At 58.6% G+C, this 57,079-nt stretch carries 50 protein-coding genes, 1 tRNA gene, 2 pseudogenes and 1 riboswitch (1 of these 54 running past the window's edge); of the genes and pseudogenes, 30 read left to right on the plus strand and 23 right to left on the minus strand.

Annotated features, from left to right (window positions below; genetic code table 11):
* Positions 1-108 precede the first annotated feature (108 nt).
* The 4 genes from gvpJ to ACVWZ1_RS02670 all read right to left on the minus strand — a co-directional run bounded on the left by gvpJ (position 109) and on the right by ACVWZ1_RS02670 (position 2,918).
* Complete coding sequence (gene gvpJ / locus ACVWZ1_RS02655; protein ID WP_457502447.1) at positions 109-1,395, minus strand: gas vesicle protein GvpJ; 1,287 nt, start codon at positions 1,393-1,395, stop codon at positions 109-111.
* A gap of 110 nt (positions 1,396-1,505) precedes the next feature.
* Entirely contained in the window at positions 1,506-1,985 is a 480-nt protein-coding gene (locus ACVWZ1_RS02660; RefSeq protein ID WP_414382189.1) for a peptidylprolyl isomerase, read from the minus strand.
* Between the two features lie 221 nt (positions 1,986-2,206).
* Positions 2,207-2,683, minus strand: a complete 477-nt coding sequence (locus tag ACVWZ1_RS02665) for a phosphate-starvation-inducible PsiE family protein (RefSeq protein ID WP_457387134.1) — start codon at positions 2,681-2,683, stop codon at positions 2,207-2,209.
* Between the two features lie 49 nt (positions 2,684-2,732).
* Positions 2,733-2,918, minus strand: coding sequence for a DUF2256 domain-containing protein (locus tag ACVWZ1_RS02670; protein ID WP_041437321.1), 186 nt, complete (start codon positions 2,916-2,918; stop codon positions 2,733-2,735).
* 405 nt (positions 2,919-3,323) lie between these two features.
* On the opposite strand from ACVWZ1_RS02670, the gene ACVWZ1_RS02675 reads away from it, so the two are divergent.
* Positions 3,324-4,160, plus strand: coding sequence for a sigma-70 family RNA polymerase sigma factor (locus ACVWZ1_RS02675; protein WP_457502448.1), 837 nt, complete (start codon positions 3,324-3,326; stop codon positions 4,158-4,160).
* Between the two features lie 121 nt (positions 4,161-4,281).
* On the opposite strand, the gene ACVWZ1_RS02680 is transcribed toward ACVWZ1_RS02675, so the two are convergent.
* Together ACVWZ1_RS02680 and ACVWZ1_RS02685 are read right to left on the minus strand one after the other, a co-directional pair.
* Positions 4,282-5,916: a CTP synthase gene (locus ACVWZ1_RS02680; RefSeq protein WP_457502449.1), complete on the minus strand. Its 1,635-nt coding sequence runs from the start codon at positions 5,914-5,916 to the stop codon at positions 4,282-4,284.
* 46 nt (positions 5,917-5,962) lie between these two features.
* Positions 5,963-6,460, minus strand: a complete 498-nt coding sequence (locus tag ACVWZ1_RS02685; RefSeq protein WP_414382123.1) for a hypothetical protein — start codon at positions 6,458-6,460, stop codon at positions 5,963-5,965.
* Between the two features lie 167 nt (positions 6,461-6,627).
* Between ACVWZ1_RS02685 and ACVWZ1_RS02690 the strand changes: the two are divergent.
* The 13 genes and pseudogenes from ACVWZ1_RS02690 to malQ all read left to right on the plus strand — a co-directional run.
* Positions 6,628-6,811: pseudogene (locus ACVWZ1_RS02690) on the plus strand (hypothetical protein); the annotation flags it as partial.
* Positions 6,812-6,934: 123 nt separating this feature from the next.
* Complete coding sequence (locus tag ACVWZ1_RS02695; protein ID WP_457403462.1) at positions 6,935-7,537, plus strand: aldo/keto reductase; 603 nt, start codon at positions 6,935-6,937, stop codon at positions 7,535-7,537.
* A 35-nt stretch (positions 7,538-7,572) separates the two neighbouring features.
* Positions 7,573-7,756 (plus strand): annotated as a pseudogene (locus ACVWZ1_RS02700) (hypothetical protein); the annotation flags it as partial.
* Positions 7,757-7,789: 33 nt separating this feature from the next.
* A complete protein-coding gene (locus tag ACVWZ1_RS02705; RefSeq protein ID WP_457502450.1) occupies positions 7,790-8,209 on the plus strand; it encodes an aldo/keto reductase in 420 nt (139 codons plus the stop codon).
* A 120-nt stretch (positions 8,210-8,329) separates the two neighbouring features.
* Positions 8,330-10,933, plus strand: coding sequence for a heavy metal translocating P-type ATPase (locus ACVWZ1_RS02710; RefSeq protein WP_457502451.1), 2,604 nt, complete (start codon positions 8,330-8,332; stop codon positions 10,931-10,933).
* Between the two features lie 332 nt (positions 10,934-11,265).
* Entirely contained in the window at positions 11,266-12,102 is an 837-nt protein-coding gene (locus tag ACVWZ1_RS02715; RefSeq protein ID WP_457502452.1) for a DUF4388 domain-containing protein, read from the plus strand.
* A gap of 397 nt (positions 12,103-12,499) precedes the next feature.
* On the plus strand, positions 12,500-13,384 hold the full coding sequence (locus ACVWZ1_RS02720) for a DUF4388 domain-containing protein (RefSeq protein WP_457502453.1): 885 nt from the start codon (positions 12,500-12,502) through the stop codon (positions 13,382-13,384).
* An 80-nt stretch (positions 13,385-13,464) separates the two neighbouring features.
* A complete protein-coding gene (locus ACVWZ1_RS02725; protein WP_011433098.1) occupies positions 13,465-13,833 on the plus strand; it encodes a roadblock/LC7 domain-containing protein in 369 nt (122 codons plus the stop codon).
* A 54-nt stretch (positions 13,834-13,887) separates the two neighbouring features.
* Positions 13,888-14,439: a protoglobin domain-containing protein gene (locus tag ACVWZ1_RS02730; RefSeq protein WP_457394644.1), complete on the plus strand. Its 552-nt coding sequence runs from the start codon at positions 13,888-13,890 to the stop codon at positions 14,437-14,439.
* Positions 14,440-14,671: 232 nt separating this feature from the next.
* Positions 14,672-15,217: a GTP-binding protein gene (locus ACVWZ1_RS02735; RefSeq protein WP_457502454.1), complete on the plus strand. Its 546-nt coding sequence runs from the start codon at positions 14,672-14,674 to the stop codon at positions 15,215-15,217.
* Positions 15,218-15,416: 199 nt separating this feature from the next.
* Complete coding sequence (pyrE, locus tag ACVWZ1_RS02740; protein WP_457502455.1) at positions 15,417-16,034, plus strand: orotate phosphoribosyltransferase; 618 nt, start codon at positions 15,417-15,419, stop codon at positions 16,032-16,034.
* A gap of 40 nt (positions 16,035-16,074) precedes the next feature.
* The gene (locus ACVWZ1_RS02745) at positions 16,075-16,947 is read left to right on the plus strand and encodes a polysaccharide deacetylase family protein (RefSeq protein ID WP_457502456.1); all 873 of its coding nucleotides are present in this window, start codon (positions 16,075-16,077) and stop codon (positions 16,945-16,947) included.
* Between the two features lie 155 nt (positions 16,948-17,102).
* Entirely contained in the window at positions 17,103-18,704 is a 1,602-nt protein-coding gene (malQ, locus tag ACVWZ1_RS02750) for a 4-alpha-glucanotransferase (RefSeq protein ID WP_414374488.1), read from the plus strand.
* Here the strand turns inward: malQ and ACVWZ1_RS02755 are convergent.
* From ACVWZ1_RS02755 to thrS, 4 genes are all read right to left on the minus strand, one after another.
* Entirely contained in the window at positions 18,701-20,248 is a 1,548-nt protein-coding gene (locus ACVWZ1_RS02755) for an ABC transporter ATP-binding protein (RefSeq protein ID WP_457465990.1), read from the minus strand. The two genes, malQ and ACVWZ1_RS02755, sit on opposite strands and share 4 nt — an antisense overlap.
* A 314-nt stretch (positions 20,249-20,562) precedes the next feature.
* Positions 20,563-20,868 carry an FmdB family zinc ribbon protein gene (locus ACVWZ1_RS02760; protein WP_414341588.1) on the minus strand — a complete coding sequence of 102 codons (306 nt, stop codon included), beginning with the start codon at positions 20,866-20,868 and terminating at the stop codon, positions 20,563-20,565.
* A gap of 10 nt (positions 20,869-20,878) precedes the next feature.
* Positions 20,879-22,084: a formamidase gene (gene fmdA, locus ACVWZ1_RS02765; RefSeq protein WP_414341590.1), complete on the minus strand. Its 1,206-nt coding sequence runs from the start codon at positions 22,082-22,084 to the stop codon at positions 20,879-20,881.
* Positions 22,085-22,506: 422 nt separating this feature from the next.
* On the minus strand, positions 22,507-24,318 hold the full coding sequence (gene thrS / locus ACVWZ1_RS02770; RefSeq protein WP_457465989.1) for a threonine--tRNA ligase: 1,812 nt from the start codon (positions 24,316-24,318) through the stop codon (positions 22,507-22,509).
* A 187-nt stretch (positions 24,319-24,505) separates the two neighbouring features.
* Between thrS and ACVWZ1_RS02775 the strand changes: the two genes are divergently transcribed.
* The 9 genes from ACVWZ1_RS02775 to ACVWZ1_RS02815 all read left to right on the plus strand — a co-directional run bounded on the left by ACVWZ1_RS02775 (position 24,506) and on the right by ACVWZ1_RS02815 (position 34,237).
* Entirely contained in the window at positions 24,506-26,233 is a 1,728-nt protein-coding gene (locus ACVWZ1_RS02775; protein ID WP_457465988.1) for a Ppx/GppA phosphatase family protein, read from the plus strand.
* Positions 26,234-26,351: 118 nt separating this feature from the next.
* The gene (locus tag ACVWZ1_RS02780; protein ID WP_457465986.1) at positions 26,352-26,843 is read left to right on the plus strand and encodes a phycobilisome linker polypeptide; all 492 of its coding nucleotides are present in this window, start codon (positions 26,352-26,354) and stop codon (positions 26,841-26,843) included.
* Positions 26,844-27,109: 266 nt separating this feature from the next.
* A complete protein-coding gene (locus ACVWZ1_RS02785) occupies positions 27,110-29,512 on the plus strand; it encodes a polysaccharide deacetylase family protein (RefSeq protein ID WP_457502457.1) in 2,403 nt (800 codons plus the stop codon).
* 131 nt (positions 29,513-29,643) lie between these two features.
* Complete coding sequence (locus tag ACVWZ1_RS02790) at positions 29,644-29,916, plus strand: hypothetical protein (RefSeq protein ID WP_457465983.1); 273 nt, start codon at positions 29,644-29,646, stop codon at positions 29,914-29,916.
* 74 nt (positions 29,917-29,990) lie between these two features.
* Positions 29,991-30,686, plus strand: coding sequence for a bifunctional phosphoribosyl-AMP cyclohydrolase/phosphoribosyl-ATP diphosphatase HisIE (gene hisIE, locus ACVWZ1_RS02795; protein WP_457465981.1), 696 nt, complete (start codon positions 29,991-29,993; stop codon positions 30,684-30,686).
* Between the two features lie 7 nt (positions 30,687-30,693).
* On the plus strand, positions 30,694-31,320 hold the full coding sequence (locus ACVWZ1_RS02800; RefSeq protein ID WP_457502458.1) for a DUF1997 domain-containing protein: 627 nt from the start codon (positions 30,694-30,696) through the stop codon (positions 31,318-31,320).
* Between the two features lie 46 nt (positions 31,321-31,366).
* Positions 31,367-31,472, plus strand: a riboswitch (Fluoride riboswitch).
* Positions 31,473-31,617: 145 nt separating this feature from the next.
* Positions 31,618-33,276 (plus strand): cation:proton antiporter domain-containing protein, encoded by a 1,659-nt coding sequence (locus tag ACVWZ1_RS02805; RefSeq protein WP_457465978.1) that lies wholly within the window; start codon positions 31,618-31,620, stop codon positions 33,274-33,276.
* 131 nt (positions 33,277-33,407) lie between these two features.
* The gene (locus tag ACVWZ1_RS02810; RefSeq protein ID WP_457465977.1) at positions 33,408-33,653 is read left to right on the plus strand and encodes a hypothetical protein; all 246 of its coding nucleotides are present in this window, start codon (positions 33,408-33,410) and stop codon (positions 33,651-33,653) included.
* 248 nt (positions 33,654-33,901) lie between these two features.
* Complete coding sequence (locus ACVWZ1_RS02815) at positions 33,902-34,237, plus strand: hypothetical protein (RefSeq protein WP_457502459.1); 336 nt, start codon at positions 33,902-33,904, stop codon at positions 34,235-34,237.
* Between the two features lie 55 nt (positions 34,238-34,292).
* On the opposite strand, the gene ACVWZ1_RS02820 is transcribed toward ACVWZ1_RS02815, so the two are convergent.
* The 3 genes from ACVWZ1_RS02820 to ACVWZ1_RS02830 form a co-directional block, all read right to left on the minus strand.
* The gene (locus ACVWZ1_RS02820; RefSeq protein ID WP_457502460.1) at positions 34,293-36,587 is read right to left on the minus strand and encodes a glycosyltransferase family 2 protein; all 2,295 of its coding nucleotides are present in this window, start codon (positions 36,585-36,587) and stop codon (positions 34,293-34,295) included.
* A 60-nt stretch (positions 36,588-36,647) separates the two neighbouring features.
* Positions 36,648-38,582, minus strand: a complete 1,935-nt coding sequence (locus ACVWZ1_RS02825; protein ID WP_457502461.1) for a cellulose biosynthesis cyclic di-GMP-binding regulatory protein BcsB — start codon at positions 38,580-38,582, stop codon at positions 36,648-36,650.
* Between the two features lie 151 nt (positions 38,583-38,733).
* Entirely contained in the window at positions 38,734-39,135 is a 402-nt protein-coding gene (locus tag ACVWZ1_RS02830; RefSeq protein ID WP_148202691.1) for a cupin domain-containing protein, read from the minus strand.
* Between the two features lie 270 nt (positions 39,136-39,405).
* Here ACVWZ1_RS02830 and ACVWZ1_RS02835 point away from each other — a divergent pair, with 270 nt between their 5' ends.
* The 4 genes from ACVWZ1_RS02835 (at position 39,406) to ACVWZ1_RS02850 (ending at position 44,063) form a co-directional block, all read left to right on the plus strand.
* Positions 39,406-41,046, plus strand: coding sequence for a hypothetical protein (locus ACVWZ1_RS02835; RefSeq protein WP_457502462.1), 1,641 nt, complete (start codon positions 39,406-39,408; stop codon positions 41,044-41,046).
* Positions 41,043-42,173, plus strand: coding sequence for a hypothetical protein (locus ACVWZ1_RS02840; RefSeq protein WP_457502463.1), 1,131 nt, complete (start codon positions 41,043-41,045; stop codon positions 42,171-42,173). Before ACVWZ1_RS02835 ends, ACVWZ1_RS02840 begins: the two co-directional genes overlap by 4 nt.
* 139 nt (positions 42,174-42,312) lie before the next feature.
* Positions 42,313-43,125 (plus strand): hypothetical protein, encoded by an 813-nt coding sequence (locus ACVWZ1_RS02845; RefSeq protein ID WP_457402323.1) that lies wholly within the window; start codon positions 42,313-42,315, stop codon positions 43,123-43,125.
* A 101-nt stretch (positions 43,126-43,226) separates the two neighbouring features.
* On the plus strand, positions 43,227-44,063 hold the full coding sequence (locus ACVWZ1_RS02850) for a universal stress protein (RefSeq protein ID WP_414351493.1): 837 nt from the start codon (positions 43,227-43,229) through the stop codon (positions 44,061-44,063).
* A gap of 24 nt (positions 44,064-44,087) precedes the next feature.
* Here the strand turns inward: ACVWZ1_RS02850 and ACVWZ1_RS02855 are convergent, their stop codons facing one another.
* The 4 genes from ACVWZ1_RS02855 to prmA all read right to left on the minus strand — a co-directional run bounded on the left by ACVWZ1_RS02855 (position 44,088) and on the right by prmA (position 48,835).
* Positions 44,088-45,680, minus strand: a complete 1,593-nt coding sequence (locus tag ACVWZ1_RS02855; RefSeq protein ID WP_457502464.1) for a hypothetical protein — start codon at positions 45,678-45,680, stop codon at positions 44,088-44,090.
* The gene (hisS, locus tag ACVWZ1_RS02860; protein WP_457502465.1) at positions 45,674-46,972 is read right to left on the minus strand and encodes a histidine--tRNA ligase; all 1,299 of its coding nucleotides are present in this window, start codon (positions 46,970-46,972) and stop codon (positions 45,674-45,676) included. Before hisS ends, ACVWZ1_RS02855 begins: the two co-directional genes overlap by 7 nt.
* Before the next feature lie 97 nt (positions 46,973-47,069).
* Positions 47,070-47,918 carry a 16S rRNA (uracil(1498)-N(3))-methyltransferase gene (locus ACVWZ1_RS02865; protein WP_414356669.1) on the minus strand — a complete coding sequence of 283 codons (849 nt, stop codon included), beginning with the start codon at positions 47,916-47,918 and terminating at the stop codon, positions 47,070-47,072.
* Positions 47,894-48,835, minus strand: coding sequence for a 50S ribosomal protein L11 methyltransferase (prmA, locus tag ACVWZ1_RS02870; protein ID WP_457502466.1), 942 nt, complete (start codon positions 48,833-48,835; stop codon positions 47,894-47,896). The genes ACVWZ1_RS02865 and prmA overlap by 25 nt, the downstream gene beginning before the upstream one ends.
* 405 nt (positions 48,836-49,240) lie before the next feature.
* Here prmA and ACVWZ1_RS02875 point away from each other — a divergent pair, with 405 nt between their 5' ends.
* Positions 49,241-50,101, plus strand: coding sequence for a hypothetical protein (locus ACVWZ1_RS02875; protein WP_457465956.1), 861 nt, complete (start codon positions 49,241-49,243; stop codon positions 50,099-50,101).
* On the opposite strand, the gene ACVWZ1_RS02880 is transcribed toward ACVWZ1_RS02875, so the two are convergent.
* A complete protein-coding gene (locus tag ACVWZ1_RS02880) occupies positions 50,098-50,847 on the minus strand; it encodes a phycocyanobilin:ferredoxin oxidoreductase (RefSeq protein WP_414344751.1) in 750 nt (249 codons plus the stop codon). The genes ACVWZ1_RS02875 and ACVWZ1_RS02880 overlap by 4 nt on opposite strands.
* Positions 50,848-51,012: 165 nt before the next feature.
* Positions 51,013-51,099: transfer RNA gene (locus ACVWZ1_RS02885), tRNA-Ser, on the minus strand.
* Positions 51,100-51,250: 151 nt separating this feature from the next.
* Between ACVWZ1_RS02885 and panB the strand changes: the two genes are divergently transcribed.
* Positions 51,251-52,036, plus strand: a complete 786-nt coding sequence (panB, locus tag ACVWZ1_RS02890) for a 3-methyl-2-oxobutanoate hydroxymethyltransferase (RefSeq protein ID WP_457502467.1) — start codon at positions 51,251-51,253, stop codon at positions 52,034-52,036.
* A 117-nt stretch (positions 52,037-52,153) separates the two neighbouring features.
* Here the strand turns inward: panB and ACVWZ1_RS02895 are convergent, their stop codons facing one another.
* A complete protein-coding gene (locus ACVWZ1_RS02895) occupies positions 52,154-52,573 on the minus strand; it encodes a hypothetical protein (protein WP_414356681.1) in 420 nt (139 codons plus the stop codon).
* Between the two features lie 97 nt (positions 52,574-52,670).
* Between ACVWZ1_RS02895 and ACVWZ1_RS02900 the strand changes: the two genes are divergently transcribed.
* Positions 52,671-54,389, plus strand: a complete 1,719-nt coding sequence (locus ACVWZ1_RS02900) for a hypothetical protein (RefSeq protein ID WP_457502468.1) — start codon at positions 52,671-52,673, stop codon at positions 54,387-54,389.
* On the opposite strand, the gene ACVWZ1_RS02905 is transcribed toward ACVWZ1_RS02900, so the two are convergent.
* From ACVWZ1_RS02905 to ACVWZ1_RS02915, 3 genes are all read right to left on the minus strand, one after another.
* Complete coding sequence (locus ACVWZ1_RS02905) at positions 54,383-55,591, minus strand: glycosyltransferase (RefSeq protein ID WP_414331921.1); 1,209 nt, start codon at positions 55,589-55,591, stop codon at positions 54,383-54,385. The two genes, ACVWZ1_RS02900 and ACVWZ1_RS02905, sit on opposite strands and share 7 nt — an antisense overlap.
* A 29-nt stretch (positions 55,592-55,620) precedes the next feature.
* Positions 55,621-56,034 carry a PH domain-containing protein gene (locus tag ACVWZ1_RS02910; protein ID WP_414407948.1) on the minus strand — a complete coding sequence of 138 codons (414 nt, stop codon included), beginning with the start codon at positions 56,032-56,034 and terminating at the stop codon, positions 55,621-55,623.
* A 396-nt stretch (positions 56,035-56,430) separates the two neighbouring features.
* Positions 56,431-57,079 carry the 3' portion of an ion transporter gene (locus ACVWZ1_RS02915; protein ID WP_457502469.1) on the minus strand. Its footprint extends 167 nt past the window's final position, so 649 of the gene's 816 nt are visible here — the last part of the coding sequence; its start codon lies off the right edge, out of view; the stop codon is at positions 56,431-56,433.

The raw sequence follows: 57,079 nt of genomic DNA on the forward strand, positions 1-57,079 counted from the left end.
GACAGATGAAGGGGATCCACAGCCAGCATACCGCGATTTCCGGTCTCTCTCCCCGCTTCAGGCATCTCTTCTCCCAATCGTCTCCATCAGCACTCTCAATCCACGGGCTCAGTAGAGCTTGGCGCTGGAGGTGAGCACCAGCTTCAGGCGGGCGTGGATCAGATCCAAGTCCGCCAGCCCCAAGTCGATCTCGCCATCGACGACGATGCCGGTGTGGATCAGCCGATCCAACAGTTCCAGCAGGGATCCCTCGCGGTGGGGTTGTCCGGGGTAGTAGTCCCCCTGGCGGGGCAGGAGGGTGCCCAGATCTCCGAGCTCCAGGTTCAAATCCGCTGGGTCGATCTCCAACAGGCTGCAGATTTGTCGAATTTGCTCCCGCAAGGCTTGTAGGCTGCTGCCGGCCCGCTCAATCTGCTCTGCAGAAAGGCGCTCGGCCTCCATTTGCCGCACCACCTGCGCCTCCATCAACTGCCGCAACAGCTCCACCAAGGTCAGCACCAGAGAGGCCAAACCGGCTTCCGGGCGTTTCCGGCCAGGGGTGGGCCGAGCCTGGCTCAAGTCTTCCCAGCTGGCGGGACTGATAGAAAAGCGCGGCGGGGGAGAAGGGGCAATCCAACGGTCAAAGGGCTGGCAAAGCTGTTCCAGGCTGAGCAAATGGAGACGGGGATCCCGAGCGGCCTCTTCCCTTTCCTCCGGCAGGTTGTAGCCCCAGTCGGCCAAAAACAGGAGAACTTGCTCCAGCTCCGGCACCGTCTGCACCTGGCGCAGCGTTTGCAGGCGATCCTCCACAAACCACAGCTCCTCAGCCGGCAGTTGGGCGGCAGCCAGTAGCCGCTGTAAAGTGGTGGCCTTGGGGGCGCGCACCTCCTTGCCCAGAATGCGGTGGCGTGGCAGTTGGATCCCTGCTCGGCCCAAGAGCTGCTGGATGAACCGTCCCTCTTTGGTGCTGAGGATGGCCAAGCGCGGCTCCCCGGCAGCCTGAACCTGGCGTAGCCAAGCCGCCACCCCCGGATAAAAGCGGTGTAGCCCCAGCCACCCCTGCAGATCCTCTGCAATCCAGCGATCCCGCACCCGATCCAACGCTTGGATTAACGCTTGGATTAGAGAGAGGGCAGGGATCCCTGACTGCTGCAACAACCGCTGACGCCAGCTGGGCCAGTCTTGGCGCAAGTCCTCCTCCCGGATCCCTTCCTGTAGCCCCCACAACAACAGAGGCATCTCCCAGCCGGTCTCAATCAGCGGGCGCAGACGGTCGAAGGCAGGACGCAGCGGCTCTAGCTGAGCAGGAGCCAAGCCCCACACCTGAGCACAAACGCGGCAGGAGGAAGCAAAATACTCCGCCCGCCCATCGCAGAGCACACCATCAAAATCCAGAACCAGAATGCGGGGGGACATTCGCCGGGGCCTAGCGAACTCCATACCTGAGTCCCCCTGGGGGCAAGTTGCAAAAATGGGGCCAGAGGCCAAGTTAATTTAACCAAACTGTTCCACCCGATTGGCCCAACCTAATTGGATTCCAAGATGCGAACCGACTTGATCTCCACCGGTTTCAGGGGGCGATCCTGAGGGTCGGTGGGCGCAGTTGCAATTTTATCCAACACATCCTCTCCCTCGATCAATTGCCCAAAGATCGTGTAGTTGGGCGGCAGCGGGTAGTCGGCATGCATGATGAAGAACTGGCTGCCATTGGTGTTGGGGCCGGCGTTGGCCATAGCCAAAGTGCCACGGCTGTAGGGACGTTGCACCGGCTCATCGGGAAAGCGGTAGCCCGGCCCACCCCGCCCTGTACCCGTGGGATCCCCGCCCTGGATCATGAAGCCGCGGATCACGCGGTGAAAGATGACACCATCGTAGAAGTGGTCGTTGGCCAAAAAGACGAAATTGTTGACGGCCAGGGGAGCTTCCTGAGGAAACAGCTCCAGAACCATTGTGCCGGCGGTGGTCTCCATCGTGGCCGTGTAGGACTTGGCCGGGTCGATCACCATCGGCGGGGGACTGTTGTAGGTTTTCACGGGTTTGCCCAATTGTTGTGCCAGGAGCAAATCGCGAGAAGAATGCGGGCGGGCCAAGACAGGGAGAGCACTCAGCCCCACCCAAAGCACCACCATCAGCACAGCTAACTTCACCAGGCTGGCCAACTCAGATCGCACACGCACGTTTCTTGCAGGAAAGCTCCACCCCTATCCTACCAGGATTCTGTCCTAGCCTAATTTTCCCCGGACTTGGATGGAGACTTGGCTCGCCGCACCAGCCAATAACTTACCGAGAGGGCCAACGTCGCTGCCCCCAAGCCAATGAGCTCCAACCCCCCCAGCTTCTCGAAATCAAAAATGATGATCTTGCGGGCCACCGCAATCAAAGAGGTGACGATCACCAGCTCCACCTGCACCACCTGCTTTTGCAAGTAGGCGGTAATGTTCTCCAGAATTTCCAGCGCAATTAGAATATTTAAAAAGAGGCCGAAGATCTCGATTAAAGTGGTGGAGAAAAACCCAGTTGGCTCGGTCAACAAATCTGCCACCAAGAACCGGGCCAAGTCCACCACTGCTACTACGATTAGCCCGATCATCAAAATTGACAGTAGCTTCGAGATCAGGCTTTCCAGGCGGGTGATGGCCCGCAAAAAGGGATCCTCCTCTTCTGTCTCGTGGGGATTGTGCAACAGCCACTTGAGAAACCGCATCGCCAACCCCGACAGATCCAAACCCTTATGTCCTGATCCTGAGACAACATTATCCGTCCCAACCGTCTTGCCGGGAAGCAGGCAGGGATCCCTTGGGGCGATGATTGCGACACCGCTCAGAACAGTATTTCACCTCCGACCAACAGTCGGCCCACTTTTTGCGCCAGGTGAAGGGTCGCTGACAGGTGAGACAAATCTTGCTGGGCAAATCCGATTTCTTCCGTTGGCGTGGCATGGTGCACTGCAAAACAAGGTCAACTCTGTAGTCACTTTAACAATCCTACCGGATGCTGACCGTTACCATCACGGAAGTGTTTAGTCTGCACCCCACCTTAGCAAAAGCTGAAGTCTGAACCTAGAGAAATCGAGTAGCCTCTTGAAATCCGGCGAGATCTCTGCCCTGTGTCTGCAGGGATCCCTGAAGGAAGTTGGGTTTGCTGAAAGGTTAGCCGCCTCCATCCTGTACTGAGTAAAGTTCTTAACACCCGCTTGTGAACTTGAGCTTGAGTTTGTATGAAATCTCAACCAAATGGGACGAATGTAGCTGTTCAGAATTGTCCCCCCCCCACCGAAACGGGTTGAGGTACGGCTCAGCAAACCCGGCAACCGAGCGACCCAAGCCTCGCTGTCGGAAGACTCGGTGGGCATATTTTTGCGGGAAATGGCTCGCTACCCACTCCTCAATGCCGAGCAGGAAGTGAAATTGGGGCGGCTGATCGCAGAGGGGGGAGCCGCCGGGGAACGGGCGAAACGGGAATTGGTTAGGGCCAACCTGCGCTTGGTGGTCTCGATTGCCAAAAAGTATTTGAATCGCGGTGTGCCGTTTCTGGATCTGATTCAAGAAGGCACCATTGGCCTGATCCGAGCCGCAGAAAAATTTGAGTGCGAACGCGGCTACAAGTTTTCCACCTACGCCTACTGGTGGATTCGCCAAGGGATCACCCGCGCCGTTGCCAATCAGGGGCGCCTGGTGCGGATCCCGGTGCACATGGTAGAAAAGCTCAACCAGGTGAAGCGGATCCGGCGAGATCTGACCGAAGCCCTAAACCGTCGCCCCACCCAAGCAGAGATTGCCAAAGCTCTGGAGATTTCCCCCGACAAGCTGGACGCTCTCTTAACCCTCTTGGAAGCCGGTCGCCAAGCTCTTTCGCTGCATACTCCGGTCGGCAAAGAGGAAGATACGGAGCTGATGCAGCTTATCGAGGCCGCCAACGGCCCCACTCCCGAATCGCAAATGGACTTGCACCTGCTGTCTGCCCAACTGGAAGAAATGCTGGAGCAGCTCAGCCCCCGAGAGCAAGAAATCCTCAAGCTCCGCTATGGGCTGAAAGATGGCCACCTGCACACTCTCTCCGAAATTGGTCAGCTCTTCGGCCTGTCTCGAGAGCGCGTCCGACAAATTCAAGCACGAGCCATGCGCAAACTGCGCCATCCACGCCGACAGGAAATTTTGGCAGATTGGATGACCTCGTTTTAGGCAGTAGGCCACGGCTGCTCCACAGGCGAAACCCAGGATTCCGCAGCAGTTTATGTTCAGCAAAGCTCTGCAGAACCAGGACCAGAGGCGTGCCCCCACTTTTGGACAAGGGATCTGTCAACTAGCCCATCTTCTGCAACTGCAGGGGGTGAGGCTGAGGGCGGCTGCGCAGGGCAGCTTCGATCAACCCCAAAAAGAGGGGGTGGGGGCGGTTGGGGCGGGAGCGAAACTCCGGATGGAACTGGGTGGCGATGAAAAAGGGGTGGCTGGGCAGCTCGATAATCTCCACCAAGCGGTTATCCGGCGAGACTCCGCTGATGATATAACCAGAGTCCAGAAAAAGGCTGCGGTAGGCATTGTTAAACTCATAGCGATGGCGGTGCCGCTCGTAGATGATGGCCTCACCGTAGAGCTTGGCCGCTAGGGTATTGGGCATGATGCGACAGGGATAGAGGCCCAGCCGCAGGGTTCCTCCCAGATCTTCCACATCTTTCTGCTCCGGCAGCAGGCTGATGACAGGGTGGGGGGTATCGGGATCAAACTCATAGCTATTGGCCCGCTCCAGGTGGGCAATGTGACATCCCCAGTCGATCACCGCGCATTGCATGCCCAGACACAGGCCCAGAAAGGGAATGCCCCGCTCCCTCACGTAGCAAATACTGGCCACTTTGCCCTCGATGCCGCGATTGCCAAACCCCCCTGGCACCACCACTCCATCCACGCCGGAAAGCAATGCCTCTGGTCCCCGCTCTTCGATCTCCTCAGAAGAGATCCAGCGCAGCGTGACGCCGGCATTGAGGGCCAACCCGGCATGGCGCAGGGCCTCGGCCACCGAAAGATAGGCATCCGTAAGGCGCACGTATTTGCCGACAATGGCAATCTCCACCCGCTCTTGGGGGTGGTGCAGCCGCTTCACCAAGAGCTCCCACTCCCGTAGATCTGGCTGCTGGGGATCCAGGTTGAGGATCTCCAAAACCCGCTGCGCCAACCCCTCCTGCTCCAGCACCAGAGGCACGTCGTAGATGCTGGGGGCATCCTGAGCCTGAATCACACATTCCACCGGCACATCGCAAAACTCGGAGATCTTCTCCTTGATCCCGCGGGGCAATGGCTGTTCGCAGCGGCACACCAACACGTCCGGCTGGATACCAATGGAGCGCAGCTCCTTCACCGAGTGCTGGGTGGGCTTGGTTTTCATCTCCCCTGCCGCTCTGATCAGGGGCACCAGGGTGACATGCACATAGGCGACATTGGCGCGGCCCACGTCCTTGCGAAATTGGCGAATGGCCTCCAAAAAGGGCAGAGACTCGATATCCCCCACCGTGCCCCCCACCTCCACCAGCACCACGTCGGGGTTGGTCTCGCGGGCCACCCGCCGGATGCGCTCTTTAATCTCTTGGGTAACATGGGGGATCACCTGCACCGTGCTGCCCTGGTAATCGCCGCGCCGCTCTTTGTGGATCACCGCCTGGTAGATGGCGCCGGTGGTAACGTTGTTGAGCTTGGACATGTTGGTGTCGGTGAAGCGCTCGTAGTGGCCCAAGTCCAAGTCCGTCTCGGCGCCGTCGTCGGTGACGAACACTTCTCCATGCTGGTAGGGACTCATGGTGCCGGGATCCACATTGATATAGGGATCCAGCTTCAAAATCGACACCGTGTAGTTGCGGGATTTGAGCAGGCGACCCAAGCTAGCCGCCACAATGCCTTTGCCGATGCTGGAGACCACTCCACCGGTGATGAAGACAAACTTGGTCATGGCCTGGATCCCTTCCCTTTTGCCTTTTGATTATGCCAGGGACCCCTCAGCGCAGAGAGCGGATGGGGCCGTTGTAGAGGATGGTGGTTTGAAAGGTGCGCCTGTCCACCCGCACCTGGGTTTCAATGCTGGGCTGGACAAAGCCGGGCTCTCCCCCCCGGAAGGTGAAGATCCAAGCATCTTCAAACTCTTCAAACGGCGAGTCGATGGCTGCCCCGTGCATGGAAGCTTCGGCGCGATAGCGCTGTAGGCCCCCATTGGCGATCTCGGCAGCTTGACGGGCCAGGTTTTTGGCGCGGTTGAGATCCCGGAAGTAGCGGCTGATCTCCTCAAAACTCCCCCTGGGCAGCGGTCGCTGGGGAGCAGGGGTTGCCGGCACAGGCCGGGGATCCGGCACGATGGGCAGGGTGGGAATATCGGGACTGGGGGGCAGCGGGGTTTGGGAAGGTTCGGGAAAGAGGGGCCTAATCCCCTGGGTCTGGGCGGGCAGCGAGGATCCCCAGAGCAGCGCTCCGGCCAGGCAGAGAGGGAAAAGGGATCTCATAGGCAGTTCCTCTACCAGTGAGTGATCTAGCTGGAATCACTACTCTACTGAGCCTCTCTCCCCAACAAGCAGAGGAAAAAGCCTGGTTGCTGTTTCCCAAGGCAGCTAAAAGAGCATGACTCTAGTCAATAATAAGCTCAACTATACTGAAAATAATGTATAATATGTTCAGTACGGATTACTACCAGTTGATCTTTCTGTTTACTTTCGAGTCTGCCAACATGGTAGCCAAAGCAAAGCAGAAAATTGGTAGTAAGACGACACGGAAACTGCGCTTTGGGTATTCTACTCAAAGCTTTGCGGGATACCGCCATTCTGGTTGGAAACAAACAGAATGCTATCGCTGCATAGTTGAACAGTGATGTTCAGCAGTGTTCAGCGTAAATGTATCAGGGAGGTCGTTGGCGCAAGGGGGACTGCCCACCTGCTGACGGTTGCTAGCATGCGGGAGGAGACCGCCTCGCAGAAGTTGCCATGGAGTTCATCGATCTTGCCGAGACAGGGCTAAAACTAAGCCGCGTGGGGCTGGGCACCTGGAGCATGACGGGGGATTGGTGGGGGCCAGCAGATCCTGAGGAGGCCTACGCCACTCTCCGCAAGGCCATTGACCTAGGCATCACCCTCTTTGACACCGCTCCGGCCTACGGCCGCGGCCTTTCGGAAGTGCTTTTGGGACGGGCCATCCGGGATGCCGGCTGCCGGGATCGCCTAGTCATTGCCACCAAGGCCGGCCTGCAGTGGGTCAACGGCAAGGTGGTGCGCAACTGCAGCCTCAGTTGGCTAGCTCAGGATTTGGAAAACTCCCTCCGCCGCCTGCAGACGGAGGTCATTGACATCTACCAGGTACACTGGCCAGATCCCCTAGAGCCCCTGGAGGAAACAGCCGCCTTTTTCCAGCGCCTGCTGCAGGAAGGCAAGATCCGCGCCATTGGGGTCAGCAACTTTTCCCCAGAACAGATGGATCGGTTTCGCCAGGTGGCTCCTCTGCACACCGCCCAGCCCCCCTACAACCTGTTCGAGCGGCAGATTGAAGCAGAGGTCTTGCCCTACTGTCGAGAGCATGACTCTAGTCAATAATAAGCTCAACTATACTGAAAATAATGTATAATATGTTCAGTACGGATTACTACCAGTTGATCTTTCTGTTTACTTTCGAGTCTGCCAACATGGTAGCCAAAGCAAAGCAGAAAATTGGTAGTAAGACGACACGGAAACTGCGCTTTGGGTATTCTACTCAAAGCTTTGCGGGATACCGCCATTCTGGTTGGAAACAAACGGAATGCTATCGCTGCATAGTTGAACAGTGATGTTCAGCAGTGTTCAGCGTAAATGTATCAGCACGGCATTCACACCTTGGTGTACAGCCCCCTCTGCCGAGGTCTGCTGAGCGGACGGATGACGCCGCAAACCACCTTCCCCCCAGGGGACATGCGCGCCGGGATCGATCCCAAGTTTGTTGAACCGCGCTACTCCCAGTACCTAAAGGCGGCAGAGGCATTGAGCCGGTTTGCTCAGGATCGCTATGGCAAGACCTTGGCTCAGTTGGCGGTGCGCTGGCTGCTGGATCAACCAGGGGTGAGTGTGGCACTGTGGGGGGCGCGCAAACCCCATCATCTGGAGGCAATATCCGGCCTTTGGGGCTGGTCGCTGGATGCGGAAGCGATGCAGACCATCGAGGATATTTTGCAAAGGTATGTTCCCGAGTCCATTCCCCCCAGCTTTATGTCCCCGCCTGCCCGCGCTGCCTAACCCGTACCCTTGCCCAGATTGCCGGGATCCTGGAACTGAGTTTGGCAAAAAATGAGATTTAGAGCTCTGTCCTACCGCAGCCAGTAGGGCCAGGAGTCTGTCAACCACGGGAGGACAAAGATGGCCATTACAGATGCAATTGCGTCAGCGGTGCGGAGCACTCTGACCCATAAGGCCCATAAGGCAGACAGGCCAAGGGATCCGGCTGACCAGAATGGGCCCACAGCGCCTTCTCAGGCGGGATCCCTGATTCTCCACGTGGGGGGCATGAGTTGTGCCGGCTGCGTTCGCACCGTTGAGCAGGCCCTGCTGAGACAGCCGGGGGTGGTTAAGGCCAGCGTTAACCTGGTTACCGAGTCGGCCCTTGTGGAGTTTGCCCCTGGGATCCGGCCCGACCCGCAGCACCTGGCCCAGATTTTGACAGAGGCAGGGTTTCCCAGCCGCTACAGTTCAGAGGGTGAGGCCCTCTCCGGCGGGAGTTCCGTTCGCGTCAGCGGTGCGGAGCACTCTCAAGATCCCTCTTCCCCTCCCGGTGGGTGGGAAGAAGCCTTGGATGTGCCTGCGGATCCCCTCTCTCGGCAGCGACAGCAGACCCGACACCACATTCGCCAAGCGCTCACCGCCGCTTTTTTGCTGCTGATTTCTGCCGCCGGACACTTGGATCTCTTCGCCCGTCTGGGCTTGCCCCTCCTTAATGATGTCTGGCTGCACTGGGGCTTGGCGACCTTGACTTTTGTCGGCCCAGCTCGCGGCATTGTCCTGGATGGTTGGAGAGGGGCGCGGCGGCTGGCCCCCAACATGAACACCTTGGTTACCTTGGGATCCGGATCGGCCTACCTGGCCAGTCTGGTGGGGTTGCTGGCCCCTCAGGTGGGCTGGGAGTGCTTTTTCGACGAGCCCGTCATGATGCTCAGCTTCATCCTGTTGGGACGGGCCTTGGAACAGCACAGCCGCCTGCGGGCGGCCAGCAGCCTGCAATCGCTGGTGAGCTTGTGTCCCAGTTTGGCTCGGCGGGTTCAGCCTGCAGAGAAGGCGGGATCTCTGGCTTCCAGCCCAGAGGGGAACCTGGATCTGGGATCCCAAACCGGAGAATGGTGCCCTGTCGAACAGGTGCGAGTGGGGGATTGGCTCCAGGTGCGAGCCGGCGAACAGATCCCGGTGGATGGAGAAGTCATTGCCGGCCAGGCCACGGTCAACGAGGGGATGCTGACAGGGGAACCCTTGCCGGTGCTGAAACAAGCGGGGGATCCCGTGGTGGCGGGAACGCTGAACCAATCGGGGTTGCTGCTGTGCCGGGCGACGCGCACCGGGAAAGACACCACCTTGGCCCAGATCATCCGCCTGGTGGAAGAGGCCCAAGCTCGCAAGGCCCCCATCCAAGGGATAGCCGACCAGGTGGCGGGCTACTTCACCTATGGGGTGGTCACGCTGGCCATTCTCACCTTTGGGTTCTGGTACTGGATTGGGATCCCGCTTTGGGGGAGCGGCGGTGCGGAGCACTTCGTCCTGGCGGGGTTCAGCCTGCACGCCCATCTGCATCTGGGTGACCATCCCCCTCACCCCACACCCCTGCTCAGCAGCCTCAAGATGGCCATTGCCGTTTTGGTGGTGGCCTGCCCCTGTGCTTTGGGATTGGCTACGCCGATGGCCATCCTGGTGGGTACCGGGCTGGGAGCCGAGCGGGGCTTGCTCATCCGAGGGGGAGATGTTCTGGAGAAAGCCCATCGCTTGCAAACGGTGGTCTTCGACAAAACCGGCACCCTCACCCAAGGGGATCCCCACCTGACGGACTGTCTCAGCCTTGACCCCTCCCTGGATCCCAATCGCCTACTCCAACTGGCGGCCACAGTGGAAAGCGGCACTCGCCACCCTCTGGCGCAAGCCATTTTGCAAGCCGCCCGCACCCAGGGTTTGCCGTTGCTCTCCGCCGGCGAGTTTCAAACCCAACCGGGGATAGGAGTCGCCGCCCAAGTGGAAGGGCAGGAAGTGGTGTTGGGATCCCTGGATGGGCTGGCTGCTTTGGGGATCCCAATTTCCCCAGAGGCGCAGGCCCAGGCCGAGGCGCTACTGGCAGCCGGCAAAACGGTGGTGGGCGTGGCTGTAGAGGGATCCCTGGTGGGGCTGCTGGCAGCCCAGGATCCCTTGCGGCCCGATGCGCAGGCAACGCTGCAACAGCTCCGGAAAATGGGCCTGCAGGTGGTTTTGCTAACCGGCGATCGGGCGGAGGTGGCCAAGCAGGTAGCCGAAGCTCTGCAAGTGCCAGGTCTCCGCGTTATCGCCCAGGTTCACCCGGCAGACAAAGCTCAAGTCATCCGAGATCTGCAGGCCCAGGGTCAGAGGGTGGCCATGGTGGGCGATGGCATTAACGACGCTCCGGCTTTGGCCCAAGCCGATGTGGGCATCGCCCTGCACTCAGCCACTGATGCGGCCTTAGAAACCGCCGATATCATCCTCATGCGCAACCGCCTCTGGGATGTGGTGGAAGCTATCCGCCTCAGCCGCGCCACCTTCCGCAAGATCCAGCAGAACCTCCTCTGGGCTGTCGGCTACAACCTGGTGGGGATCCCGGTGGCAGCAGGCGTGCTCCTACCCCCCTTTGGCATTGGGCTTAGCCCGGCAATCGCTGGGGGTCTCATGGCCTTGAGTTCCCTCAGTGTAATCCTCAATTCACTCCTCTTGAGACGAACTTTTGTACCCCGTAGATCTTCGAGTAGCCGCAGCTAAAAAAGTGTTAAAAATTACGAATGACTAAGTATCGATCGTTAAGTCTTCCGAGGTTTTACCGAGCTTCTGACACAATTTCCGCTGCGTCCAAGCCAAAAATTCGGCAACTTCGGTTACATTTGATTAAAAAGATTAATCCGCTTTAACTTTTGAGGATTTGGTTGTAAGATTAGGCCGAAACCAAGCTGTAAGCGCATCTTCTGGTTTCTTGCTTAGCAAAGCAAAAACCGTGAAAATACTGAGAAAGCGCATCTTGCAGCGGTGAAGGGAGCAAAAGTATGGCGATGCTTGGAGATCTTCAGGAATTTTCCTTATGCGACCTGTTACATTTAATGGAAAAGGGTAAGAAAGCAGGGCAATTATCCATCTGGGCACCCAATGGCATTCAGCGGATTTGGTTTTACCAAGGTCGGGTGGTCGCCGCCCTCACCCCTGAAGAAAAGCATCGTTTGGAAAGCCTGCTGACGCGCTTTGGCTTGGTGGACGAGCAGGTGGTCAGCCAGTTGGTCGCTAGGGGCTTGGAGGAGCCTCTGGGGCGTTGCCTGCAGCGGCAAGGGTTGATTACCCCAGCAGCCCTGGCCAAGCTCTTTCGCCATCAACTGCAGGTGGGACTCTACAGCCTCTTCGCCCTCGAATCCGGCCAGTTCAGCTTCCTGCCCAACGTGCCCATGCCCTACCGAGAAATGACTGGCCTCAGCAAAAGCGCCACCGCTGCCGTCCTGGAAGCCCTGCAGCAGCTCAAGCTAGAGCAGCAGCCCGAAAAAGACCTGCCCGAACCCGATAGTTGCTTTTGGCGTACCAGCACCGAACTGCCTCTGTTCAAACTTTCTGCGCTGGAGTGGGGGATCCTGGAGCAGGTGTCGCCTTCCCGCAAGCTGACGGCTTTGGCTCGAGCACTGGGGGCGGACCTGCTGGAGGTGCGCTATGCCTGCGCCCGTCTGGCCAAGCTGGGGTTGATCAGTCCCTGTGAGGGCCCAACGGTTCTGGCTCGGTCTTCTTCGGCCAGTCGCTTGCAACTGTCCGAGTCGGTGGCTGAGGAAGCAAATCCTGAGCAGGTGAGGGAGAGGCTGGGGGCAAGGGTGCCTGGTCTCCAGGATGAGGGCGGCCCCGTCAAGCCTTCTCTGGTCAGTCGATTAGCCACCCTCCTCAAGGGCATGCGCGAAAAGTGAGGCAAACCTAACGGAAAAAAACAATCTTCTGGCTTTCTTCTGGCTTTGTAAAGAACTTGGAAGGGTCTATAACTTTTCTCTAACTTCCGCTCACAGAGAAAGCAAAAATAGGAGTTCTATCTTACGAAGCGACATGATCCAACACAAAGCTGAAACAAAGGAAACTAGAACTCTTCTGTGAAGGGCTTCCGAGTGCTGCCTAATTGTATTCCTTGATAGATTTTCCCGGATAGTAAGTGTAACTGCTGGCGCGCAGAGTACCTAGCTACAAAGAACACAGCCGTTGATACACGGTTGTTGTCCGAGAGTACATGTACAAGAATAGGGATGTCCAAAAAATCACTGAAGCATTGATTTTTTACCCATTCCATCGAAGCGAGGTTCATAGAGAGTTCTTATGGCCATAGTTGGAGACCTCCAAGAATTTTCCTTGCCCGATCTGTTGCAGCTGATCGAGAGAGGCAGCAAAACAGGACAGCTCTGTATCTGGGCGCCCGGCGGCATCTACAGGATCTGGTTTTATCAGGGTCGGGTCATCGCTGCCTTGCCACCTCAAAAAGAGCACCGCCTGGAGAGCCTGCTAGCCGACTCTGGTTTGGTGAGCGAGCGGGTGGTCGAAAAGCTGGCTTCCTTTTGCGGCTCGGAAGAGCCTCTGGGGCGTTGCCTGCAGCGGCAAGGGTTGATCTCGCCCGTAGATTTGGCCAAGCTCTTTCGCCATCAACTGCAGGTGGGACTCTACAGCCTCTTTGCCCTCGAATCCGGCCAGTTCAGCTTCCTGCCCAACGTGCCCATGCCCTATCGAGAAATGACCGGCCTGAGCAAAGGCGCCACCGCTGCTGTCCTGGAAGCCCTGCAGCAGCTCAAGCTAGACCAGCGCCCCGAAAAAGACCTGCCAGAGCCTGATAGCTGCTTTTGGCGTACCAGCACCGAACTGCCTCTGTTCAAGCTTTCTGCGCTGGAGTGGGGGATCCTGGAGCAGGTGTCGCCTTCTCGCAAGCTGACGGCTTTGGCTCAAGCACTGGGGGCAGACCTGCTGGAGGTGCGCTATGCCTGTGCCCGTCTGGCCAAGCTGGGGTTGATCAGTCCCTGTGAGGGGCCAACGGTTCTGGCTCGGTCTGGTCACTGGGAGCTGTCCAAGTCGATTGCTGAGGAGGTGAATCCCGAGCCGGTGAGGGAGAGGCTGGGGGCAAGGGTGCCCGGTTTTCAGGATGAGAGCGGCCCCGTCAAGCCTTCTCTGGTCAGTCGATTGGCCACCCTCCTCAAGGGCATTCGCGAAAAGTAAAAGCATAAGGACATTTGCGGTCATGTTTTCGGTTTTCGGGTAGAAACATTAGAAATAGGGAATCAGCAGGGAGATATAGGATGGCTAATCTGTCCTCTTTGCAGGCGATCCTCCAGAGCTATGTTGCCAACACACCGGAAGTCCAGGGAGCAGCAGTGGTCACCCCTGACGGGTTACCTTTGGCTTCCACACTGCCTGTGGGTATGGATGAAGAGAGAACCTCTGCTATGTCGGCTGCCATGCTTTCTTTGGGCGAACGGATTGGGAGAGAGCTAGGGCGCGGAGCCATAGAGAGAGTTTTTGTACAGGGGGAAAAAGGGTACGGGGTTTTAACCAGTTGTGGCCCCGATGCCGTCTTGCTGACAATTGCCAGTCATGAAGTCAAGCAGGGCTTGCTTTTTTTGGAAATTAAGCGAGTCGCGGCAAGCATTGCAGAGGCAATGAAGTAAGAAAATCAAATGTGGAGGCTAAGTTTTTGATTCTGTCCTGACGTTGAGGGAAGTATGGCCATTAAACCTTCTGAGCTGCTCCAAGTCCTGATCTCACGCACGCAATTCACAGATGATGACAAGAAAATTTTGCAGCAAAGCGCCGACTGGGGCAGCAGCATTGCTGCAGAAATGTCGGATACGTTTTACAACTACCTCGATCGCGATGCTGAGATGGCAGCTGTCATTGCCAAGCATAACCGGCAGCGGCTGGGCCAAACTTTTGCTGACTGGTTCAAGGAAATGTTCACGGGCATGGACAATTGGGGCCCCCAGTATGCGGATCGCCGCTGGAAAATCGGCATAGTTCATGTGCGCGTTGGCATCGGCCCCCAACATGTTGTACCTGCTATGGCCACAGTTGTGCAGGAGGTGAGTCGGCAGTTGGCGAAAGAAGGCAAGCCTGAACAGTTGCGCACCAGCTTGAGCAAGGTTTGCATGATTGACCTCTCTTTTATTGAGCAAGCTTACCTTGAGGTGGCCTATAACGCCGTGCAACAGGAAACAGGCATGAGCGAGGCTTTATTCAAACGGTTAATTGCCAATGGTGCCAACAGTTTAATTTGAGTTGTTTGAGTTAGAGTGGGCTCTTGCTTACTCTACTTGCTTAATTTCTCTACCTTCTTGGGCTGAGGTGCTTGAGTTTCTGGGATCCCTCTGGAGCAGAGCTGGCGTTGGTATCTTTTTTAGATTATCTTAGAAGCAACCTGGAGATAGCTTTACCTCCCGTGCGGCACATCGGTGCACTCCCCCGAGTTTTATTCAGCTTTGTCGCTAGAGCTTAGTCTGAGGCTGGTTTATGGGAAATATCTTGCGAATTGTTGTAACAGGGCCGGTGGGAGCTGGAAAGTCTACCTTTATTCGCACGATTAGCGAGATTGAGGTAGTAGACACCGATTGCAAAGCAACGGACGAGGTGGCAGAGCTGAAGAAAACCACGACGGTAAGCATGGACTTCGGCCGCTTGAGAATTGGAGAGGAGGAAGAAGAGATGTGGCTGCATCTCTACGGCACTCCCGGCCAGTCTCGCTTTAACTTTATGTGGGATATTTTGATTAAGCGTGCCCACGGCTATGTTCTTCTGGTGCCTGCGCACCTGCCGGGCCAGTTTCGCAATGCCCAAGCCATTCAATCTTTTATGAAGGCCAGGACGAGCGCCCCCTACGTGATTGGGATCACCCACGTCGATCAACCCAATGCCTGGGATCCAGAAGACATTTTGTTAATTTTGGGGAATCAGGACGGTTCAGTTCCGCACACCACTTTGAATGCTCAAGAGCCATCTTCTGTTGCCAACACGTTGCTTCTGTTGGTTGAGCAAATGATGCCCCAGGTGGTTGTTTGAACAGATTTTCAGGTATCCAGCAGGCTACAGCTTTTTTTAGCAACATCGACCCCAGCCAACACAGGCGTATCTTTTGTGGGACAGGGATCCCTCCCGCAAAGCCGGAAAAGGGGAGACTGGATTCTGTGGAGATTCGCCGGATAATAAAATGTCCTGAGTGCTCTTTCTGGCCAGCCATTGAACCAAGGGGATCCCTGCTGTGTTGCTTCTTGACTGCTCTCCCCTGACCCTTTCCCCAGAAGAAGCGCGGGAGAAACTGCTATATCTCCTCGCCCAACTGGCCTATCGAGAAGGCTCCTTTACCCTCACTTCTGGACAGAAGAGCCCCTACTACATCAACTGCAAGCCGGTCACCCTTCACCCCCAGGGGGCTTATTGGGTGGGATCCCTGCTACACCGGCTGTTGCCTCCCGAAACCGAAGCAGTGGCTGGGATGACGCTGGGAGCGGATCCCTTGGTGACGGCGGTGAGTTTGGTCTCTCTGCATGCTGAACCCGCCAACCTACCCGCCTTGATCGTGCGCAAAGAGCCCAAGGGGCACGGCACGCAAGCCTGGATCGAGGGGCCGGAGTTGCCGGCGGGCAGTCGGGTGTGGATCCTGGAAGATGTGGTGACCACCGGCAGTTCTGCTTTGAAGGCTGTCGAACGGGTGCGGGCAGCCGGCTACCGGGCGGAAGGGATCCTGGCTTTGGTGGATCGGCTGGAAGGGGCAGAAGACCGCTGCCGAGAAGCAGGGATCCCCTTTCGTCGCCTATTCACCCTTCCAGAAGTGCAGGCTTGCCATCGGGCCTTGACCTCAGGAAAATCAAAGGACTAGCCTGCCCCCTTGGTGAGCATCAAAGCTTTGGAGAGCGGACATGCTGCCCCCTGCCTACTCAGCTCTGCCCAGCCGAAATCTGCCGAGCCTACCGCATCGGGCGCGAGTGGCCGTGTACGTGGTGATGAACATCGAGCACTTCACCTTTGGCAAGCTGGGCACGGCCATTCAACCCCATCTCACCAGCTCCCCTGAGATCGCCAACTATGGCTGGCGGGACTACGGCAATCGGGTGGGCATTTGGCGCTTGTTTGAGCTGTTTGCCGAGCTGGGGATCCCGGTGACGGCGGCCTTGAATGCGGAAATGGTGGATCTTTACCCCCCCATCATCGAAGGGATCCGCCAATACGGCTGGTCGGTGTTGGCCCACGGCTGGAACAACTCCACCGGCCACAGCGGCCTGGCCCGTGACGTCGAACAGGAGCTCATCGAGCGCAGTTTGTCCCTTTTGGAGAAGGTGTCGGGATCCCGCCCTTGGGGCTGGCTGACGCCGGGGTTTTCCGTTAGCGAGAACACCTTTGACCTGCTCAAGGCTGCCGGGATCCGCTACACCACCGACTGGGTAAACGACGACCAACCCTACTGGTTCCCAACTGCCGCCGGCCCCCTCTTGGGGATCCCCTACACTCTAGAGGCCAACGACATCAGCCTCTGCCTCAGCGCCCGCCTGCCGGCAGAAGCCTTTGCCCAAGCCCTCATCGACCAGTTTGATCAACTGTGGCAAGATGGGGAACGCTCCCCCCGCGTCATGGCCATCGGCCTACATCCTTTCATTGTCGGGCAGCCTCTGCGGATGGGATCCCTGAAAAAAGCCTTGCAGCACATCCAATCTCGCCCTCAGACTTGGCTCACCACCGGTGATGGCCTCTACGACTGGTATGCCCAAGCCTGCCCTGCTCCTGAGACGCCCTGACGGGATCCCCTGGCCAGAGGGAAAAGCGCGTCTTGGCCTTGGATCCTGCTCATTTTTTAACTTTGTTCTAATTTTGTCTTGTCTGGAGCTGTCCACCGTGGCTCCAGAAGTGACAGCATAGGCGGTGAAACCACCTAGGGCAAAAGGGCTTGGCCATGCGCATGGGCAGACTCAGTGGGATCCTCCTGCACCCCACCTCGCTACCGGGGCCATTTGGTATCGGCGATCTGGGGCCATCGGCTTATCGCTTTGTGGACTTTCTGGTGGAGAGCGGCCAACGCCTCTGGCAGGTTCTTCCTCTTGGGCCGACCGGCTGGGGCAACTCCCCCTACATGAGCTTTTCCTCCATTGCCGGCAACCCGCTTCTCATCAGCCCGGAGCTATTGGTGGGGGCCGGTTGGCTGGATCCCAACAGTTGGCAGGATCTGCCCCAATGGCCAACGATCCAAGCCGGGTCTGCCGAGCGGGTGGACTACGAAACCGTGATCCCCTTCAAGCTGGGCCTGCTGCACCGCGCCTGGGCAACCTTCAAAGAAAAAGCGTCCGCCGCCGACTGGGAAGCCTTCCAAGCCTATTGTGCTGCCGAAGCCGATTGGTTGCCCGACTATGCCCTGTTCATGGCCCTCAAGGATGTGTACGGCGAGCAAGAGTGGAACCAATGGGATCCGGCCTTGGTGCGACGGGATCCGCCGGCCCTGCAAGAGGCTCGCGACCGCTATGCCGATGCCATTACCGAGCAGATGTTTTGGCAGTATCTGTTCGCCCAGCAGTGGGGATCCTTGAGGGAGTATGCCCATCGGCATCAAGTGCAGCTCATCGGGGATGTGCCCATCTATGTTGCCCCCAACAGTGCCGACGTGTGGGCCAACCGGGAGCTGTTTCACCTGGATGAACAGGGACGGCCTTTACAAGTAGCCGGTGTGCCGCCGGACTATTTCAGCCCCACCGGGCAGCGCTGGGGCAACCCCCTCTACAACTGGGAAGTGCTCAAGGCCCGTGGCTACGACTGGTGGATCAAACGCATGCAGGCCATTCTCAAGCAAGTGGATTGTGTGCGCATCGACCACTTTCGCGGCTTCGAGAGCTACTGGGCCATTCCGGGCGATGCGGAAACGGCTGTGGAAGGGGAGTGGCAAAAAGGGCCGGGAGCAGATTTCTTTCAGGCCCTGGCCGACAAGCTGGGGGAAATCCCGGTGATTGCCGAAGATCTGGGAGACATTACGCCCGAGGTGTTGCAACTGCGGGATCAATTTGGCTTGCCCGGCATGAAGGTGTTGCTCTTTGCCTTCGGCTCTGGGCCCGATAACCCCTATTTGCCCCATGCCTATGAGCGCAACTTTGTCGTTTACACCGGCACCCACGACAACAACACGGTGGTGGGTTGGTTTCATGACCCGGATCGCTCGGAGTGGGAAAAACAAAACCTGCTGCGCTATTTGGGCTGCCAGGGATCCGGGGGCATCCATTGGGATCTGATCCGCTTGGCCCTTTCTTCCGTAGCCGACCTGGCCATCATTCCCCTGCAGGATGTGATGGGGCTGGGGGCAGAGGCGCGCATGAACTTCCCCGGCACCACCGAGAACAACTGGGCCTGGCGCTACCGCGAAGAGATGCTGCGGCAGGACATGATCCAGCGGCTGGCCGAGATGAGCGTGACCTATGGGCGCATCTCTCCTCAAGAGTTGGAGCAACGGCGAGCAGCCCTAGCCCAAGAACGGGCGGCAGGGTCTTCTCAAGCTGCCCCCAGCCTCGTCTAATGCTGGATCCCGCCCATCAGCAGCCCGATCCGCTCTTCGGTGGCCTCTTCAGGCCTGAGTTCTCCTACCAGGCGGCCCTCATGGATCACCAAAATGCGATCCGACAAGCTGATCACCTCATTCAAATCCGCCGATACCAGCAGCACCCCCATGCCCTGATCCCGTGCCTGCAGGATGCGGCGATGAATGGCCTCGATGGCCCCCACATCCACCCCCCGCGTCGGCTGGGCAGCCACCAGCACTTTGGATCCACAGGAAAGCTCCCGTCCCACAACGATCTTCTGGGCATTGCCCCCAGAATAGCGGCGGGCCGTCAGGGAAATGCTGCGGGGGCGAACGTCGAAGCTCTCCACCACCTGGCGGGCATGTTGGTCAATGGCCTCTTCCCGAAAAAATCCCAACCAGCCGGTATACGGCTTTTGATGGTGATCCCCCAGGATCAGGTTGTCGCGGGTGGGGAAATCCAGCACCAAACCTCTCACATTGCGATCTTCGGGGATATGACTCAGACCCCAGCAACGCACCTGTCGGGCCGAAGCAGACAGGGATCCGGCTCCATAGCGAATTTGGCCGCGGTAGCTTCTCAAGCCGGTGATCGCCTCCACCAATTCCGTTTGGCCGTTTCCCTCCACACCGGCAAGGCCCACAATCTCGCCGGCACGTACCTGGAAGCTCGCCCCCGCCACCGCCGGCTTCCGCCCCGGTATATCCACCCACAGATCTCGCACATCCAGCAACACCTCCCCAGGGGTAGCGGCCTTTTTTTCAACGGTCAGACTGACTTCCCGCCCCACCATCAGCCGCGCCAGTTCCTGGGCATCGGTTTGGGCAGTGGGCAACGTCGCCACCACCTTGCCATCCCGAATGACGGTGACGCGGTCGGCCAGTTGCATTACCTCCTTCAGCTTGTGGCTGATGAAAATGACAGCTCCCCCCCGCCGGGCAAAGCGGCGCAAAAACGCAAACAGCTCGCCTGCCTCCTGCGGAGTCAACACTGCCGTCGGCTCATCCAAAATCAAGATGCGGGCCTTGCGGTAGAGCATTTTCAAGATCTCCACCCGCTGCTGTAGGCCTACCGGCAGATCCTCCACTCTGGCGTCGGGATCCAGATGGAAGCCCATCTCGGCAATCAACTGAGCCACCTCAGCCCTGGCCCGACGGAAATCGACCTGAAAAAGATGGCCGGGTTCAGCCCCAAGAACCACGTTTTCCATAACCGTCAAGGGATCCACCAACATAAAGTGTTGATGCACCATCCCAATTCCCAACCGAATGGCATCGGCGGGACTGTGAATTTTGGCCGGTTGCCCATCCACTTGAATGGATCCCTCGTCCGGGCTGACCAACCCATAGACGATCTTCATCAGGGTAGACTTGCCCGCCCCGTTCTCCCCCATCAGCGCCAGAATCTCTCCCCAACGCACCTCCAGATCGATGTGGTCGTTGGCCAACACCAGAGGATAACGCTTGGTGATCCCCTGCAAGCGAAGGGCAATATCGCTGCGATGGGATCCCTCTGCCAAAGAAGGATCAGGCCCACTCATGAGGTGCTTCTTGAACGCCTTTTCCAGCATAGGTTGTGAACTGCCATGCCAGAGGAAAGCATTTCTGGGGGTATTGTGAGAGTCTCTCTTTTTCTAAGCACTATGGTCATTTCGATTCAAACTGGGACACTGCACCCACACCTAAAACGTTGGTCACGTCGTTACGTCGTCGCATCGTCGCGTCAGCGTTGCGGTTCCCGTCAGGGTGCCGTAGGCATAGCAATAGCGCTGCGGAGCAATAATGCACGGGGCCAGAAGGCTTTTTTCAATAGCCCAGGCGTCTTACCCTAGCCTGAAACAACTATGTCTAATAACTAATGGTGCAACATCCAAGGTCGCCCACAGGATTGGGAGCGATATTTTGGCGAGTTTGGATCAGAATTTGAGTGCTGTTCACGCTTGATCAGTTTGGGTTCTCTTCCCCCCTTTGAAATAGGCAAAGAGCTGGAAAGCTGAACCATGGGAACTGAAATGAGACGTTTCCCTTCCTGATTGCAAGAAGGACAATAGGCCGGATCTCGATATTGAGATAAGGGCCGCCATACCTCAAACTCCCCACAGGTTTGACACTTAAACTCATACAGCGGCATCTTCCTATTCCACCCCCTTGAACGAGGCATCGGATAACATTCACCTAGGGAGAATATCTATGTCGAAGATTTGCGTAGGAACAGCCACCGTACAGCAAGCATTGGGAATATCGACGATCCCACTCACTCTGCCCTCCACCGGTGCAGAACTGAGCAGCAGATAAGCTTGTTCTCCCGTAAAGCCGAATTTTTTCAGATATTCGATGGCATTTAAGCAGGCGCGTCGATAGGCAATGTGAACATCCATATAATGCTGCTTACCTGTAAGCTCGTCCACAGAAATGCCCTCAAACACAAGGTATTCCGAGTAACGTGGCTCAACAGGGCCGGGCTTAAAAATGGGGTTAACCAATCCGTACTTCTCAACACCACCCTTGATTAGATCGACGTGGAGATCGATGTAGCCCGACATCTCAATAGCGCCACAAAAAGAGATCTCCCCATCCCCTTGCGAGAAGTGAATATCTCCCATCGACAGCTTGGCACCCTCCACGTAAACCGGGAAGTAGATCCGTGTTCCTTTAGACAGGTTTTTAATATCGCAATTACCGCCGTGCTCTCGCGGGGGCACCGTCCGAGCCGCTTCAGCAGCAACCCGCTCATACTCTGACTTGGGCAAAGTTCCCAAAATTGCGTTCTTGGGATTGGGCAAGGCGGCCAGCACAGGCTGATTGCCGGATAGCCCCGCGCCGTAAGTGCGCAAATCGGGAGCCGAAGCGACCAGCTCAGCTTCCCGCTTATTCCAAGCCGCCAGCAACTCGTGAGATGGGGCACAGCCAATGAGGCCGGGGTGAATGATGCCGGCAAAGCGCACATGGGGAATGTGTCTGGAAGTGGTGTAAATGCCTTGAAAATCCCAGATGGCTTTGGCCGCGTTGGGAAAATGATCGGTGAGGAATCCCCCTCCATTTTCTTTGGCAAAAATACCTGTAAACCCCCACTCGTCTCCCGGCAGTGGCCCAATGTCTAACAGATCGACAACCAGGATATCTCCAGGCTGGGCGCCGTTAACCCAAATAGGCCCACTCAAAACATGGACAACGCTTAGGTCAACCTGCTCAATGTCGGAAGGATCATCGTTGTTTTTGATTTGCCCATCCGTCCAGTCTTTACACTCAATTCGGAATACCTCGCCAGGGTTTACAGAAACCACAGCGGGAATATCAGGATGCCAGCGGTTGTGACCCGGTAGATCCTGTTGATCCATTGGCTTAGTCAGGTCAACTTTAAACAGCGTTTTGGGCATGGGATCCTATCCTTGAGTCATCACTCTGCGGTCAGACTTTGAATGCACAAAAGCCTATCTCCAATAGAGAAGCTAATACTGTAGTAAAAGCTACAATTCATAGTGCTGTTATCTACAATCGCAGAGCGGGAGATGAGGAGCTTAGATCGACAGGCTATTTCACTGCAATTCAAAGTAACTATCAATCAATTCACCAAAGTAACGGCCAATCCATTCGGCGACAGATCGATTTAGCCGTCAGCTCCTAAAGCGTTGCAGGATCCTCTCCAGAAAATCCCTAGAGAACATGGTGGGTTGTCGGCCAAACCCTGATTTCAATGAGCCCCCTTGGCTTCCCTTGAGAAAGGGAAACTCAGGCTCTTTCTTGAGCTCCAAGTTCTGAAAACCCAATTGCCGCAAGCCGGGGATCCCGAATGCTCGGGCTAGTCAAGTGCCTGTAGCTGGGCTAGGAAATCTGCCACCGTCAGGGATCCCAGCTCCTGTCCATGGCGCTGGCGCACGCTCACCGTTCCTGCCGCTTGTTCCTGTTCCCCCACGATCAGCATGAAGGGGATCCGGGCCTTCTCGGCATTGCGGATTTTTTTGGGCAAACGATCGCTGTCGGCATCGATGTGGACGCGGATCCCGTGTTCTCGCAGTTGATCCCGCACTTGGGTGGCATAGCCCAAATACTGATCGGAAACGGGCAAAATGCGCACCTGTTCCGGGGCCAGCCAGAAGGGAAAATCCCCAGCGTATTCTTCGATGAGAATGCCGATGAGTCGTTCCAGCGAGCCAAAGGGAGCACGGTGAATCATCACCGGACGCTGCCGGGATCCATCCTCAGCTACGTATTGCAGATCAAAGCGCTGTGGGTTTTGGTAGTCCACCTGAACCGTGCCCAGTTGCCACTCCCGATCCAGCGCGTCGCGGAAAATAAAATCCAGCTTCGGCCCATAGAAGGCTGCCTCTCCGATCCCTTCAAAGTGGGGCATCGACAACTTCTCCACAGCGCGACGGATGGCATTTTCGGCTTTGTCCCAATCTTCGGGGGATCCCAGATATTTGTCCGACTTGGGATCGCGGAAGCTGAGGCGGGCGCGAAAATCCTTGAGCTTGAGCTTATCGAAAACCACCAAAATGAGATCGACAACCTTGAGAAACTCCTCCTCCAATTGATCGGGCCGGACAAACAGGTGGGCATCGTCCACCGTGAAGCCACGCACTCGCGTCAGACCTCCCAATTCCCCCGATTGCTCATAGCGATAGACGGTGCCGAATTCGGCATATCGTAGGGGCAAATCGCGGTAGGATCGCAGCTCGGATTTGTAGATTTGGATGTGAAAAGGACAGTTCATCGGCTTCATGACAAAGCCCTGTTCGGCTGCGCGATCCTGCTCATTCTCCGCCATCATGGGGAACATATCTTCCCGGTACTTTTGCCAGTGGCCGGAGATCTTGAACAAGTCCACACGGGCAATATGAGGGGTAACCACCGGCAGGTAGCCCCGCTTGAGCTGCTCCTGCTTGAGAAAATCCTCCAGCACCCAGCGTAGGGTAGTTCCTTTCGGAGTCCAAAGGGGCAAGCCCGGCCCCACCTCATCCGAAAACAAAAATAGGCCCAGTTCTTTGCCCAGCTTGCGGTGATCCCGCCGTTTGGCTTCTTCCAGCCGCCGCTTGTATTCCTTCAGCTCCTCTGGGGTCTCCCAGGCGGTGCCGTAGATGCGTTGGAGCTGCGGCTTGGTTTCATCCCCCCGCCAATAAGCGCCGGCCACACTGAGCAAATCAAAGGCTCTGGGGTTGAGATCTCGGGTGTTTTCCACGTGGGGGCCAGCACAGAGATCCCACCATTCATCCCCCAAGTGGTAAATGCTGATGACCTCCCCTTCGGGAATGCTGTCTAAGATCTCCAGCTTGTAGGGTTCGCCGAGGGCTTCGATGCGGCGCCTGGCCTCTTCACGGCTCACCTCCTCGCGGATCACCGGCAAACCTTTTTTGATGATTGCCTGCATCTCTTTTTTGATGCGATCCAGATCTTCCGGCGTGAAGGGCTCGGGATGGTCAAAATCGTAGTAGAAGCCGTAGTCGGTTGTGGGGCCGATGGTCACCTGGGCCTTGGGAAACAGCTTTTGCACCGCCATAGCCAGGACATGGGAAGTGGTGTGGCGGATGCGCTCCAGTTGGGGAGACTCGTGAGTGCGCAGCAGTTTGAGGGTGCTGTTGGCCTTCTGAGGTGATTCGGCTGGCTGAGACATCGGAACCTACTTTGAAACAAACAAATCAAATACTGTGTCCCTATCTTAGGCTGGGGCGAGAGCGGCAGGGATCCCCAGCTAATCAATTCCCCTGTTTGCCGAGTCAATCGCAAACCTGACAACTGGGCCCGGAACAAGGGGGGAAAGTACACAGTATCCTAAAGGGGTTGACCCCCACACCCGAGCCATGATCTCTTCGCGCACCGACTTCACGGAATGCCCTGTCGCCTCTGCTCCCCCAGTTTCCGAAACCGGCCCGGCTTCTCGTCCTGAATCTTGGGCTGCCCCCGTTCTGGCGGCCATCGATGTGGGCAGCAACTCTCTCCACATGGTGGTGGTGCGCATCAATCCCCGTATCCCCAGCTTCACCATCATCTCCCGCGAAAAAGCCACCGTGCGGCTGGGGGAATACTGCAACCAGACGGGTGCCCTCACGCCTGCAGCCATGGAGCGGGCCCGAGTGGCCCTGGAACGATTTTGCCGCATTGCCGAGAGCTTTCAGGTGCATTCCATTGTTGCGGTGGCCACCAGTGCTGTGCGCGAGGCCCCCAATGGGCCGGAGTTTTTGAAGCGGATTGAACGGGAGCTGGGCCTGCGGGTGGAGTTGATCTCGGGGCAGGAAGAGGCCCGCCGCATTTATCTGGGAGTGCTCTCGGCGATGGAGTTCCACAACCGGATGCACGCGGTGGTGGATATCGGCGGTGGCTCCACCGAGCTGATCTTGGGCAACGGCCAAGAGCCGGAGTTTCTGCGCAGCATCAAGGTGGGAGCTGTGCGTCTAACCCAGGCTTTTTTGCACCACGATCCGCCCGCTTCTGGCGAACTGCAAGCCCTGCGCCAGCACATCCGCGGCATGCTGGAATCCCCCATTGAGCAGATGAAACGGATCGTCGCATCTTCACAACAACAGGGATCCCTGCCTTTGGTGGGCACCTCTGGCACCGTCGAGAGCCTGGCCCAGTGGGATGCCCGCCGTCGTTTGGGCGCTCCCCCCAGTCGCCTGCAGGGGTATGAGTTCAGCTTGGAAGCCTTGCGCGGCTACATCAAAGAGCTGCGATCCCTGACGGTGGCCGAACGGCAAAAACTTCCCGGTCTAGGGGAAAGACGGGGGGAGATCATCCTGGCCGGCGCCCTGATCCTAGAGGAAGTGATGAGCCTGCTGGGGGTAGAGCGGGTTCAATTTTGCGAACGGGCTTTGCGGGAAGGGCTGATCGTGGATTGGATGATCGGCCAAGGCTTGATTGAGGATCGGCTGCGCTACCACAGCTCGGTGCGGCGGCGCAGTGTGCTCAAGCTGGCGGAAAAATATCAGGTGGAGCTGCCCTATGCCGAACGGGTGGCCGAATTTGCCCTCAGCCTCTTCGACCAGACCCGCGGCCTGTTGCATGGTTGGGGATCCCGCGAGCGGGCCCTCCTCTGGTCAGCGGCCATGCTGCACAACTGCGGCCACTTTATCAGCCATGCCGCCCACCACAAACACTCCTACTACCTGATTCGCCATGGGGAACTGTTGGGCTTCAATGAAGAAGAGGTGGAAGTGATCGCCAACTTGGCCCGCTACCACCGCAAATCGCCTCCCAAGAAGAAGCACGAAAACTTTCAGCGCCTCACCGACGAACGGGATCGCCAAATCGTCTTGGAACTGAGCCCCTTGCTGCGCATGGCTTGTGCCCTGGATCGCCGCCGTCTGCAAGCCATCCAAGCGCTGCACTGCCGTTTTCAGCTCTTGGGAGAAGGCCCCCGCCGCATGGAGTTGATTTTGGATCCCAGGCATCCCAATGATGACTGCGCCTTGGAGCTGTGGAGCTTGAACGAGAAGAAAAAAGTCTTCGAACAGCAGTTCAAGCTGCAGGTGATCCCCAAATTGTCCACTCAGATCGAGCGCAGCTCAAATCCTTTTGAGGCAGCAGTTTAGCCCCTGCCTGCAGGAGGTTTCTGGTGGGCACCTGGCAACGGTAGAATGTTTGACGATGAAGCTGTGGTTGTGGGCGGCTCTCCCGCCACTGAATGCTGAGCAAAACGGAGTTGTTGAGATGGCCAAGTTGTTGTTGGGGGATCAAGCCTTTGAGGTCGAGCTGCTGACGGATGTGCCCACCAATTGGCCGGGAATTAAAGTCATGTCTAAGGGGGCCAAGCTGGACATTCCAGCGGGAACTGTGGTGAAGGTGGAGTCCGAGGATGACCACGCGACCGGGTCCTACAAAGTGGTCTATCGTCTGGCCCCCGCCTATCCCCGCAGTTGGAGGCTGCTCCTAGAGCGGGAGAGCGCTGCTACCGCGCCTCAAGCGGCATCGGCCCCAGAACCAGAGGTCGCTCAGGCCAGCAGCTCAGAAGGAGGGCTGCCGAATAGCGATAAAATCTTCACCATCAAGGTATCCGGCCTTGTGGGAGGAGGCGTGCGCAGAAGCGTTGTCGAGTACAAAGTGCCCTTCAGCCGCCTTTCCCAAGAAGTGAAACGGATCACCCAAATGGGAGGCAAGATCGTCAGCATTGCCGAGTCCAATCTGCTAAGCACCCTTGAGTAGCGGGCGGCTTCCTGGGAGGTTCTGGGTTCTTTCAGGCCACCCGTCCAGGCCGTTCTGGTTCAAACAATTTCAACGAGGGATCCCTGTAGAAAGCATGCGGCGATTTCTCCCCTATCCCCAACCTGAGGATGGGGTGGTAGGCTGGCGTTGGTTTTGCCGTTGCCTGGAAGGCTGCCTTTTCCTGCTGTCCTGGGGGTGGGCTTTGGGTAGGAAAAGGCGTTCCGGCGAGGGCTGAGCTTTTGCAATTGGGAGTGGGGAGTGAGGCCATGACATCTCGACGACAGCCGACGCGCTTGGGAGGGTCGATACCCCAAGGCTACTCAGGCTCTGGGTCAACAAAGGGATCCCAGCCATACTCCTCACCCACTTCACGACAGAGCTTTCCCCATCCCCCTCGACGTTCGCCGGCAAAGTCTCGCCTTAGGTCGTTCCACTTTTTCAGCTTGCTGGTGATCCTGCTGGGGTTTGGGACTGGAGCCCTGGTAGCCTGGGCAACTGCTCATCCCGATTGGGTCAGCCGCTTGCCAGGGCTATCGCCACCTCTAGCGGAGATCCCTGCCCCCCGCGCCCACGCTAAAGCGGCTCAACAGCGCTTGCCCATCTCCTTAGAGACCCAACTGGAGCGGGATCCCTTTGCTTTGGATCCCTTGGCCAGCCTTTCTTATGTGCCCGCCATCATGTACCACGATGTGGTGGCCGGACGCAAACAGGTCTGGTTCGACACTACGGTGGCGGAGCTGCGGCAACACTTTGAGGCCATTAAACAAGCAGGACTTACCCCCATCCACATCGACCAACTGTACAAACACCTGCGGGACGGGGATCCCTTGCCCGAAAAAGCCATTTTGCTCACTTTTGACGACGCTTACCTGGGCCTGTACGAAAACGCCTACCCCCTTTTGAAGGAGTACAACTACCCCGCCACCTACTTTGTGCAAACCGGCTTTGTCGGCGTGCCCACCAGCAAGGATCACTTCACCTGGGATCAGATGCGGGAGATGGATGCCAGCGGGCTGATCGACTTTGCCGCCCATACCGTCAACCATCCTCCTGATCTGCGGGTGCTAGACGATGCCCGTCTGCGGCGGGAAGTGTTCGACTGCAAGACCAAGCTGGAGCAGGAGCTGGGCCACCCCATCCACTACTTTGCCTATCCCGAAGGCAACCGGGACGATCGGGTGAAGCAATACCTGGCCCATGCCGGTTACCGGATGTCTTTTACGATGGATCCCGGTTTTACAGGACAATCGCCCAACCTGCTGGAGGTGCGGCGCTTTAACCAGTTTCGCCTCACCGAGGCCATTCTTGGCGCCCGCACCTTTAGCCTCAGCCGCAGCCTCGACTACTGGCTGGATGTGACGCAGCCTCTGGCTCTGACCGACGAGATCATTGACGGGGTGCGGGTGCTCACCATCCGCGGCGGACGGGCAGCCACAGTGCACGCAGAACGGCGCTACGAAGTCAGGACGTTGGTCCAGCGCTACCAGGCCGATGCTGGCATTAACGGCAGCTTCTTCTCCATCCCCTGGATCAACTCCGCCAGCAACGTCATGGTGGGGCCGGCGATGGCTGCCAACCACAAGACCTTCATCCCCGGTCGTCCCGAAGATGACCAGGCAATCCGCGGCCGGCCGCTGGTGCTGCTGGGCAGGGATCGCCTCCGCTTTGTGCCCTTTGATCCCGACACCATGACCCACTTGGAGAACATCCGCCAGTTGATGCCGGATGTCACGGATCTGTTTGTGGCCGGTCTATGGCTGGTTAAGGATGGCCATGCCCTCTCTCCGGCGGAGATCAACTCGTTCCGCCTTGCCAGCGCTGCTGAGTTTCGCCCCAGAGCTTTCTTTGGGGTAGATGACCAGGAGCGGGTGGTGATCGGAGTTACCAAAACCCACGTCAACGCCGCCATCCTGGCCAGTCTGCTGCCCAAAACCGGGATCCGGGAAGCCGTGCTGCTGGACTCTGGCTTTAGCACCTCCCTGGTCTACCAAGGGGAGATCCTCGCCACCGGCCATGCCGGTCCCAACCAGCCCAGCCGTCCTGTGCCCCATGCCATCTTGCTCTACGACATGAACCGCCTCTGGGCCAGGGATCCCCTTCCCGAGGCCAAGGCTGGCTCTGAGGGAGATCGGCTGGAGGGGCTGGTGCAACTTTTGCCCGGCAGCGAGCAAGAGGCGGCCAAAGCCCAACTCAAGAGCATTCTGGCCGGCCAACGCACGTTGAGGCGGGGGGATCGGGGGGCAGCGGTGGTAGCTGTGCAACTGGGGTTGAGCCGTTTGGCCGCTCAGCAGGGACGGCTGGATCTACTCCCTTCGGGCCCTGATGGGGTGTATGGTCAAGAGGTGGCCCAGGCAATGGCGGAATTGGTGCTAAAAGAGCCCAGCGATGGGTCAGAACCTGTTGCTGAGGGATCCCTTCCTCAAGCCACCCCCACCCCCCTGGTGGCCGGAACGGCGACATCCCCCCACAGCGTGGACATCCTCGATGCTCAACTGCTGCAGCGCCTGCTGGAGCGCGTTAACTTGGCCTCTCCCTCGGTACTGGTGGATACGCGCTTGGAACGGTCAGCCTTGCTCCTAGAGCGCAAGCCGGAGCGTAAGCTGCTGCCCAGCGCTTCTGTCCAACCCCACACCGGTGCTCCCAGCCCGACCTCCGGGTTAAGTCGGTAATCTGCGATACAGCCATTCCGCAACAGAGGGTCTATCCTGGCCGAAGAAGTCCGGCTTGCCTCTAGCCCTGGGGGCTAAGTTTGCTGTTTACCCTGCCGGTGGTGCTTAGGAGAGGTGTGCTGAGGGAGGTCATGACATCTGCTGCTGAAGGGGGGGCCGAGAACCCTGGGGCGACCTGGGTAATGGAGAAGCGGATTCTCGGCAACCCGGCTGATCCCCTGCGGTCGGCTGTCCAGCTCGAGCCGGGCATGTGGGTACGGCTGTTGTATCCTCCTTCTGTTAAGGGGAGGCTGGGGATCGTCCTCACCCGTGAAAACCGCGACCGCTGGCTGGTGACTCTGGCCGGTGAGGGAGAAGAGGTGGTCCTGTCCCTGGCGGCACGGGAACTGGTACCCCTTGGCTGAGGTTGTCAAGGATATCTTGGCGAGGGCTGGTTCTGTTATCCTGTTCTCAATGCGGTTTTTCAGGTCGCTGCTCTATGGTTGCTGCTCTGGCCTTCAACCCTTCCTCGGATCCCCCTCGATCGCTTCTGCCCGAGGAGATCACCTGGCTGGGCAGCCTCAGCTACAACGAACAGGGCCTGATCCCGGCCATTGTGCAGGACTACCTGGATGGGACGGTGCTGATGGTGGCCTGGATGAACCGGGAGTCGCTGCAGAAAACTTTGGAAACGGGCCGCACCTGGTTCTGGAGCCGGTCTCGCCAGGCCCTGTGGCCTAAGGGGGAAACTTCCGGTCATGTGCAGTGGGTCAAGCAAATCCGCTACGACTGCGACGGCGACGCGCTGGTGATCTTGGTGGAGCAGGTGGGAGATGCGGCTTGCCACACGGGGGCGCGCAGTTGCTTCTTCCGCCCACTGCCAGGGGATCAAAGGGATCCCATCCCGGCAGCAGATACTCTGTCTCAGGTGTTTGCTGTGGTGAAGGCCCGCCAGGCGGATCCCCGTCCCGATTCCTACACCAGCAGCTTGCTAGCCAAGGGGGAAAATGCCATTTTGAAGAAACTTGGCGAGGAGACGGCTGAGGTGGTGATGGCGGCTAAGGATCAAGACCGCGTGGCTTTGGCCCGTGAGATGGCCGATCTCTGGTACCACTGCCTCGTGGCTCTTGCTCATTATCAGGTGGATATTAAGGATGTCTATCGCCAGCTCCAAGCCCGCCGTTCCGCCAAGTGAAAGGGCCGTGTCCTCCGAAGGCGGCGCCCCTGATCTTCTGGATCCCTCTCTGGACAAAGCCCACCTGGATTTGCGAGCCACGCGGTGTGGACAAGTGGATCTGGAGACGGATCGGGAGACCTTGGCCCGTTACCTGAGAGGCCACGCCCAGTGGATCCAGCGGTGCTTCAGGCCATTGCAGGTGGAAGCTTTGTCTGCCGAGACTTACAGGTTGCAGTTTTTCCGCATGGGCGGGCTGGGGTTTGAGCTGGAGCCCAGTTTTGGGGTCAAGATCTGGCCGGATAAAGATTACCGGTTTTGTCTGACCTCGATTGAGTTGCCCGGCGATGAAGGAATGCCTTACCGGGTCAGCTGCCAAGCCGATTTCCAGCTGGAGGAGCTACAGGGATCCCTGAAAGACCTGCCCACCACCCGTGTTCACTGGGCTCTTCATCTGGAGATCTGGCTGGCTTTGCCCAGGTTTTTGCAGGTTCTGCCCCGCAAGTTGGTTTATCGGGTGGCCCATCAAGTGGTGCAGCAGGTAACCCGGGGTATGAGTGACCGCCTCACCCACAATGTGTGCAGCGATTTCTATCGCTCTATTGGGTGTCCCGATCACCCCTATCGCTTAATTGCAGTGGAAGACAAAGCGTGATATCTTAGGTGCCAAGTAAGTTGCCGGTCAGCTTTCGAGTAGTGCTCCGGCAACCGGCGATGGAGTTCGCCGCAACCGCCTCACTTGGAATTTTTCTATAGAGGAAGAGGGTTCTAACCTCAAAAGCTGAGGCTGATGACTCCTACACTTCTGGGCAAGTCCAGGGGGTAGGGGTCTTTGGCTTTGTTTGAGGCCCCACCCTGCGGACGCGATGGTGCTCCCACTCCTGACGCGGATGGCTTTTTCTCCCTGGGCTGCCCTTCAACACCCTGACGACAAGGAGATGAGGATCTGGTGATGCTGGGCAGTTGGCTGTGGATCTTGGTGATGGGCTTTTTTGTCGGCCAAATCGTGGGTCGGCTGGGGATGCCCCCCCTGCTGGGGATGATCCTCGTGGGGATCTTGCTGGGAGATGTCCTATCCCCGGAGGTGCTGGCAGCGGCGGGGGATCTGCGGCTGGTGGCGGTGATGATCATTTTGATGAAGGCGGGCCTGGGGCTGGATCGGGAGAAGCTGGCCCAGCAAGGGTCTGTAGCCCTGCGGCTGGGGTTTTTGCCGGCAGCCTGCGAGGCGGTGGCAGTGGCCCTGTTGAGCACTGGGATCCTGGGGTTGGACTGGCCTACCGGTTTGCTGCTGGGCTGTGTGATCGGGGCAGAGTCGCCGGCTGTGATCGTGCCGGGGATGTTGCGCCTCAAGAGTTTGGGCTGGGGGGTGGCCAAGGGGATCCCGGATGCTATTTTGACCGGCAGCGCCCTTTCCGATGTGCTGCTGCTCTTAGGGTTTAGCCTGTTGCTCAGCTTTTTGGGCCAGGGCTCTGCAGAGAGCGTTCGCCTGCTGGGGCTGGAGCTATCGCCGCTGCAGTGGCTGCCGTTCCAAGTGGGGATGGAGATCCTGCTGGGCATAGCCATAGGCTACCTGGGGGCGCGGGTTCTGGTGTCGCTGCTAACCCAACAAAACTGGACTCGCAACAGCGTGCAGGAAGTGCTGCTGGCTGCCTGTATGGCCCTGGGGCTGGTGCTGGCGCCGCAGGTGTGGCCCTATTTTTCCGGCTATCTGGCGGTGATGGCCATGGGGTTTTTTCTGATTGAGCTGGATGCCCCTTTGGCGCGGCGGCTGCGGGGTGGGTTCGATGCCCTCTGGACGGTGGCGGAGATCGTGTTGTTTGTGCTACTGGGAGCGTCGCTGGATCTGGGGGTGCTGGGATCCGTGTTTTGGCCGGGCTTGCTGCTCTTGACCTTGAGTCTGCTGCTGGGGCGGGGCCTGGGTTGGTGGCTTTCCACTCTGGGAAGCAATTGGAACGGGCGGGAGCGGCTGTTTTTGCTACCGGGCAACATGGCCAAGGCGACGGTGCAGGCGGCTATTGGTGGGATCCCTTTGGCCCAAGGGATCCCCGGTGGGGAGATCATTTTGGCTTTGGCGGCTCTGTCGATTTTGGTCACGGCCCCCCTGGGTGCTTGGCTGACCCAGGTGTGTGCTCCCCGGCTTTTGGAAAAAGGAGAGGTGGATCCCACCAAGGTAGGCAGCCAGGGCAAGGTGAGCTTTTTGGCAGCGGTGGACACCTCCCCTTTGGCCGAAGCCGTGCTGCGCAAGGTGGCCGATTTGGCGCGGCGGGTGGATGGGGAAGTGATTGTGTTGCATGTTACCGATGAGCCGCAGGGGAAAGGGGTAGAACTGTTGCGGCAACTCACCCAGCGTCTTTTGGCGGACATTCGCCACCAGTTTTGCTTGGCCTCGGGGCCCTTGGCAGAGACCATCGTAACCCTAGCTCAGGAGCGGCAGGTAACCGACATCGTCATGGGCAAGCGGGGCCACCGCGGCTGGGAGCAGGTTTTGGTGGGATCCACCTCCCAGGCGGTGTTGGAAACCAGCTCCATCCCTGTCATTTTGGTGGAGCTTCCTCGGGATGAGCGGCAGACTAGCCTCTCTAGCTTGTCAAGAGGGGAGGACTCAAAGTAGGGATTACCCCAGGACCAACTTTGGATCCCGGGCGAGACCCTAATCAAGGGAACACTAAACTACGCTGGGCATGAATACGTTTGACTTACGTTGAAAACTCTAGCTCGCTGGGAGTTGCGAGGAAGTCAGTTGTGCCAACGAGCCTCCCTTTCCTAATTGTGAACGGCTTTTTGGCACCGGTGAACCCGGCCAATCCCCAGGTGAGCGGGATCCCAGGGGTAACGACGGGCAACTTGCGCTTTTTGGAGCTGGCGGTGCCCAACTACAACGTTATTGAAGTGTCCGGCAGCCGCTGCACCATTCAAATCAAAGGCCCTACCGGCAGTGTTTTGACGGATCCCTTAGGGCGAAGGGGGGAACTGAATTTGCCGCAATGAGAAGTCGGCCAGACCGATGCGGGAGCTTCGCCGGATTTCTGGTCAGAATTGAGGGATCCCTGCTCTACTCGGGATCCCTTTTTTTCAGCATGAGATTCTTAAGATCCTTAACGTGATCTGAATCATTCGGGAGAAACGGATCTGGGTGCTAGAGTGTGGGCGTTGAGGTGGATCCCTGTAGAAAATCTATTCTTTCTCCGTTTTTCAGTAGGGAGGGCAGTCTTATGGCTTCGATGCGGGGCTGGTTGATGGCAAGCTTAATAGGGGCAGCCACGGTTGTTGGGGGCGCTGCCGCTTGGGCTCAGAGCCGTAGTTTGTGGCTTCTTAATGGACAATCGACCGTAGTTACAGGCTATTTCTACCGAGGTGAAAACATCTGGGCGCAGTGCGACCAGGATTGCTTCGATGTGGATCTAGTGCTTTACGATACCAGCGGTCGGGTGGTGGCTGCAGATGAACTGTTGGACGATTTCCCCATCGTGCAGGCGCCCTACGAGGGCAACTTTTCCGTCAAGGTGATTATGGCTAGCTGTCTCCACCCCCGTGGTTGCGCTGTGATCGTAGATTCGGACTACAGCTTCTGAGGGGTGCTGGCTGGCCTCACTTCGTCGCCACTGCTTGGGAAACCGATTCAGTAGCCTAGGCTGCTTTATGAGCAGCTTCCTGGACTTTGGCATGGGTAAACTTGCTCAGCCCGTGGATGGTCTTTTCCCAGTAGAAGGGCTTGGTAAAGAGCTGCCACAGAGCCATGTAAGCTGCCATAGAGTGCAGTTGCCAGTAGATGGGGTTGAGCAGGGCATAGAAGGCCAGATCGTAGTACCCTCGCCGGAAAACGGCCACCAAGTTGAGGTAAATCCCAATGGCGTTGCCCACCAGGAGGTTAAACAAGCCCAGATAAACCAGCCAACTGGGAAATAGGTTTTGCAGCCAATGGGCGCGGGTGAGCAGCCAGTAAATAAACAGCAGCCACATGATGGGGCTGGTGAGAAAGGTAAAGAAGCTGCCCCCGATAAAAAATTGGTAGGATAGCCAGTTTTTGAGGCCCAGCTTGCGCAAGGAGCGCAGGGGGTTGCGGTTGTGGACCAGCCAAGTTTGCATGTAGCCTTTGATCCAGCGGGAGCGCTGCCGGATCCAGTTTTTAACAGCGCAGTTGGCCTCTTCATAAGTGGTGGAGTTGATCACCCCCACCGTATAGCCGTGCTGGCTGGCGCGGATGCCCAAGTCGGCGTCTTCAGTGACGTTGAACGGATCCCATCCCTGCAGCTCCCGCAGGCGGTCGGTGCGAAAGTGGTTGCTAGTGCCTCCCAGGGGGATGGGCATTTTCAGAGTTTCCAAACCCGGCAGAAGATAATCAAACCAATAGGAATACTCCAGGGTGAACATGCGGGTGAGGAAGTTCTCGTTGCGGTTGAAATAGTTGAGGGCAGCCTGGACGCAGACCAAGCTGGGATCCCCTTTCTGGAAGGCGATGACTGCTTTTTTGAGTTGGTCTGGGTCAGGAATATCTTCAGCGTCGTAGATGGTCAAGTATTCGCCGCGGGCAAAGGCCAGTCCATAGTTACAGGCTTTGGGCTTGGTCTTGGGTTTGCTGTCGGGCACCAACAGCAGGCGCACGTAGCGGGGGGGCTTGGCAGCTCGAGCTGCCTCAATGGTGTCTCGGTCGTTTTCTTCTAGCAAGATGAGCACATCCAACCGCTCGTGGGGGTAATCCAGCTTAGAGAGAGACTTGATCAAAATTGGCATCACTTCCGGTTCTTTGTAGACCGGCACCAGGATGGTGTAGATGGGCAAGGTGCGGTCATCGAGGGCGGCCACTTCTTCATCGGTAATCTGGTGGAAGCGATCGGCGGATCCCACTAGGCTGAGCAGCAGTTTGAACAGGATCGAAGCGACGTAAAAAAGATTGATCAGCAGCACCAAGATCGTTAGAGTCGTCCAGGGAGCAGTGGCCAATCCCCAGAGCAACAGCAGCAGCAGGCCGTAGCCCACCGCAATCTGGGAGGGGGTAAACACCCGCGAGGCCGATTCCTCCGGCAGGCGGGCCATGAGCTTGTACACAGCTTCTTGGCTCAGCTTAGGTCCTTGATCCTGGCTGAGAAGCTGCGTGATATCCTGCTCGGTGCCCAGCACCTTTTCAATCCGCAAGCCTGGCCGCCAGCTGTAGAGCAGCTCATCCACCGCCCAGTCCAGGGGGTCATTGACCATCACTGTAAGGGTGTGCTCATCCGTCCAGCTCAAGGGGTAGAAGAGGTGGCGCATCATCACCTCGGGATCAAACTGCCGGCTCAGGCTCTCGTCGCGGTGGAGCAGCCCTGTCCCCATTAGTTCTGAGACAGCGGGGTAGCCCAGCAAATGGGTTAGGATGCTGAGATACTCGGGGGTGGAGAGGTAGCTCAGCCGGGTCAGCACCTGCCCCAGGCTGGAGCCGGTGCGGCGGCGGATCTCCAAAGCCTGCTGCCACTGCTCTAGGGTAAGACGGCTGCCCAGCAGCTCGGCGGCCAGCTTGCGCTCAAGGATGACCGTCAGGATCTGCTTTTCAGTGGCTGGGATCTCCCAGAGTTTTTCTGCTTCCGGGCACAGGTGTTTCACAGACTGCCAAATGGCGGGGAAGCCCGGCTCTTCTGTGGCCACCACAACAGTTTGCGGGTCAAGCCAACCACAGGGCAAAAAGCGCACCGGCACCAAATCAATAGGCTCAATCAGCCAAGGCAGCTCTGGATCTAGGGAGTGCTTGAGCAGCCAGTCTCTCAGCCTAGGCCGGTCCAGAATCTGGCGACACAAGTTGACAAACTTGCCCGGGTGCATGACTCGCAAGCTCCAAAGAGCCCTAGGCAAGGAGCAACTAGCTGCTTCGCGATACTCCTCAGCCTCAGCCAATTGCTGCCGGGTGAGGTAGCCTGTCTGCACCAGCCAGGACTTAATCGACTGCAGCATGGCCTCGAAGTTTGGGTTTGGCTTCAGTCTGGCTCAAGCAGAAGTCGATGACTAGCCCCCCTAGGAAAGGGTGGGCGACTCAGGGCGGCGGGCCAAGCGTTGGTAGGTATTCCAGGCTCCTACTGCCAGCAAAAGGGCCAGCAGCAGCACTAACCAATAGCGGTATTGCCACAACAAAAGCTGCCAACTGAAGCGACCAGGGTAGCGCACTCGATAGCCTGCCGGCGTGAGATCCCAGCTTTGCACTTGGGTGAGATCGGGGGCAGCGGCATAGGCGGTGAGCACGTTTCCCTGTAGCTGGTTGGCCAGGCGGGTGCGCGGATCGGCAAGGCCGCGGCTGAGGCGCTCTGCCAAAGCCGGGTCAGATCCCCACCAGGAAAGCCAAAGGTTCGGCTTACCTTTCAGGAGAAAGTACTGCAAAAGGCCGAGGTTTTCTTGAGGCTGAGCTGCCAGGGCAACCTGCTGGTTCAGGGGATTGATGATTTCAAACTGGGATCCCAACCGGATGGGGCTGTTGAGCTCCACCTGCTCCGGCCCAGCTACGATCACCTGCCAGGCAAAGTTCTCTGCTTGGAGTTGGGATTTCCCCTCCGGCAAAAACTGGAGGGTGGGCAACAAGGGCTGTGCCGACAGACGACCAAGGGCACCCAAGAGATAAGCAGTAGCTGGCAGCAACTGGGGATCCCCTACCCACACTTGGCCGGATCCTCGAAGCACCGCCGGGATCTCCTGCAGCTCGCCGCTAGGGGCTTGGTAGCCGCTCCAGATAAAGCCAGAGCTATCGGAACGCACTTGCAAAGTCAGCGGAGTCAGGGATCCCTGGCAATTACCGGGGCTGGCGCCATAGTCAAAGCGGAGCTCCAGTTGATTAAAGCGGCGCAGCAGGCGGGTGGGCAGGGTCACAGTTTCGTTGAGCTGGGTGCGGCCTGTCAGGTTGTAGGTGCGCAACAGAACGCCATTCAAGAACACGTAGCCGGTGAGGCGATCCCCCACTCGGCCATCCACCGGGTTCATAATGACGTCTAGTTGCGCCGCCAGATCCCGCGGCCGCCCCCCCAATTGGGACAGGTTGAAGTTGAAGACCAAAGACTGGCTGCCAAACCCCCGCAACATGGGATCCACGATCCCCAGCTCTCGCAGGCTGAGGCGGTTGGCCCTGAGCGCTCTCTCCAGATCCGCCACCCTTGTCACCTGGATGCCGCGGCTGACCAGCCCCGCCCGCTTCCATTCTTCATAGAGAGCAAGAATAGCTTCCCGGCGGGCGGCCACTCGCAGTCGGGATCCCTCTGGGGTAATTTGATGCTGCAAGTGGGGGGTGAAGTCCGCCGGCTCCAAGATCACCTGTGGCCCTTGCGCCGGACGATTGCTCCACAGGATAGGCGTTTGCGGAAACAGATGAGAAAGCAAGCTGTAGAGCCAAAGGGCTGCTTCCGCCGCTTCAGGAGTGAGGTCAGCCGGCACCACCAGAGTAAGCTGAGGGTACAGCCGACGCAGAAAACCGGCCACTGTGGCATCGGGAGCGCGGGGCACCAGCTCAAAGAAACTATCCCGCCCTACCGTCAGCAGCAAATTGCCGGTATTCAAGTCGGCGCAAATATCGTCGCTGATGCTCAGGAAAGGCTGCACCGACAAGGTGATAAAGCGCTCGCCAGCGGCCAAGCTGGGGATGGGCACTCGCACCACCGGCTCCTGCCGCAGATCTTGCACCAGGAAGATACCCGCCAGCTCGTCATTGATCAGCACCCGCACCGTGGACGTAGGTTTCAACACCGGCGAGGGATCCAGCCGCAACTGCACAAAGCTGGCCTCGGGGTCAAGGCCGTTGAGGGGGACAGGGACAGTAACATCCAGGCGCGGGTTGGATCCCTGCAGCAGCACCGAGCGGTCGTAGCCCAGCCTTTGCAGAGAAATGACTTCCGCTGCGTGGACAGCCGTCGGCCCGCAACACCAAAGCAAACCGGCAACCCACAAAGCCCACTGTCTTGCCTTCTGCATCACCTTGACCCCCTCTTGTTGATCCCCAACTTGTTTGAGGCAGGCAAGCCCCTTGGCCCACCTGACCCAAGTTTGCCCGACATGCAGAAATCTGTAAGCTTTCGGGGGTCTTTACGCACAAACCGTAGATTCGGATGCCCAGGGGATCCCTTTACTGGCGGGCGTAGTCATCCTCAAAGCGCACAATGTCGTCCTCCCCGAGATATTCCCCGTTTTGCACCTCGATCAACACCAAGGGAAGGGTGCCGGGGTTTTCCAGGCGGTGCTTGGTGCAGGGGGGAATGTAGGTGGACTCGTTGGAGCTCAGCAGCATCACCTCTTCTCCACGGGTAACCTTCGCTGTGCCCCTGACCACGATCCAGTGCTCGCTGCGGTGGTAGTGCATCTGCAGGCTGAGCCGATGGCCAGGCTTCACCTCGATGCGCTTGATCTTGTACATCGGGCCTTCATCCAAAACCCAGAAGGATCCCCAGGGACGGGTCTCTGCTTGAGAGGGCACTAGCTCAAGCGCTGGAACTGCTGCTTCATTCACGTCCCGCACAGCCTGCAACATAAGATCATGTCCTTGCAAAGTCGTCCCCATCCTCTCTCAGAATCCGAGACCTCCTCATCGACAATATGGCTGAATTGGCCTACGCCAAAACTCGTAGATAAAGTCTCTCAGGCCAGGGAATGCTAATCTAGCCCTGTGTCCAGTTCCCAGACACGTCAGCCCATCCCCATACTTTTTTTTCTGAAACTTGTTCTCATCAGACAACTCTTAAGGCTTGATTCGCTGTTGAATGAGTTGCCTTCTAACTTCTTGAAGTCGTTAAAGCAACCCATGTTTCTCACCAAGCTCAGGGCTTTCTTGCGGCTCTTCGGGTCTACCGGGATCCTGTTTCTGCTGCTGGCTGGCCTTCTGTGGGGTTTGAAGGAAGGCTGGAGCTGGGTGAGCTTGGAGATGCAGTTTCTCGGCTACAAGGGATCCGTGGCCGCCTTGGGGCCGGATCCGCGCCTGCCCATTGTGGGCACCACCTTTCCTCCCTTGCTGGTGCTGGCTACGGCCATTCTGGGACAATCCCCGCTGTTGTTGCAGACTGTCTTCGGCTCTCTGGTGCTGGGCTGGGTGTGGCGGCAGTTACGCCGTTTGCCGGTGGAGGTGGGATGGTGCTGGCTGTGGGGTTTGTTGATGATGCTGCAGCCAGCTTTGATCTTGATGCTGCTGCGCAGCCCTGTTTGGACAGCCACCTCGCTTTTGCTGGGGGTAAACATGGCCTTGTTGTTTCCCCTGGCTGACGAGAAACGAGCAGCGGGGAAGTCAGTGGCGGCAGGGGATGAGCTGCCTATTACCCTGAGGCTGCTGCTCGTTGGGCTGGCGCTGGGGCCCCTGATGGTGCTGCGCTGGGAAAGCGGATGGCTGCTGCCCTGGGCGGGGATGCTGCTGCTGGTGGCCTTTCGCCGAGAAGTCTGGGGGTTTCGCTGGGCCTCGCTGTTGGTGGCCGGCTTTGTCAGCCTAGCCTTGATCCTGAGCTGGCTGTATGTGAATTGGCTGTCGGTAGGGGATCCCTGGGCTTTCACCTACCAGGTGGGCAGCGGTCTGCGGCTGCCGCAATTGCGGGAAGACTTGCAGCAGGCGGGTGGCTGGCGGGGGGTGCTGGAGGCTGGGAAATGGCTGGCGGTGCTGGCCCCTGCCTATCTGCTGTTGGGGCTGGGATCCCTGCTGGGCCGAGGCCCGGGTCGCTGGGTATGGGCTCTGGTCTGGGGGATGCCGCTGGTCATCCTGCTGGCTTCTCTAGGGCAGGGGCTGTTTTTGCGGGAGCTGAGCCGCTTTGGCCTTTTCTGGGTGCCGCTGCCTTTGCTGATGGGCGCCTACTTGTGTCGCGGAGCCGGCCCCGGCTGGGCTAAGCGTCTGTTGATCACTGCCCTCTTGGGGTTGAACTGCCTCACTGCCGGTTATGGGGTGAGCCAAGAGCCGGGTTTCCTCATGCCCCTGGTGGCCGAGGAGCGGGATCTCTGGGAGCGGCTGGTGGCAGGGGTAGTGCCCCTTAGTGGCGAGTTGGAAGCTGCCCAAAACCTGTATGAAGTAACCTCTGCTGGGCAAGCCCTAGAAGACTGGCGGAGGCTGCGGCAGGAAAAGCGCCAGGTTGGGCAGTATCTCTATCGCCACCTGTTGCCCGGACAAAAAGTGCTGGTGGACGACGACATCCACTTTGAGGCTATCTTTTGGGCAAGGGATCCCCGCTCTTTCCTTACTCCTCACCAGTACGAGTTTGCCCTGGCCCTTCAGCATCCCCAGGAAAGGGTGGACTACCTCTTGGTAGCGGGGCTGGCGGATCCCTTGCGGAGCGCCGATCGCATCCTGCAATTTTGGCCTGAGCTCAATTTTGAGGGGCTGCCGGGCTTCAGGGAGGTTTATAGCTCCCCCCAAGTGCGGCTGTGGGCTCGCCAACACCAAGAGGAACCGCAGGAGGAGAGGAGATGAAAAGGAGACGATCCTGGCAGCGGCGACAGGTGCTGCAAGCGGGCGGAGCGCTGCTGGCTGCCTATGGGGTTGCCGGCTGTGGCCAGGAGTTTTTGAGTCAGCAGGGGAGTCGCAGCCCGGAAAATGCCGAGACGGGAAGCATGAACTTGTCAGAGCTGCTGGCCCGCTGGCAGGTGGGCATTGGCGAGGATCCCGGTCGCTTCCTCTGGGAAATCGAGTCGGATCCGCAGGTGGCGGCAGTGGCGCAGGGGTGGGATCCCCATTTCCTGAGCGGCTGGCTGAACAGCTTTGATCACCGCCAGGGGGATCTCTCCTTTTGGCGCAACTGGCACCAGGCCGGGCTTTTGCGGCAGTGGTTTGAGCGGGGCTATACCCTCCACATCATCACCTGGGAAGACGACACCCACCGCCCCTGCGGCGACTACCACATCTCCAAGCAGTTTGTCCAGGATGTAGCCGAATTGGCCGGCTATATCGCTCAAGCCAACCCCCAAGGCCGCCCTACCTATTGGAGCCTGGCCACGGAGTTTTCCTATTGGCGGATCCCAGCAGATACCTACAACGCTGACACTGCTTTCTACTACCAAGCCCTAATGCGCAATGTCCTCACAGCCCGCCAAGCCATCAAGGAGCGGCTGCCGGCAGCCGAAGTAGCCCTGTGCTGGGGGGGCTGGATTGCCACCTTTGACGACCCTTCCCGGGGGGCAGGCCGCAGCATGGTGGAGCCCTTTGCCGAGACCCTGAGCTGGATGGACGGGATCGCCTTCCAGTCGATGCGCCAGCGGCGGCCAGGGGAGTTTAACCCAGAGCTGAACGGCCCGGATCCCGGTAACCCAGAGCAAATCCGCCTCTGTTGCCGCCTGTTTTCCCCTATCCACTCCAACCTGATGTTGGCCCACTACGAGCCATCGATTAAGGACAAGCACCCCAGCGGCGGACGGGCCGACACCGTCCATACAGACTTTCAGCTCATGAGCCAGCCGGAGTGGCTGCAGGAAGTGTCTCAACTGGGGCTGCGGCGCTTTTCCCTCATGCACTACGGCCTCTACAAAGGGGATCCCTATGGGGCGCTGACGGCAGCGCGGCAATTCCGGGCACAGGTGGGCCTACCGGCTGCCACCTCATAGTTAGCAGTCGTTCTAGAGCTGGTTTTGTCCCGGATCTTGACCCAAATCTTGATCCTAGGGATACAATCCCCCTGAAGCTGCCGGGATCCCTGCCATGGAGAAGCTGAGATTTCTAAGGGCAAGCCTGCTGGCGAGTCTGGTGGTTAGTGCAATGCCGCCGGAGCTGCCGGCCTGGGCAGGATGCGGTTTTCCCCGCGGTGCCGGCAAGACTTTTTTTTCGCTGCAGCCGGAGGTCTATCGGCCTCGCACCCGCTTTGATCAGGGGGGACGCCTGCAGCCGGCCCTTTCGGAGTACGGAGAAACCCGCCTCAACCTTTTCGCCGAGACTGGCCTTAGCGATCAGCTCACTCTCAACCTCAACACCAGCTACGTTTTCATCGAAAATCGCTTTGCCAGCGGGGCTGACACCGTTACCCAGCGCAACCAGGGCCTGCGGGATCTGGAACTGGGCCTGCGCCATACTTGGGGGAACGGGGATCCCTTCCTTTCGGCCCAATTGACGGCCTTGATCCCGCCGGGATACGCCACCCGAGACATCCCCCTGCCCTTGGGGTACGGTGTTTTCGGCTACGATCTCAAAGTTGGGGTGGCGGCCAATACCCAGTTGGGATCCCTGCCCGCCTTTTTCGACTCCTGCCTCACGTTCCGAGATTACTTGGGCTATCCCGGGGATCGGGTCAAGGCCAACCTGACCTTCGGGGCAGACCTGACTCCTGAGCTGCAGGCCATCCTGGCCCTGGATGGGGATTTTACGTTGGGCAACGGCGCGCCTTTGTTGTTCGGGGACTTGGCCGTTCAGGATCCCGACTACGACAACCTCAAGCTTTCTGGCCAGCTCAACTGGCGGCTGGAGGGAGGGTTAACGCTGGGCTTGGGGGGGTTTCAATTCTTGACCGGTCGCAACACCAACGCCGGCGGCGGCTTTACCGGCTATGTGTGGCTAAGTTACTGAAACCAAACAAAATGTTGCAGGATATCCCCTACGGTAACAGGGATCCGCAGGGGCAGATCTAGGATGAGTCTTGGCAAACTACGGCCCGGAGAACGGATCCCATGTCTCGATTTGAGAACCTCATTGCCGCCATCGATGGCAGCGGCCCCACTGAGCAAATGGTGCATACCCTTCTGTCTCTGCCGGCCTTTGCCCAGTGCCACGTGACATTGCTGCATGCGGTGCCTTCCCAGACCTCTGCCGAGGAGATGCGGGCTGCCTGGCAAAAGGGGCAGGAACTGTTGGCCCAAACCCTGCAGACTTTCCCCCCCCGCCCAGGGCTAAAGATCAGCACGCAACTGGTGGAAGGGGATCCCAAGGTGGTGGTGCTGCAGGTGGCCGAGTCCCTGCCCAATCCGCTGATTGTGATGGGATCCCGGGGGCGCAACCGCATCATGGCCATTTTGCAGAACTCGGTGAGCCAATATGTGTTCCAGCTCGCCTCCTGCCCAATGCTGCTGGTCAAAGACGACGCCTACGTCAAATACCCCAGCCATGTCATGGTGGCCCTCAACAACTCCCCCGCTGCCCAGGCCGCCTTTGCCACGGCCCTTGACTTGATCTCCGGCATTCAAGGGGCCCAGATCTTCCTGGCCTCTGTGCAGTTGGATGCCGACAACCCAGGCAGAGATGAGGCCCTAGATCGGGCAATCGACATCCTCAAAAACCGGCAAATCGGCCACCAAGTGTTAACTGCCGTCGGGGATCCGGCTACGGAGATTGTCCGCCTGGCTGAAGAAAGCAAGGCCGATCTGCTGGTGATGGGATCCCCTGACCGCCGACCTACCATTGCCCGCAGCATTCCCGATTTGGATCGGCTGTTGGGGCGTTCCATCTCTGACTATGTGCGGGTTCACATCGGCTGCCCCGTGCTGATGGTGCGCTCCGTCCAAGACTAAACAGGACTCAAGAGCGAGGGATCCCTAAGGCAAGATAGAGCGGTGCTCTGTAACTCGGTCGCTCTGCTGCTGGCGATCCGGGCTGACGGCCCAAGCTTCAAAGATCAGCTCGGGGACGCCTGGGGGAATGGTCATGCGGGTTAAAGCTTGCCACTGCCCCTGATCGTCGCGGGAGAAGTCCAGCAACCAGCGGGGGCCATCCACCAAAGAGCGAGTGCGCCCGTGCTTCACCCAAAACTTGATCCAAAAAGGGGCTTGATGGCCTGCAGCAGGGTTGGTCGTGGGGGGCAAGCGCAACACCACATCGAAATTGTCTCCGGCTCGGAGTTGCTCGGGCACCACCAGTTGGGGAGTTGGACAAACCCCAGGCGGAGCGGGGGGCAGCAGCGAGTTTTCAGAGGGAGCTACAGGGCTACTTGGGATCCCGGCTGCCGCTTGCGTTGGCAAGATGGCCTCAGCTTGGGGTGGTGGGGAAGGGGAGGAGATGGGCGATGGCAACTCTGCTGTCTCTGCTTCGGGTAGGGGCTGAGCGGAGGGGTTGGGCGCAGATGGCAGGGGATCCTTTTCCGGGAAGGAGCGGAGGGCTTGGGTCTCGGCGGGCTGAACGGGCGAAGCTGAGTCCTCCTCTCGCTGTTGCTCGGCAACGCTGACGGAAATGGGGGCGCTGCGTTGCCAGATGCGCAACAGCTTTTGCAGGGTGCGTTCGGGAGACAGCAAGGTTAAGGGGGGGTCTTCCCGCAACCGGGCCAGTGGGATGTTTGTTGCTCCCCAATACTGACGCGGAGGGGAGGCGGGAGGCAGCTCTCCGCCTTGTTGCTCCGCAACGCTGACGCGAAGGTCTCGACAGCGGACGGAAAACGGAATCGTCAAGGGCTGGGAAGGCCGGTCTGCATCCCACCAGGAAGAGGGAGTAAGGGCCAGTTCTCCCCGTAAAGGACGGGCCCACACTTGGCTGGGCAGGGTGATGGGGATGCTGAACACCGCCGTCCGCGCCCCCGCCGGGAGTTGAATTTGCCGTTGTCCCTGGAAAAGCGGCCTCTCCTCCCCTTCTGGCCAAACCTGTACCCGCAGCTCGCCGCTGCAGCCGATCCGCCCCGTCAACACCAGCACCTCCTCCGGGGATCCCTCCAATTCACTGTGCATTAGGGAAAACAGCTCTGGCGGGATGGCGACCTCTTTTTTCTGGGGGGGCTCAAACCCGGCCTCTTCAGCCACCGGGGCAGGGATCCCTCGTTCCGGCTCCAGAGGGGCAGGCACAACCTGAAAACGGAGACAATTGTCCAACTCGGTTTCACCGAACAGTTCTGCGATCAAGTCGGCATCTCGGCAGTGCAATTCCCAAAACCCAGGGGTGAGGCGGCTGGCAGGCAAAATAATGCCGATCCCTTCATCGTTGGTGCGCACAGAACGGGTTTGGACTTGTGGGGGAGTCGGGGCGGTGTCAGGGCCCTGATTCTGCGACGACAGAGGACGCTGCCGGACTTCCACCGTGATGGTGAAGTGGGGCTGAGGCGAACGGGCAACAATGGTGTAGGTATCTTCTTCCAGAACTGCGCCCTCGGCTGGTACCGGCTGCCAGTCTTCCTGGCCGTCGCGCCGAACCCAAAAATTCAACATGGCTCCATCACCTTAGGTGCTCCGCACTGCTGACCCGAATGGGATGCCAGATACTTAACCAGATCGGCTTGCAAAAGGGTTTGCTGTTGCCCTGTAGGCAGGTGCTTAAGCTGTACCTCTCCGGCCACAGCTTCTGCATCCCCCAGCGTAACAGCCCAAGTTGCGCCGCTGCGGCTGGCCCGTTTGAACTGCTTGCCAAAGGCGCTGCCGCTCAGATCCAGCTCGGTGCAGAAACCAGCTTGGCGCAGCGCTTGAGCGATCCGGAGGGATTGGGCCTCAGCCTTCGCCCCACGGGAGATCACGTAAACCTCGACCGATGTTGGCGGGATCTCCCCTTGCTTCTTTTGCAACAGCAGCACCAGCCGCTCCATGCCGATGGCCCAGCCCACCGCTGGGGTTGAAGGCCCGCCCAGCTCTTCCACCAAGCCGTCGTAGCGACCGCCCCCACAGACGGTACTCTGGGATCCCAAGTCAGGCGAGACGATCTCAAAGGCGGTGTGGGTGTAGTAGTCCAGGCCCCGCACCAAGTAGGGATCCAACTGGTAGGGAATGTCCAACATCTGCAGGTGATCTTGCACCTGCTCGAAGAAAGCCCGCGATTCTGGGCTGAGGTAATCTGGCAGCTTGGGGGCCCCCTCGGCAATCTCGCGGGTGCGGGGATCCTTGCTATCCAGAATGCGCAGCGGGTTGCGGGTGAGGCGCTCTTGGGAGTCGGGATCCAGCTTTTCCCGCAAGGGGGTGAGGTAGTCCACCAGGGCCTGGCGATAGGCCCGCCGGTCCTGCGGATCCCCTAAGGAGTTGAGCCGCAAGCTCAGGTTCTCCGCCCCCACCGCCTGCAACAGCTCCCAGGCCAAGGCGATGACTTCCGCATCGGCGCGGGGATCTCGGCTGCCCAGCAGCTCTACCCCCAACTGATGGAACTGGCGTTGCCGCCCCGCCTGAGGACGCTCATAGCGAAACATCGGCCCACAATACCAAAGGCGTTGCACATCTCCAGCCATTTGCAGCCCGTGCTGAATGTAGGCCCGCACCACGCCCGCCGTGTTCTCGGGACGCAGGCTCACCTCTTGCTCGCCACGGGTGCTGAAGGAGTACATCTCCTTGCCCACCACGTCAGTGGCGCTGCCAATGCTGCGGGCAAAGAGCTCCGTCAACTCCAGGATGGGGGTGCGAATTTCTTGGTAGTTGGCCCGTCCCAGGATCTCTCGGGCGCTGGCTTCCACCTGCTGCCAGAGCCGCACCTCCTGCGGCAAAATGTCTCGGGTGCCTCGCACCGCCTGGATCGTCTCCATTCCCGTTCTCCCTCGCTAGGGTGGCCTTGGCCGCGCCCGAAACCACGGCCTGCTGTAAAGGACTCCCTCCCGCTCACGTGAACGGCTTCATTATCGATTATCGGCGACAGCGCTCCCCGTCGCTAACGAAGCCCAAGGGCTCTGAATCCAAGCTCCAGTCCAAAAAGGACTCCGTCCGAGTGGCGCGAAAGGAGTAGGTGGCAGCAATTTGGCTGGTGGCAACAACAGCGGCGGTGGTGGCTCGCAAGATGGTAGGGCCAAGGGAGACGCACACCCCCCCATATTCCTCAGCTTGCCGACGTTCGGCAACGGTCCAGCCCCCCTCTGGGCCGATGGCTATGGCCAAGACGGGATCCCTGAGCTTTGGCAGGGCTTGCACCAGCGGGGGCGCTTTGTGCCGAGCCACGGCTATACCCCACCAAAAGGACTCCGTCCGAGTAGCGCGAACGGCTTGTAGCTCCGCCAGCCAACTTGTCCAAGGGGTAGGGGGATCAACCTGAGGCCAGCGCAACCGCTCACATTGTTCTGCGGCCTCCCGCACAATTTTTTGCCAGCGTTCCTGCCGCCCAGATCCCGGTTCCAACACGGTGCGCTCTGTCAGCAGGGGGGTAATTCGCGCCACCCCCAGCTCGGTAACCTGGCGGAGCACCTCGTCAAACCCCTGCCCTTTGACCACCGCCAAGCCCAGATGCAAAAAAACGGGCAATTCCCGCGGCAGCGTCTCCACCTCGCCCACAATTTGGGATCCCTGAGCCTGCCAATGGGCCGCCCACAGCTTGCCTGAGCCATCCAGAACCAAAAAGGGATCCCCCGGCCTGAGGCGGCGCACCCGCTGCAAGTAGTGCTGTTGCGGGCCGGTTAAATGGAGAACACCACTCGGATCCCGCTGCGCCGGGTCAATCGCCAACCGGGGCAAAGCGCTCAGGTCATGCGTGCGTTCAGACAACACCATTCCCCCCGTCGCCAGAGGGCTGCCACCACCCATTCGTTGGCCTCCAGCATCTCCGCCACCAACTTGGCCTGCTCGATGAGGATGCCGCTGAGGATCAGCCATCCCCCCTCCTTCACCACCAGCCGAAACTCCGGGATCATATCCAGGATCACATCTGTCAGGATGTTGCACACCAACCCATCCACCATTTCGGGAATCTGCTCCAGGCTGCCCTGAGCGACCACAATGCGATCCGTCAGGCCGTTGAGATCGCGGTTGTGCATCGTGGCCTGCACCGCCAGGGGGTCGACGTCCACCGCAAACACCCGCTTCACCCCCAACAGGGCCGCCGCCAACGACAAAATGCCGGATCCACAGCCCACATCCGCCAGCGTCGCCGCCGGGGGATCCCCTCCCCAGCTCTCCAGACGCATTTCCAGCGACTCCAGACAGAGCTGAGTGGTGGGGTGAGTGCCCGTGCCGAAGGCCATACCGGGATCCAGCTGCAACAGGTGACGACCGGGGTGAGAGGGCGGCTCCAGCCAGGCCGGACAAATGAGCAACTTGTCCCCGACCCATTGGGGCTGCCAGTGCTGCTTCCAACTGCTGCTCCAATCTTCCGCCTCTATGCGTTCCCAGCGCAGCTTCGGAACCCGCTGACCGGCAATGAGGGCATCTTGCTGCAGGCGCAGGGAGAGGGCTGCCAAATCCAGGAGGCTGACGTGAGGCCAAGGCAAATAGGCGTGAATGCAAATCTGATCTTCGCCATAGGCTTGGCTGGTCATGCCCCGACAGCCAAAACTCTCCAGCCGCCAAAAGATCAGGTCTTCTTGGGCAGGGGAGGCGATGAGACTGAGATCCCACCAAGCACCAGCGGGGTCCAGCGCTTGTGCGGGCGAAAACGGAGTGGGATTGGCAACAGTTCTGCTCACAGGGATCCCTTCACAAACCTAGGGAAAAACCAAAGTGATGGCCAACAAGATAGCGCTTCATGTCACCCAGCCGGCCAGCACTCAATGCGGCACTTTATATCAAAAATTGCAGCGCTCTGCTCAATTCATAGTTTAGGCTTATTCTGGCTATTCTGGGATTGAAAGGCTCACAGCGTCGGTTCAGCAGCGAAGAAGGGAAGGATCCCCCCAATTGGGGGATGCCCCCACTGGCTCCTCAGATGCCCAGCTTAGCCCTATGAGATAAATTGAACTGAAAAGCATTGGACAAGAATTGGATACAGCGTCGACATTCGTTCCGAGCCTCAGTGATTTTGCGGATAGATGGGGTTTGGCTGGGGCGTACTGAGCAACGATGGAGAAGGAGCAACGCAGGTGGCAAGGTCGATGTCAACTGATGAGCAATCAGCACAGCAGGGCACTCCCCAGCCCAAGGTGGCTTCTCTAGGAGTTGCCGGGGATCGGGAAGCGCGGAAGAGGGCTGCCCATGAAGATCTTCAGCCGCTCAAAGTCAGCACCCGCAAGGACTCCGTCCCGCTGACGCGATCCGCTCTGATGCGGCGTTTTAATCAGAGCTTTCCGCCTTTTTACAGCCAGTTTGTCAGCAGCGAGGTACAGGCCCAAAATCTGCGCTTGGCTTACACCCTCTACCAGACCCGCAAGGCGGTGGTACAGGTGCAGGACGAAGGTCGCAAGACGGTGGTCTGTCTGGCCTACCGCAACCGACCTTCTCTGCTCAGCGATCTGTTTGGGGTGTTCACTGCTTTTAATCTCTCGGTGCATGGCATTCATCTCTATGGGCAGATCTACTCACCGCACCTGGTGTTTATCCGCACCATTGTCTCCCGCGATGGCCACAGCCTTTCTTCCCAAACCAAGCTCAGCCTAGAACGGGCCATTCACGAATGCCTGGCGGGTGTGTTTCGCGTTCACGAAACCTTGGCGCTGGAGTTTGATCTCAAGGCCGGCCTGAAAGAGGCGCAGGTTTCTTTTTATTTTGACCCAGTGTTTCATTTGCCCACACTTTTGGTGGATGTGGACAACCAGCCGGGCGCGTTTTACCGGGTGATGACGGCCCTCGCGCAGGAGGATTTGACCGTTGTTAACCTCAACTTGATGCTCCGCCGCAAGCAAACGCGCTTCATTTTTTACTTGCTAGGGCCGGATTCAACTCCAGCCATGCCGGAGTTCTTAGGGCAAAAATTGGCGTTGAGCATCCAGCAGCGGCTGCAAGGGGATCCCGTCTAGATCTGCACGGGACTGGGAGGCAAATCGAAAAGGACGGTGTTCATGTAGCGCTCTGCCCAGGCGGGGCCAAAAGCTTTTTCCAAAACGCGGCGGGTGCGGTCGTTCTGCTGTTGCTGGCTGCAATAGCGCTGCTGCCCCTGGTAGTGGGCCAAAATCTGGCCGGGATCCGTCTGTGGGGGGATCTGCTGCGCCAGCCGGCAGTGAATTTCCAGGAAACGGCAGGCAAAGTGTAAAAAGCGCTCGGCCTCTGCTTCGTCGGCAGGACGCACGAACAGACAGTAGGGAGAAAAAATCGTGCCCCACTCCGGCAACCGGCGCCGGTGTTGGAAAGGGACGAGATGGGATCCCAACGCTTCCAGCTCTTGGATGTAGAGATCGGGCAAGCTGGGGGTCACCGGCGAGAGATCGACAATGGCGGCGCTCACCTGTCCGCGACCGACCACAATGTCGCAACCGAACAGCGGCAGCGGGTACTGCGGCTGCGGAAACATAACGCAATGGAGAATGTCCAGGCTTTGCCCGGCCTGGGCCAGCTCCAGGTGCAGCTTGCGAAAGGGATCCCCTTGGTAGCAGCGGTTTTCAATTTGCAATTTCTCACCCTCTAGGCGGCCTTCCACGTAGCCCAGATCTTCAGGCAGAGGATAGGGGGCTAGGGTGAGGGTAGATCCCCAAACGTTCAGGATTGCCTCAGATAAGCCCTGAATGAGCGGATGCAGTTGGGCAGAGAGAGCAGGAGCGGTGAACATAAGACTCTAGAAGAAAGGCCAAGAACCCCATCCAACCTTGACCTTGGCTCCATGCCAAAGTGTTATGGGGGAACCGCACCGCTGATGCGAAGGGCTTGGGTGGGATCCCCAAAAATCCCAGAGGCCCTAGCTGGGCAAGGCGTTCTAAAACTGTATGCCTGAAGACGGAAGGGGTGGGATTCGAACCCACGGTGACCTTGCAGTCACAACGCTTTTCGAGAGCGTCACAATCAACCACTCTGTCACCCTTCCAGTCAGCTGTGGGGCTTTACCATCTTAACGGCAAACCGAGTCTCCTGCTTCTTCCCAGCCTCAAAGCCAAGCTTGCTTCCCCCACGGGATGGGGTTGATGGGAAAGTGCTCCGCACCGCTGGCGGGAACGCCCAGATGAGATCATAGGGATATGGCTGCTCTATCCATTCACCACTTTCGCCAGGCCAAACAGGCGGGTCAACCTTTGGTGGCCCTCACGGCTGCCGACTACGCCACCGCTCAGATTTTGGATCAGGCTGGGATCGACTTGATCCTGGTGGGCGACAGCTTGGCCATGACCCACTTGGGGTATACCAGCACCCTGCCCCTGACGCTGGAACAGATGCTCCATCACGCCCAGGCGGTGCGCCGCGGGGTAGAACGGGCCTTTTTGGTGGCCGACTTGCCCTTCTTGACTTATCAAGTCCACAAAGAACAAGCTCTCCTCTCAGCAGGGCGGTTGATGAAGGAGGCAGGAGTCAACGGGGTCAAGCTGGAGGGGGGCTACCCCGACATGGTGGAAACGGTGGCCTTTCTGGTGCAGCGAGGGATCCCGGTTTTGGGTCATATCGGCCTCACTCCGCAGGCCAAACATCAACTGGGAGGCTATCGCCAGCAGGGAAAAAACCCTCCAGAGGCCGAGCGTCTGCGGCAAGAAGCCCTCAGCCTGGAGCAAGCAGGAGCATTTGCCCTGGTTTTGGAGCACATGCCGGCGGAATTGGCTGCCCAAATCTCGGCCCAAGTGGGGATCCCAACCTTGGGCATTGGGGCCGGGCCGGCTTGCGATGGGCAGATTTTGGTCACCCACGATCTGCTGGGGCTGAGCGAGCGGATTCCCCCTTTTGCCAAGCCCTATACCAACTTGAGGCAGGCAATCCGAGAAGCGGTGGAAGCTTTCGCCGACGACGTTCGCCAAAAAGTGTTTCCCCCCCGCTGATCCCTTTCAAAATCCGGGCAAAAGTGCTACGCCTACGACACCCTATGTTGCTACGCAACGCTTATGCGAGCCGGAACCGCACCGCTTCCGTCAAGGCTGGGCAAGGATAGGGCGACCTCAGGGATCCCTGAGCAGCACCGTCCCGGTCACCACAGCGCTTTGGCCCAACCGGTCGAAGACCCGCAAACTGACTAGGTAGGAGCCGGGCACCAAGCTTAGGGGAGGACGAATGCGGAAGCGGGTTGTACAAGACACCTCTCCCGACACACAATTCACCTGCGCTGCCGAGAGCGTCTGAACCTCAATCCCCGACCACGACACCTGAAACGCCAGCTCCGCCGGGATCCGGCCCGGCACCGATACCGAAACCCCCAGCTCCAAAAAGCCGTTCCGATGTACCACAGAAGGGATATCGCTGCTGGTGATCAAAGGCGGCGGCGGAGTACTGGCCGTCAGCGCATCGGCACCACAACCGACCAAGGCCACGCCCAGCAGGCCCAGCGCCCATCCCCAGGATTTGGATCCCAGCTTCATCACAGGGTTCAATCTGAAAACTCACCTTCTCAGTATAGAGGGTGGGGATAACAGGCTTAGCGTCCTTTTCGAGAAAAACTAAAAATTCACGCCACACATAGTGGCAAGCTGGATTTTTGCCCAAACCATCTGCTACAGTAAGGCCCATAACCTGTCGAGCAGCCTGGATATGGAAGGGGAAGAAGAGCTAAAAGCTTTGCGGGCGCGTGTGCGCAACTTAGAGCGATCCCTGGCAGAATCGGAAGCGCTGTCGCTGCAGCAGATTGAGTGTACCCATCGCCTGGAACGTCAACTGCTGGAAGCGCAGGCACAGATTCAAGAACGGGATCACGCTCTGCAAGCCTGTCAAGAAGAGAAAGCGCAGCTGGCCCAGCGCCCTACCCTAGAGGCTTTTCAGCTTCAGCAACAGCACATCGAAGAACTGCAGAATCTCCTGTGGGAAATGGAGCGCCGTCCAACGCTGGAGCACTACCACATTCTGCAGCAGCAGTTGCAAACTAGCCAGGCGGAAATTGAAACCCTCAAGGCGGAATTGCAGCGGCGCGTCGATCCGGCCCGATTTTACCAACTGCAGCAGGAGCTCCTGGAACTGAAACAGCAGGCCAACCAGTTGGGAGAATACGCCGTCAAGCTGCCGCAGGTACAGCTTTTGCAAGCCCAATTGCAGCTCCGCATACAAGAGCTAGAAGAGGAAAAAGCGCAACTGCAAGCGCAAGTCCAAGAGTTGGCCGCTCGACCTTCTGCCCAAGAACTGGAAACCCTACGGGCAGAGCTAGAGGCTGCCCACCGCCAAGCCGAAGCCGAATGGCAACGTTTGAAGACCCATCTGGAAACCGAAAAGGCGCACATGGAAGCTGACCTGAACACTGCCCGGCAACGTATTCGCGAATTGGAAGAGCGCCCTACCCCAGAGCAATGGGCACACTTGCAAGCGGAGTTGGATCATCTGCGCCAACAAGCCTCTTTTGCCAAGGCCGAGCGGGCCACCTTGCTGGAAGAGCTGCAGCAGAGTCAGCGACAGCAGGCCGAGCAAGCTCAACAAATTGCCAAACTGGAAGCGGAAGCAGCCCAGGCCGCCCACCTCAGGGAGACAGAGTCCTCGCAGGCGCAGCGAATCCTGGTCTTGGAGGAGCAGGTGCAGGCTTTGACTCGCGAGCTTGGTGCTTTGCGAGCCGAGCGGGATCAGCTTATCCAAGAGTTGGCCCAGCGTCCCACCCTTGCCCAGTGGCAGGAAGTTCAGCAGCAGGTGCAGAGCACCCAAGAAAGCCTGGAAGAAGCCCGGCGGGGGCGAGAACTGGCCGAGGCCCATCATCTGGTCAGCCAAAAGCAGATCGAGAAGTTGCAGCAGCAGGTGATGGCTTTGAAAACCGAGTGCGTGCAGGCCCACGCCTACGCGCAAACCCAAGAAAAGGAAGTAGCTCTGCTGCAGCAGCGCAACCAAGAACTGGAAGAGCAACTGGCCACACTGCGTCAGTCAGCCTCGCTTTCCCCCCAAGCAGCGGCTGTCGAGCCCAGGTCGAATCATCCGGCTAGTGCTCCGCACCGCTGGCGCGACCAGGAACGGATTCCTGCAGCGGCTGACGAGTCTGCTCCTTCCCCGGCGGCACCCAACAGCCGACCCACCACTTGGAGAACACCCACCACAGGGATCCCGCCGCTCACTTTGGAAGAGCGGGAAGAAAGTGCTCCACACCGCTGGCGCGAACGGGCGGAAAAGCTCCTGAAACGCTCCGCTTTGGCCGCTTCACAGGCAGGGACGGAAACGGGCGGTCGTAGCCGGATTGAGTTGCCGGCTTTTGTGCAGCGGCGGCCCTACTGAGGGCTCCATTCTCGGGGATCCAACCGTTCTCCGGCTTGAAAACGAGGCCAAGCCCAGCGCAGCAGGGATCCCAATTGGGCGTGAAATCGCTCCGGGGCAAATTGCAGAGCATGGGCCCGAATCCGCCGGGGATCCCAGTCCTGTCGATCTGCCTGGCGCAGCCCTTCCACCAACGCTTCCACACTGGCTTCGGGGATGAGGATGCCGGTTTGGCCGTGGATGACCGTCTCCCGGACACCTCCCCGGTTGAGGGCAACCACAGGACGACCACAGGCTTGCACCTCCACCGGCACCAGGCCGAAATCCTCCTCCCACGGGAACAGCAGCACCCGGCAATGGGCCAACAGCTCCTGCAGACGGGCTTGCGGTTGATGGGGCAAAAACTCCACCTGCGGCCCCGCCAATCGCTTGAGCCGAGGGAGCTCCGGCCCTTCTCCCACAATCAGCAGACGACGACCCAGCCGTTCACAGGCGGCAATTGCCAGATCCACCCGTTTGTAGGGCACCAATCGGCCCGCCACCAGGTCGTAATCGCCACTGGGATCCGCCACCGGCTCAAACCCCTGCAGCGGAACGGGCGGGTAGATAACAACAGCCTCGCGGCGGTAGAGCTTGGCAATGCGGCGGCGAATGTGCTGGGAGTTGGCGATCAACAGATCTGGACGTTGAGCTGCCAGAAAATCCCACTGGCGCAGGCGGTGCAGCAGCCATTGGCTAATTGTGCGAATGGGCCCGATTCCCCCCAACCCTTCTCGCTGCAGATACAGCTCCCGGTTCTCCCACAGGTAACGGGTGGGGCTGTGGATATAGCTCAGGTGCAGGGTAGAGGCTCCCGTCAGGATCCCTTTGGCAAAGGCGTGGCTGCTGGAGATCACACAGTCATACCCCGAAAAGTCGAAGCTCTCGTAGGCCAACGGCATCCAGGGCAGCAGATACTTGAGGCGGGCGTGGTAGTCAGGGCGCAACACCCCCAGCCACTTGGCCCAGCCTTGCAAAAAAGAGGTGTGAATCGACAGCTCCTGCCAGCTCGGCGGCAGGGTGTGAGCCGAGAAGAGACTAACGTAAAGGGGGGCCTGTGGGGCAAAAGCCACCAGCTCCTGCAAAACCTTTTCCGATCCCCCCGGCCAGATCAGGTACTCGTGCACCAGGGCTAGGCGCTCAGGCCAAGCGGGATCCCGGCTGGGAAGAGTGGGGACAGCCACAGGAAGGGATCCCCAAGGGTCAGGCACGGTCAGGACTGGGCAGAGCGGCGTTTTTTGCCAATTGGGCCGCTCACCTGCTTGGCCTTCTCGTCAATCCGCTCGTTGATGTAGTTGTAGATTTCCCGAAAGCGAGGCAAGGCCCGCATCTCCAGGCGACTGCCATCCTTGAGGGTGAGCACCATATCTCCCCACACGCCCAAGCCCCGTGGCACCATGACCACCTTGGCGATCTCGCTGTAGATCACGTCTGAGCGCTCCTTGCCGCCCCACCCCCCGATCACGGTGATGCGACGATTGGTAATCCGATAGTGTACCCACAGCTTGCGCACCAGTGCCCCCACAAACAGAGGCAAGCCGACAAGCGTAGCCCCAATGAAGGAGTTCAGCACCAAATCTCCGCTGTGGGGGCCACCCTCAAAAAAAACCTCCTCTTGCACCGCCATGCCGAGCACCACCCAGTTGTTCAGAGGGTTACCGTTAACGATCTTAAACGATTTCTCAGCTTTCCCCAACTGGGTCTAACGGCAGGTTCGGGATTGGTTGACATTCTCCCTGCCCTGGAGGGCAAGGGTTCTTTCCCAGGTCGCAGGATGACTCCCACTTCCTGGGCTACCTCATCCTTACGGATGAAGGGGGATGCCATGACCCCAACCACTGGGATGAACTCCCAGATACTTCTTCTGTTGACACTACGCCCTATTCAAGTTGGCGGAGTTTCCTCAGCACCACAGCACAAAGCCGACCTCAAGGGCGGGGCCTGCAACCCAGTTTTCTTGGTCAACCTGTTGTTGCCTTGGCACAGGAAATTTTCTGAAAATGCCGGGCCAACCCCGATAGGCTTAACTGCCTGGGTAGAGCGGTGTGCCACAGCGTTTGCAGAATTGGGCATCCCCATCGTGTTGGGACAAACCGCACCCTGGGCAGGCCCATTGCACCGAGTTGCCGCTTTTCACCAATTGTTTGATCAGCTCCCCCACTTGCCAGGGAATTAGAGCGATCCCCGTCAGGATCATCAGCACCGTCAGCAACCGACCCAGCTCAGAACTGGGGGTGAGATCCCCAAACCCCACCGTGGTCATGGTAACGACGGAAAAGTAGAAAGCATCCAAAAAGGTGGCAAAAACACCAGGATTCACTGGATGTTCTACCTGATAGATCAGCCCAGAGTAGACGAAAACAATGGCAAAGAGGGTGAAGAAAATGCGCAGCAAAATGCGGCTATCGGCGGAGATCACTTGCCCAAACAGGGTTTTGCCCTCTACCAGGCGCAGCAGCCGCAAAATGCGAAACCAACGGAAGATGCGAATGAAGCGAATATCGGTTAGCCCGGCAAAAAAAGGCAAAATGGCGAGCAAATCGATGAGCGAATACAAGCTCACGACATAGCGCAACTTCTGCGGGGCCGCTGCCAGTCGGAGCAGATATTCCACCACAAACAAGCCGAGAATGAGGCGATCCACCCGCTCCAGCCAAAGACGTACCTCAGGG

It is taken from the genome of Thermostichus sp. MS-CIW-25, assembly GCF_054060015.1.

Bases quoted from the DNA above. Each gene is read 5' to 3' on its own strand.
- ACVWZ1_RS02735 (WP_457502454.1), top strand. From the start codon at position 14,672: ATGGGAAATATCTTGCGAATTGTTGTAACAGGGCCGGTGGGAGCTGGA.
- ACVWZ1_RS02785 (WP_457502457.1), top strand. From the start codon at position 27,110: ATGACATCTCGACGACAGCCGACGCGCTTGGGAGGGTCGATACCCCAA.
- ACVWZ1_RS02730 (WP_457394644.1), top strand. From the start codon at position 13,888: ATGGCCATTAAACCTTCTGAGCTGCTCCAAGTCCTGATCTCACGCACG.
- ACVWZ1_RS02745 (WP_457502456.1), top strand. From the start codon at position 16,075: ATGCTGCCCCCTGCCTACTCAGCTCTGCCCAGCCGAAATCTGCCGAGC.
- thrS (WP_457465989.1), bottom strand. From the start codon at position 24,318: ATGTCTCAGCCAGCCGAATCACCTCAGAAGGCCAACAGCACCCTCAAA.
- ACVWZ1_RS02755 (WP_457465990.1), bottom strand. From the start codon at position 20,248: ATGAGTGGGCCTGATCCTTCTTTGGCAGAGGGATCCCATCGCAGCGAT.
- gvpJ (WP_457502447.1), bottom strand. From the start codon at position 1,395: ATGTCCCCCCGCATTCTGGTTCTGGATTTTGATGGTGTGCTCTGCGAT.
- ACVWZ1_RS02830 (WP_148202691.1), bottom strand. From the start codon at position 39,135: ATGTTGCAGGCTGTGCGGGACGTGAATGAAGCAGCAGTTCCAGCGCTT.
- ACVWZ1_RS02875 (WP_457465956.1), top strand. From the start codon at position 49,241: ATGTCAACTGATGAGCAATCAGCACAGCAGGGCACTCCCCAGCCCAAG.
- malQ (WP_414374488.1), top strand. From the start codon at position 17,103: ATGCGCATGGGCAGACTCAGTGGGATCCTCCTGCACCCCACCTCGCTA.
- ACVWZ1_RS02820 (WP_457502460.1), bottom strand. From the start codon at position 36,587: ATGCTGCAGTCGATTAAGTCCTGGCTGGTGCAGACAGGCTACCTCACC.
- ACVWZ1_RS02825 (WP_457502461.1), bottom strand. From the start codon at position 38,582: ATGCAGAAGGCAAGACAGTGGGCTTTGTGGGTTGCCGGTTTGCTTTGG.
- ACVWZ1_RS02775 (WP_457465988.1), top strand. From the start codon at position 24,506: ATGATCTCTTCGCGCACCGACTTCACGGAATGCCCTGTCGCCTCTGCT.
- ACVWZ1_RS02815 (WP_457502459.1), top strand. From the start codon at position 33,902: ATGGCAAGCTTAATAGGGGCAGCCACGGTTGTTGGGGGCGCTGCCGCT.
- ACVWZ1_RS02790 (WP_457465983.1), top strand. From the start codon at position 29,644: ATGACATCTGCTGCTGAAGGGGGGGCCGAGAACCCTGGGGCGACCTGG.
- ACVWZ1_RS02780 (WP_457465986.1), top strand. From the start codon at position 26,352: ATGGCCAAGTTGTTGTTGGGGGATCAAGCCTTTGAGGTCGAGCTGCTG.
- ACVWZ1_RS02705 (WP_457502450.1), top strand. From the start codon at position 7,790: ATGTATCAGCACGGCATTCACACCTTGGTGTACAGCCCCCTCTGCCGA.
- ACVWZ1_RS02670 (WP_041437321.1), bottom strand. From the start codon at position 2,918: ATGCCACGCCAACGGAAGAAATCGGATTTGCCCAGCAAGATTTGTCTC.
- ACVWZ1_RS02720 (WP_457502453.1), top strand. From the start codon at position 12,500: ATGGCCATAGTTGGAGACCTCCAAGAATTTTCCTTGCCCGATCTGTTG.
- ACVWZ1_RS02840 (WP_457502463.1), top strand. From the start codon at position 41,043: ATGAAAAGGAGACGATCCTGGCAGCGGCGACAGGTGCTGCAAGCGGGC.
- ACVWZ1_RS02695 (WP_457403462.1), top strand. From the start codon at position 6,935: ATGGAGTTCATCGATCTTGCCGAGACAGGGCTAAAACTAAGCCGCGTG.
- ACVWZ1_RS02880 (WP_414344751.1), bottom strand. From the start codon at position 50,847: ATGTTCACCGCTCCTGCTCTCTCTGCCCAACTGCATCCGCTCATTCAG.
- ACVWZ1_RS02680 (WP_457502449.1), bottom strand. From the start codon at position 5,916: ATGACCAAGTTTGTCTTCATCACCGGTGGAGTGGTCTCCAGCATCGGC.
- hisS (WP_457502465.1), bottom strand. From the start codon at position 46,972: ATGGAGACGATCCAGGCGGTGCGAGGCACCCGAGACATTTTGCCGCAG.
- fmdA (WP_414341590.1), bottom strand. From the start codon at position 22,084: ATGCCCAAAACGCTGTTTAAAGTTGACCTGACTAAGCCAATGGATCAA.
- panB (WP_457502467.1), top strand. From the start codon at position 51,251: ATGGCTGCTCTATCCATTCACCACTTTCGCCAGGCCAAACAGGCGGGT.
- ACVWZ1_RS02710 (WP_457502451.1), top strand. From the start codon at position 8,330: ATGGCCATTACAGATGCAATTGCGTCAGCGGTGCGGAGCACTCTGACC.
- ACVWZ1_RS02665 (WP_457387134.1), bottom strand. From the start codon at position 2,683: ATGCGGTTTCTCAAGTGGCTGTTGCACAATCCCCACGAGACAGAAGAG.
- ACVWZ1_RS02805 (WP_457465978.1), top strand. From the start codon at position 31,618: ATGCTGGGCAGTTGGCTGTGGATCTTGGTGATGGGCTTTTTTGTCGGC.
- ACVWZ1_RS02760 (WP_414341588.1), bottom strand. From the start codon at position 20,868: ATGCCTCGTTCAAGGGGGTGGAATAGGAAGATGCCGCTGTATGAGTTT.
- ACVWZ1_RS02685 (WP_414382123.1), bottom strand. From the start codon at position 6,460: ATGAGATCCCTTTTCCCTCTCTGCCTGGCCGGAGCGCTGCTCTGGGGA.
- ACVWZ1_RS02835 (WP_457502462.1), top strand. From the start codon at position 39,406: ATGTTTCTCACCAAGCTCAGGGCTTTCTTGCGGCTCTTCGGGTCTACC.
- ACVWZ1_RS02855 (WP_457502464.1), bottom strand. From the start codon at position 45,680: ATGTTGAATTTTTGGGTTCGGCGCGACGGCCAGGAAGACTGGCAGCCG.
- ACVWZ1_RS02660 (WP_414382189.1), bottom strand. From the start codon at position 1,985: ATGGTGATCGACCCGGCCAAGTCCTACACGGCCACGATGGAGACCACC.
- ACVWZ1_RS02715 (WP_457502452.1), top strand. From the start codon at position 11,266: ATGGAAAAGGGTAAGAAAGCAGGGCAATTATCCATCTGGGCACCCAAT.
- ACVWZ1_RS02910 (WP_414407948.1), bottom strand. From the start codon at position 56,034: ATGGCGGTGCAAGAGGAGGTTTTTTTTGAGGGTGGCCCCCACAGCGGA.
- ACVWZ1_RS02725 (WP_011433098.1), top strand. From the start codon at position 13,465: ATGGCTAATCTGTCCTCTTTGCAGGCGATCCTCCAGAGCTATGTTGCC.
- ACVWZ1_RS02850 (WP_414351493.1), top strand. From the start codon at position 43,227: ATGTCTCGATTTGAGAACCTCATTGCCGCCATCGATGGCAGCGGCCCC.
- hisIE (WP_457465981.1), top strand. From the start codon at position 29,991: ATGGTTGCTGCTCTGGCCTTCAACCCTTCCTCGGATCCCCCTCGATCG.